The sequence below is a fragment of the Amycolatopsis sp. NPDC021455 genome, from assembly GCF_040640995.1.
Classification (GTDB): Bacteria; Actinomycetota; Actinomycetes; order Mycobacteriales; family Pseudonocardiaceae; genus Amycolatopsis.
Map to the genome: position 1 here is coordinate 57,065 of NZ_JBFACT010000006.1, position 57,328 is coordinate 114,392.

Sequence of the window (57,328 nt, forward strand, 5' to 3'; positions counted from 1 at the left end):
CAAGCTGCCGGCGCTCGAGCTCGCCGTTCCGGCGGACGAGCTCCGCCGCGTCGAAGGTCTCGCCGTCGGCGGCCTGCGGGAACTGCCCGTCCGCTGGTGACCGATCGTGCGCAGGCGACCCGGGAGCGGATCCTCGCGGTGGCGGAGCGGCTCTACGCCGAACACGGCGTGCTCGCCGTCTCGAACCGGCAGATCGGCGAAGCGGCCGGGCAGGGCAACAACAACGCCGTCGGCTACCACTTCGGCACCCGGACCGACCTGGTGCGGGCGATCGTCCGCGAGCACGCCGGGCCGATCGAACGGCTGCGCCGCCGCCGGCTGGACGGCGTCGGCGGCGACGCGCCGCTGCGGGACTGGGTGGGCTGCCTGGTTCACCCGACCAGCGAGCACCTGGCCGGGCTGGGCAGGCCCACCTGGTTCGCCCGGTTCGCCGCCCAGGTGATGACCGAGCCGTCCCTGCGCGCGGTCATCGCCGAGGAGACGCTGACGTCCCCGTCGCTGGCGCGGACCCTCGACGGGCTTTACCGGTGCCTGCCCGGGCTGCCCGCCGAAGTCCGCGCCGAACGCGACGACATCACCCGCCTGCTGCTGATGCACACGATGGCCGAGCGGGAACGCGCCATCGCCGAAGGCGCGGGCACCGCCGGCTGGCGCGGCACCGCCACGGGCCTCACCGACGTACTGGTCGGGATGTGGCTCGCGCCCGTCACGAAGTAACCAACGAAAGGAACAGCCATGAAGGTCACGGTGGACGAAGGCAAGTGCTGCGGCGCCGGCACCTGCGTCATGCTCGCGCCGGACGTGTTCGACCAGCGCGACGACGACGGCATCGTCATCCTGCTCGACGAGCACCCCGGCGCGGAGCTGCACGGGGTCGTCCGGGAAGCGGCGAGCGTGTGCCCGGGCGTCGCGATCTCGGTGAGCGAGGACGCGTGACCCCACCGGACGGCGTGCTGGTCGTGGGCGCCTCGGCCGCCGGGCTCGCGACCGTGGAAGCCTTGCGCCGCAAGGGGTACGCGGGCCGCGTGACCGTGCTGGGCGCCGAGGCGCACCTGCCCTACGACCGGCCGCCGCTGTCCAAGCAGATCCTCGGCGGCGACTGGGTGCCCGAGCAGGCACGGTTGCGCCCGCCGGAAGCGCTGTCCGCGCTGGACGCCGAGTTCGTGCTCGGTGACCCGGCGGTCCGGCTGGACGCCCGCACGCGGACGGTCCACACGGCGGCCGGGCGCACCCTGGCGGCGGAGGCGGTCGTCCTCGCCACCGGGCTGCGGCCGCGGACTCTGCCCGGGCAGGACGGCCTCGCCGGCGTCCACGTGCTGCGCACCCTCGACGACGCGCTGGCCCTGCGCGCGGACCTCACGCCGGGCAAGCGGGTGGTGGTCGTCGGGGACGGCGTGCTCGGCGCCGAAATCGCGGCGACCGTGTGCGGGATGGGCGTTCCGGTCACCCTGGCCGGCCCGCAGCCCGCGCCGCTGGCCTACCAGTTCGGTCCCCTCGCCGCGGGCCTGCTCGCGGAGCTGCACGCCGCTCGCGGTGTCGAACTGCGGCTCGGTGCCGCGGTCACCGGCCTGGCCGCCGGAGACGGCCGGATCGCCGGGGTACGGCTGGAGTCGGGCGAAGTGCTGTCCGCCGACGTCGTCGTGGTCGCCTTCGGCGCCGCGCCGGCGACCGAATGGCTGGCGGGCAGCGGGGTGCTGTGCGACAACGGCGTGGTGTGCGACTCCCGGTGCCGGGCGGCCGAGGGGATCTACGCGGCGGGCGACGTCGCCCGCTGGCACCACGAGGGCTTCGACGCGCTGCTGCGGCTGGAAAACCGGACCAACGCCACCGAACAGGCGGTCGCCGTCGCGGGGAACATCCTCGGCGAAGACCGCCCGTACACGCCGGTGCCGTACTTCTGGACCAATCAGTTCGACGCCCGCATCCACGTGCACGGAACGCTGTCCGCGGACGCGGAGGTGTCCATTGTGGAGGGAGAGCCGCGCGAAGGCCGGTTCGTCGCGCAGTACCGCCGGGGCGGCGAGGTCACCGGGGTGCTCGGCTGGAACATGCCCAAGCAGGCCCGGCTGCGCCGCCAGGACATCGCCGGTTCAGTCCTCGCGGGGAGGGTGTAAACCCGCCGTCCGTCGGTTGACGGCGGTCTCTCCGGGGCCGATCCTTGTTCGCGTTAACAGCGGCGGAAGGGCAGGCCATGGCCACGAAGAGAGCGCTTTCCCGGATCCTCGGCGTGCTGGTGGCCGCGGCGCTGCCGCTGCTGCCCGCTGCCCCGGCCGAGGCGGCCGTGTCCGTGGTCAAGCTCGCCGACACCCAGCTCGACGCGGAGGCGTTGTACTTCGTCTCCTACGACGGGCTGGTGAACAACGACTCCTTCCAGCAGAGTGGCATCTTCAGCTATGCCGGCTACCAGTACGCGGCCTGGTACACCGCGGACCGCAGTGCCGTGGTCGCCCGGCGAGCCGTGGGCGCCGGGGCGTGGCAGACCGTCGCGCTGCCGCACAAGCTGACCGTGGACGACTCGCACAACGTCATCTCGATGGGCGTCTCGCCGGATGACGGCCGGCTGCACGTGGCCATGGACACCCACGGCAACCAGGTCTACTACGTCGAGTCGGTGGCCGGGCTGCTGTCCGCGCCCGCTTCGCACGCCTGGACGTCGTCGGCGTTCGGGGCGGTGCAGCGCACGCTGAACGGCGTCGATCTCGGGTCGATCACCTACCCGCAGTTCGTCGTCACGCCGGAGCGCAAGCTGCAGCTCAGCTACCGGACCGGCGCGTCCGGCAACGGCACCAACGAGCTCGCGGAGTACAGCGGAGGCGCTTGGCGCAAGCTGGGGAAGTGGTCGTCGGCGACCGGCTCGTGGACGTCCGGCAACGGCGTCACCAGCACCACGCGCAACATGTACCTGCACGGCATCACCTACGGGCCGGGCGGGCGGCTGCACGCCGCGTTCACCTGGCGCGAAGGCAACTCCGGGGTGCTGTGCCATTCCGGCGGGCTGGCCAACCACGACACGGGCTACGTCTACAGCGACGACCGCGGCCGGACCTGGCGGAACAATGCCGGCGCGGTCGTCGCGACGACGGGCGGCACGCCGGTGGCCGTGTCCTCGCCCGGCACGGTCGTCGACCCGCTCGGCGTCGACCACGCGCTGATGAACCAGGAGAGCCAGGCCGTCGACTCCGCGGGGCAGCCGCACGTCGTGATCAGCTACGTGCCCGGCCGGTTCACCCAGTGCGTCACGAACTACTCCGCGCAGCGCGAGCAGTACGGCCGCACCTTCTTCCTCAGCCGGGCGGCCGACGGCGGCTGGACCAAGCGCGAGGTGCCGGTCGCGCCCGGGTCCACCCAGCGCACGAAGCTGGTCTTCGACCGCGGCGACAACGCCTACCTCGTGATGCCGTACGGCCGGATCGTCGCCGCCACCAAGGCGAGCGGCTGGACCGACTGGACGACCGTGTACACCCCGGCCCTGAACGCGTTCGGCGAGGTCGACGTCGACGACTCGAGGCTGGCCACCGACGGCGTCATTTCCGTGCTGTACCAGCAGACCTCGAGCGGGACGACGCCCTCGCCGATCCGCGTGGCCGACTTCCGCCTGGGCTGAGGCTCACTCGACCGTGACGGACTTGGCCAGGTTGCGCGGCTTGTCGATGTCGTAGCCCAGCGTCAGCGCGGCGTGGTAGGCCAGCAGCTGCAGCGGGATGGTCAGCAGGATCGGGTCGAGCTCCGGCTCGGTCCTGGGCACCACGATCCGCGGGACGCCGAGCTCGCCGAAGTCGACATCCTCGTGGGTCACCGCCAGGACCGCGCCGCCGCGGGCCTTGATCTGCTGGACGGCGGCCAGGTTGCGCTCGGTCAGCTCGTCCGACGGCACGACGGCGACCGTCGGGAGCTCCTCGTCGATCAGGGCGAGCGGGCCGTGCTTGAGCTCGGACGTCTGGTACGCCTCGGCGTGCCGGTAGGAGATCTCCTTGAACTTCTGCGCCCCTTCGCGGGCCACCGGGTAGCCGCGGACGCGCCCGACGAAGAACAGGCTCTTCGCGGCGGCGACGGCCTTCGCGTGCTCGGCGATCTCGGGCTCGAAGTCCAAAATGGACTTGATCTGCCCGGGCAGCGCGCGGACGGCGTCGATGATGCGCTGACCGTCCGCATTGGACAGATCGCGCACGCGGCCGAGGGACAGCGCGATCAGCGCGAAGCCGACCGCCATGTTGGTGAGCGCCTTGGTCGACGCGACCGCGATCTCCGGGCCGGCGTGCAGGTAGACGCCCCCTTCGCAGGCGCGGGCGATGGTCGAGCCGACGACGTTGACCAGGCCGACGACCCGGCCGCCCTTGCGCTTGATCTCCTCGACGGCGAAGGCGGTGTCGATCGTTTCGCCGGACTGGCTGACCGCGATGTAGAGCGTGTCGGCTTCGATGATCGGGTTGCGGTAGCGGAACTCCGACGCGGCTTCGGCGTCGGCCGGGATCCGGGCCAGCTCCTCGATCATCGTCGCGCCGATCTGGCCGACGTAGTAGGCGGACCCGCAGCCGAGGATCTTCACGCGGGCGAACCCGCGCAGCTCCCGGGGCGTCAGGTTGAGCCCGTCCAGGCGGGCGACGCCGAACCGGTCGTCCAGCCGGCCGCGGATCATCCGCTCGACGGATTCGGGCTGCTCCTGGATCTCCTTGGCCATGTAGTGCGGGTAGCCGCCGAGGTCGAGGTCTTCGGCGTCGATGTCGATCTCGGTGGCGGGCTTGGTGGTGTCGCTCTCGTCGACGGTGAAGGTGCGGTAGCCGGTGGCGAAGACCGTCGCGAACTCGCCGTCGTCGAGGTGCGCGACCTGCGAGGTGTGCCGGACGAGCGCGGCGAGGTCGCTGGCGACGAACATCTCCCGCTCGCCGACGCCGATGATCAGCGGCGAGCCGTTGCGCGCGATGACCAGGCGGTCCGGGTGGGCGGTGTCGGTCACGGCGATCGCGTAGGTGCCGGTGATCCGCGAGACGGCCTCGACGACGGCGTCTTCGAGGGTTTCGGCGGCCGAGCGGGCGATCAGGTGGGCGAGGACCTCGGTGTCGGTCTCGGAGGCGAGGGTGACACCGGCGTCGGCGAGCTGGGCGCGCAGGGTGTCGGCGTTGTCGATGATGCCGTTGTGGACGACGCAGATCCGGCCGTCCTCGGACGTGTGCGGGTGGGCGTTGGCCTCCGACGCGGGCCCGTGGGTGGCCCAGCGGGTGTGCCCGATGCCGACCTTGCCGGTGAGCCGCTTGGGCAGCGCGGCGGCGAGGTTGCGCACCCGGCCGACGACGCGGTGGACCTGGGCGGTGTTCTTGGCGCCGAGGACGGCGATGCCCGCCGAGTCGTAGCCGCGGTACTCCAGCCGCGTGAGGCCTTCCAGGAGGATGGGGGCGGCGTTCTGGCCGCCGATGTAGCCGACGATCCCGCACATGGGAGACCTCTTCCTAGCCGTAGACGATGCGGCGCAACTGCCGCTCGGAGAGGACGGGCGCGGCCACCAGCCGCCCGCGGAGCTCGGCGGCGATCAGGGGGAAGATCTCGGGGTTCTTCCGGCCCTGGGCCTGCAGCTCGGCGTGCCGGCGGCGCACGTAGTCCTCGGTGGGTACGCGGTAGAAGGCCAGGACGTCGTCGACGACGCGGGCGGCGATCCCCGGCGGCAGCCCGGTGGACGCGGCCACCCGCTCGACGATGTCGGTGTCCTCCACGCCGGACATCATGCCTCTTCGTTCGCCGAACCCCAAATTCCTGCCCGAATTCGGGCAAGTCTGCGGCTCCGGACCTGCTTTGGGACGCCGAGCCGGCCGACGGGGGCCGGGCGCGGCTGTCTTGAACGACTCGTTCCTGTCGTCGGACGTCCTGAACGAGTCGTTCAGGACGTCGTCGCTTCGACGAGCGGGAGCCGGACCGTCGCGTGCGGGATGACGCCCAGCTCGGCCAGCGCCGCCTTCGCCGCCACCGTGCCCGGGCCCGAGCGCATGAGGCGCTCGGTCAACGGGATCAGGTCGTCGTTGACCGCCCTCGCCTTGGTGAGGTCGCCCTCGCGGACGGCGCGGATGAGGTCCGCGGTGCGGTCGGCTGCCACGTTGGCCACCACGCTGACCAGGCCCGCGGCACCGCACGCGAGGTACGGCAGGTTGAGTTCGTCGATGCCGCAGTAGTACGCCAGCGACGTGCGGGACATGACCGTCATGGCCTCGAACAGGTCGCCCTTGGCGTCCTTGACCGCCCGGATCCGCGGGTGGCCGGCCAGCTCGGCCAGGGTGGCCGGCGCCATCGCGACGCCGGCGCGCGCGGGGACGTCGTAGAGCATCACCGGCAGCGCGGTGGCGTCGGCGACCGCCACGCAGTGCGCGATCACGCCGGCCTGCGTCGGCCGGGAGTAGTAGGGGCAGACGAGCAGCAGCGCGTCCGCACCGGCCGCCTCGGCTTCGCGGGCGCGGCGGATGCTGGCGGCCGTGTCGTAGGTGCCCACGCCGGCGATCACGCGTGCGCGGCTTCCGGTCTGGGCCACCACGGCCCGGACCAGCCGCGCGGATTCCGTCTCGGTCAGGGTGGGGGACTCGCCGGTGGTCCCGCCGACGACGAGGCCGTCGCAGCCGGTGGCCAGGAGGTGGTCGACGAGCCGGGTGAGGCCGGGCTCGCTGAGTGCGCCGCCGGGCCGCATCGGGGTCACCATCGCGACGAGGTTGGTGCCGAAATCGGTCATGTCCCGACCCTGCCCGGCGCGACTACTGTGGTCCAGCGATGCTTTTTTGCCGATATTGCGTAGCCTGGCTTCATGATCGAGGTCGGTGCGCTGCGGGCGTTGCGCTCGGTGGCCGCGCTCGGGACGCTGGCGCGGGCGGCCGAGGAGCTCGGGTTCACGGCGTCGGCGGTGTCGCAGCAGATCAAGCGGCTGGAACGCCAGGTCGGCGTGCCGGTGCTCGCGCCGGCGGGCCGCGGGGTGGTGCTGACGCCGGCCGGGCAGGCCATCGTCGACTCGGCACCCGACGTGTTCCAGGCGCTGGAGCGCTGCGCGGAAGCGGCCCAGTCGGTCTCGGACGGCGCGCCGCGCGGCACGCTCCGGGTGGTGGCCTTCTCGACCGCCATCCGCGGCCTGCTCGCGCCCTTGCTGCCCCGGCTGGCTTCCCGGTGCCCGGACTTGCGGGTGCGGATCACCGAGCAGGACCCGGACGAGGCGTGGCACGGCGTCGGCACCGGGACGGCGGATCTCGCGCTCGTCCACGACGCCGACGGGCTGCTGCCCGCGCCGCTGCCGCCGTCGCTGGTACGGCGCCGGGTGCACACCGACGTCGGCGACCTGGTCATGAGCCGCGAGCACCCGCTGGCGCGGCTCGAGCCGCCGCTCGGCGGCGCCGACCTCGCCGGGCACGCGTGGGTGACCAGCCCGCCGGGAACGGTGTGCCACCAATGGTTCCGCCGGCTGTTCGCGGACGAGCCGGACGTACGCCACCTGGTCGACGACTTCGCCACGCAGCTCGCGCTGGTCGCCGCCGGCGAGGTGATCGCGCTGATCCCGCGCCTCGCCCGGCCGCCGCTGGGCGAGGGCCTGCTCGCGCGGCCGTTGCGCCGGCCGCCGAAGCGGGAGGTCCACGCGGTGTGGCGGCGAAGCGCCGACACCAGCCCGGCGATCCGGGCGGTGCTGGCCGAGCTGGCGGCGGGCTGCCACGCCGCGTGATCCCCGTGCCGGGCCAGCGCCCCAATGTGGCGTTGGGTGCGTTGGACGCACCCAATGTGGCGTTCGGTGCGTTGAGCGCACCCAATGCCACATTGGGGCGTTTGGGGCGAGGCTGGAGCACCCGGCTGAACCGGTCGGTGCGGGACTAGGGTCGAAGGCGTCCCGGAGTGGAGTTCGTCGAGGAGGCGTTGTGCCTGTTGCCGCCGCGATCGCGTTCACCTGGCTGGGGATGGTCCTGGCGATCTCGTTCCTCGAAGCGCCGCTGAAGTTCCGGGCGCCCGGGGTCACCCTGCCGCTCGGGCTCGGCATCGGCCGGATCGTGTTCCGTGCGCTCAACCTCGTCGAAGCCGTGCTCGCCGTCGGCATCGGCGGGTGCCTGGCCGCCGGGCCGCGGAGCGGGCCCGCCGTCGTGCTCGGCGCCGCGGTGGCCGTCGTGCTGCTCGTCCAGCTGGTCGCCGTCCGGCCGGTGCTGACGCGGCGGTCGGATCGCGTGCTGGCCGGGGAAGACGGGCCGCGCAGTCACGCCCACTTCGTCTACATCGGACTCGAGGTGCTCAAGGTGGCCGGTCTGGTCGCCTTCGGCGCCGCGGCCCTCGCCTGAGCCGGGCGGGCTTTCAGCGACGGCGGCGGGCGAACCCGTCGAGCAGGCAGTCGAGGCCGAGCTCGAACCGCGAGTCCGCGGTGAAGTCCGGCATGTCGTGCAGCCACGGTTCGAGCGAGTCGTCGGCCATCTCGGCGGCGTACGACGGCAGGTCCGCGGTCGAGCCGATGCCGAACCGGCCGAGCATCTCGAGTTCCCGGCTGACGCTCATCGCGGTCCCGGTGACGTAGTTGTCCAGCAGCGAGGCGTAGGCGACGGCGGGCGCGAGCCCCGCGCCGTCGAGCACGGTCATCAGGAACGCGGCCCGCCGCATGGTGCGGGGGCCGAACGGCGGGCGGCTGTCCACCAGCTCGGCGTACCAGCGGTGCCTGCCGATCATCGCCCAGAGGCTCGTCGCGAGCCCGCGCAGGTCGCCGCGCCAGTCGCCGCTCGGCGCGGACGGCACGGCGACCTCGGCCGACACCTCGTCCAGCATCAGGTCGACCAGGCCGTCCTTGTTGAGCACGTAGCGGTACAGCGACATCGGCGTCGACACGCCGAGCGCGTCGGCCACCGCGCGCATCGTCAGGGCGGCGACCCCGCCGGCGTCGGCGACCTCGATCGCGGTGCGCACGACCGCCGCGCGGGTGAGCGCGTTCTTCCGGCCCGGCGGCTCCGGGTGGTGCCAGATCAGCGGGGGTGGCATGGCCGGAGTGTACAACGTACAGTCGCGTGTACGACGTACATTCGGGAGGGGCGGATGGAGCTCAGGGGCATCAACTACGACACGGGGTTCGGCGGCGCGGTCGGCGACCGGTCGCGCGTCGCGTTCGATCCCGCGGTGGTGCGGCGGGAACTGGAGATCATCGCGCGGGACCTGCACTGCGACGCGGTCCGGATCAGCGGGGACGACCCGGCCCGCCTCGTCCTGGCCGCGCACGCCGCGGTCGACGCCGGGCTGCGGGTGTGGTTCGCGCCCTTCCCGATGGACCTGACGCCGCCGGAGCTGCGGCCTTACCTCGCGGACTGCGCCCGCCGGGCGGAGGAAATCCGGGCCCGTGACCCGGAGACCGTGCTCGTGCTCGGCTGTGAGATGTCGTTGTTCTCCACCGGGTTCGTGCCCGGCGCGTACCTGCTGGAACGCCTCCGGAACGCGGGGAACCCCGAAGCGTGGGCGACGTTCTCACCCGAGTGGGACTTCGCCGAAGTCCTGCGCGACATCGCCGCGGACGCGCGGCAGCACTTCGGCGGCAAGATCACTTACGCCTCAGGGGACTGGGAAGACGTCGACTGGTCGGGGTTCGACTACGCCGCCGTCGACCTGTACCGCTCGGCCGACAACGCCGACGGCTTCGCCGAGCGCGTGCGCAGCCACCTGGGTCACGGCAAGCCGTTGGTCATCACCGAGTTCGGCTGCTGCACCTACCGGGGCGCGGCCGACGCGGGCGGCACGGGCTGGACGATCGTCGACTTCGAGAGCGAGCCGCGTGTGCTGAACGGCGACTACGTCCGCGACGAGGCGGGTCAGGCGGCGTACTTCACCGAGCTGATGGACGTCTTCGAAGCCGAGGGCGTGCACGGCGCGTTCTGGTTCACCTTCGCCGGCTACGAGTGCCCCTTCGACCCCGAGCCGCGCCGGGACCTGGACATGGCCAGTTACGGCGCGGTGAAGGTGCTGCCCGGCGGCCTGGCGTGGGAGCCGAAGGAGGTCTTCCACGCCATCGCGGCCCGGTTCAGCCGGCCAGCGCGTCGTCCCGCGTAGTCGTCACGGCCAGCGCTTCGTGCAGGCCCGTCAGCTGCAGGGTGCGGCTGACGACGCCGTGCTCCGGGGCGACGACGCGGACCCGCGTGCGGTCGCCGCCCGTGCGGCGGGCCTCGAGCAGGACCGTGATGCCGATGGAGGCCAGGAAGGAGACCTCGGTCAGGTCGACCACCAGCAGCGCCGGTGCGCCCTCGAGCGCCTTCGTGATCGCTTCGCTCAGCACGGGGGCGCTCAGCAGGTCGACCTCGCCCGTCGCCGCCAGCACGACGGCGCCGCCGGAGTGGTGCGGGGTCACGCGCAGGAGGTCCTGGGGCCGGAGCCGGTTGCCGTCAGCGGTCACGATTCCCCCCGACTTGCTTCGACGACCGAGCCATGTCGGATCCCTTCTTCGCCGGTCCGGACTTCACCGGGTCGGGGGTACCCCGGCACGGCAAAGAGCAAACACCCGGGAACGACCCGATGGGCTCAGTGCTCGCCCGCCGCGCGGACCAGGGTTTCGGTGGCCCACCGGTAGTCCGGTTTGCCCGAAGGCGAGCGCTGGATGCGGGGGACGACGTGGGTGAGGCGGGGGAGCTTGTAGCGCGCGATCAGCGGGGCGAGGTGGTCTTCGAGGTCCTGCCGGGTCACGGCGCCGGCGGTGGGGTGGAGCTGGAGGACGGCGGCGACCCGCTGGCCCCAGCGCGGGTCGGGGATGCCGGCGACGACGGCGTCGGCGACCGCCGGGTGGGACTTCAGGGCGGCTTCGACCTCCTCGGGGTGGATCTTCTCGCCGCCGGAGTTGATGCAGATCGAGCCGCGGCCGAGGAAGGAGACCGTGCCGTCGGCGGCCACCGTCGCGTGGTCGCCGGTCAGGGCCCAGCGGACCCCGCCGGCTTCGACGAAGGTGCGCGCGGTCTTTTCGGGGTCCCCGTAGTAGCCGAGCGCGATGTGGCCGCGGCGGGCCACCTGGCCCACCACGCCGCTGCCGGGCTTGACGGGCTGGAGGTCGTCGCCGAGGACGGTGGTGGTCTCGTTGACGGTGAAGTGCCGGTTCTCGTCCACGCCGACGCCGCTGTGCCCGGTCTCGGTCGACCCGAAACTGTCCACTATGTACAGCTCGGGCACGTGGGCGCGCAGGCGGTCGCGGACCGGCTGGGTGAGCAGCGCGCCCGCGCTGGCGACGATCTTCCACGTCGGCAGCGGCCGGGGGTGCGCGTCGAGGGCTTCGACGATCGGCATGGCCATCGCGTCGCCGACGATCATCATCGTCTGGCAGCCCAGTTCCTCGATGACGCGGACCGCCGCCTCGCCGGAGTACTTGCGGACCAGGCAGACCTTGCTGCCGCCGAGGAAGCTGATGAACGAGGCCAGCACGGACGTGCCGTGCATGAGCGGGGGCGCGGCGAACATGACGAGCGGGTCGGCCGCCGCCGCGCGCGGGCCGGCGTCCTCCGGCTTGGTGAGGCCGACGACGCCGGCGCTCATGCCGCCGAAGAGCAGGTCTTCGTGCCGCCACACGACGCCTTTCGGCAGGCCGGTGGTGCCACCGGTGTAGATGATCATCCGGTCGTCGGCCGACCGCGCCGGGAACCCGTCGCGGTCGTCCGGCTGGGCGGCCAGCGCGTCCTCGTACCGCTGCGTGCCGGGCAGGGGTTCGCCGGGCCCGACGGCCAGCAGGTGCCGCAGCTTCGGCACGTCCGGCAGGACCGCGGCGACCCGGTCGGCGAACTCGGTGTCGTACACCAGCCCGACGAGATCGGCGTTGTCGTAGAGGTACCGCAGCTCGTCGCGGACGTACCGGAAGTTGACGTTGATCGGCACCGCGCGGATCTTCAGCAGCCCGAGCAGGGTTTCCAGGTACTCCGGGCCGTTCATCAGGTGGCACCCGACGTGGTCGCCCGCCCCGACGCCGGCCGCGGCGAAGTGGTGCGCGAGCCGGTTGGCGCGCTGGTCCAGCTCCCGGTAGGTGAGCGTTTGCCCCTCCGAGTACAGGGCTTCGCGGCCGGGGATCGCGTCGGCGATGTTTTCGAAGAGGTCGGCCAGGTTGAACTCCATCACGCCTCCCGCAGGTACGCGGCGGTGCTGCCGCCGAGCGGGAGGGCGGGCAGGCCGAGCTTGCGGTGGTCCCACGACCGCGTCCGCTCGACGTCGAGGCGGACGGCGACCCGCTTGGCGAGCATGAACTCGACCATCGGCCGGGCTTCTTCGGTGTAGGGGCCGGTGTAGCGCTCCCAGATGTCGACGCCGACGCGCCACAACGCGTCGGCGTCGTCGACGATCTCGGCACGCCCCTCCAGGGCGACTCCGCGCAGCGTGTCGTAGGTGCCGCCGGTCTCGACCATGACGGTGACCCGGCCGTCGCGCCGCAGGTTCGCCGCCTTCTGCGACTTGGCCTTGGTCTCGAACCACAGCGCGCCGTCGAGCACGGCGTACCACATGGCGACCAGGTGGGGCTGTCCCGACGGCGCGACCGTGGCGAGCGTCGCGACCCGCTGCCGCCGCAAGAACTCCGTGACCTCCTCGGCGGACATCACGACCTGCTCGCGCTGGTTCACGCCCATGAGAGCCCCTTTGCCACTCGATGAGACTGTGTATATTTTGAGACTATGTCTCATAGCCAACCGGAAAGCCTCGCCGTGCGCAAGAGGCGGGCGACGAACGCGCGGATCGCGGCGTCGGCGGCCCGGCTGGCCGGTCTGCACGGGGTCGGCGGCACGACGGTGGACCAGATCGCGGCGGACGCCGACGTCGCGCGCGCGACGTTCTTCCGTTACTACGACACCAAGGAGAGCGCGGTCGCCGAGGGCATCACCGGGCCGTGGCTCACGCTGGTGACCGAAGCGATCGCCCGTCAGCCGGACGACCTGCCGGCGAAGGAGGCGCTGGTGGCGGCGTTCGGCGAACTCGCGGCCGAGTTCCCGGCGCACGCGGGCCAGATCCGCGAACTGGCCCGGCTCACCCGCTCGTCACCGACCCTGGGCGCGTGGACCACGCAGGCCTACCACCGCTACGAGCAGGCGATCGCGGAGCTGCTGACCCCCCGTTTCGACGGCCTCGCCGAGCACGACCCCCGCCCCCGCCTGCTGGCGGCCCTGGCGATGGCGGCGGTCCGCATTTCCCTCGACGACTGGATCGACCACGGCGGAGCCCTCCCGGATCGCATTCACCACGCCCTGCGCACGATCACCATCAACCCGGATCAGGGCAGCGGGTCGGAGCGGTAGCGGGTGATCTGGTCGAGCAACGCGGTGACCGCGCGGTCGGGTGGGCAGTCGCGGAGGAGGCGCTCCAACGGGGCCAGGCGGTCCTTGGGGCGGACTGAGCCCAGGTCGCGGGCCAGGTCCAGGGCCTCCGTGCCGACGCGGGTGGCTTCGTCGAAGTCGCCTTGGGCCGCGTGGTTCTGGGCCAGCATGATCAACGTCAGCGAGCGGCTGCGGGCCATGTCCGTGCCGTAGCGGCCGGCCGCCTCCGTGAGGTGCGTGATCGCGTCGGCGGGGACCGAGGCCAGTTCGGTCAGGACCGTTCCGCGCATCGCCGCCATGTCCGCCGTCCCGAAGAACGCCTCCCACGGCCGCGGTTCGGGCCAGGTCGCCGCCTCCGCGAACGCCGCTTCGGCCTCCTCCAGCCGGACGAGGGCCGCCCGGGACGCGCCGCCCATGGCGAGGGCCCATGCTTCGTTCGCCGCCAGGATCGCCAGGGCACGGCGGGAATCCGAGCGCAGGGCCGCCGCCCGGCCGTGCGCGAACTCCGTCAGCGCGCCCGCGACGTCGTGGCGGTGCAGGTGCAGGCGGCCCAGCCGGTACCGGATGTTCGCGACGAGGTTGTCGTTGCCCGCCTCGGTCGCCAGCTCCAGCGCACGCTCGAAACGACGCCGGGCCGGGACGTCGTGGCCGATGTCGAACTCCGTCCAGCCCAGGAGGTTGTGCACGTCGGCCAGCACCGTGAACAGCCTCGCCCGCAACGGGTCCGGCACCGTTCCCCAATGCAGCAGCAGGCTCGCCGTCTTGACCACCCGGACGGCGTCCCGGCAGAACCCGCCGCCCTGCCGGTAGTCCAGCGCCCGCAGCACACCCACGGCCGCTTCCAGGGCCTCGACGTCGGTGGTCTCGATCCGGATCGGCAGCGGCTCGTCGCCCGTCGTCGTCACCATGACCTCACCTCGCGCCACCCACACGCATGGTCAGTCGGCAGTATCGGCGACACGGGAATACCCACGGCGGGCCCGCAGGAAACGGGCCCGCCGTGGGTGTCACTCCTTCGGGGAGACGCTCAGTGCCGGTACCCCGGCGAGTCGACCAGGCGGACGCCGACCCCGCCCCGGACCGTGCCGAGGTCGGTCAGCGCCACGGTTTCGAGGCCGTTCCCCGGACCGCCGTCGCTGGTCACCGCCAGGGCGAGGGTGTTGCGCCCGCGGGGATTCAGAATGCCGTTCGGCAGCGCGAACGTGTGTTGTGGACCGACGTCGGCGATGTACTGCCCGAGGTTCCACCCGTTCACGAAGATCAGTGCCCGGTAGTGGCCGCCCGACCGCGGCGTCGCCGGGTCGCCGATGGTCAGGCCCAGCGAGGCGTCCTGTCCCTTCGGGACGTTCAGGGCGAAGTCCGTGCGGTACCAGGTGGTCCCGGGCGCCGCCGTCGCGGCGGGGACCTCGCCCGGCGCCCAGCGGGCGTCCGGGTAGCCCGGCAGGGACCAGCCCGCGCGCTCGCCGTCGAGGCCGCCGTTGTTCAGCGGGCCCCGCACCGGATCCGGGACGCCGCCCCGGATCTTCCACGCGACCCCGGTGAGCGACGACGAGATCAGCCCACGGCCTTCCTTGTGGGCGTCGTTCACGCCGCCGTCCTCGTTGTGGCCATTGTTGCGCACCATCACCGAAAGGACGTGCTCGCCGTCGCCACGCAGTTCCTCCGGGACGGCGAAGGTGGCCGTGCCGGTCGTCGGCGGGGACGCCAGCGCGCTCGGCAGCACGTGCTGGCCGAGGTAACGCCCGTCGAGCCACGCCTGCAGCATCCCGGCGCCGCCACCGCCGTAGGTCAGGCTCAGCTCGGCCGGGACCGGACCGCTCGTGTGCCCCCGGTACCAGACGTCGCCGGTGTGGAAACCGTAGTCGTCCGCGGTGAGAACCGGTTTGTCCGCGGCCGGCCACGCCCGGTCGTCGTAGCCGGCCGCCGATTCGGGCGAGCCGGGAGCCTGCTTCCACTTCGTCAGCGGAGGAAGCTCGACGGCCACCGGACCGGGAAGTTGACGCGTCGCCAGCAGACTGGACGACGTCGTCCGCCGGGCCGGCACCGGCCGCCCGTTCCACGAGACCATCGCCGCGGGACCCCACACTTCGAGGTCACTGGCCCGGGCGGTGTCGCCGGTCAGCGCCAGGAAGGGGCCGAACGACCGCGCGGTGCGCAGCAACGCCGGGCCGCGGACCAGAACCGGACCGGCCGCGGTGTCCTGCCGCCAGAACGTGTCGGCGGTCGCGTCGTCGGCCAGCAGAAGGGTGACCGGAGGACGGCCGCCGCCGGAGATCCGGACCCGGATGAGTCCATTGTGGACGTAGTTCAGCCGCAGGTCGCCGTGTGCGGCGTCCCAGGTGGCCGTGGCGGCACCGGAAAGGACGTCCACCCGGGGCTGGGTCGCGTACCGCAGGGTCGTTTCTCCGTCTTCGCCGGGACGGCCGTTCAGCAGCACGGTGCCCTCGACTGAGGTCATGATCTCCGACGTCGAGTACACCAGGTGCTGGCCCGCGAGGTCGAAGTTCGCCACGAGGTGCTTGGCGTCCTGGCCGTTCAGCCGGAGCGTCCCGGACTGCGGGACCGTGTAGGAACCGTCCGGTGTGGACACTCCGAAAGTGAACGCGTCGTCCGTGGTGGCCTTCGACGGGTTGTGCACCGGCAGGTAGAAGTGCGTCTTCGTGTCCGGGTTGACGTTGTGGTAGACCTTCACAGCCGTCGAAGACGGCGTGACGGGGTCTGCCTTGTCCTGCTTGGTGAGCGGCGGCACCGCCTGCAGGAAATAACCCAGCTCCTTCATCGTCAGCGCCTTCGGCCGCAGCTGACGGCCCTCGTCGATGGCCGCGCCGTAGTCGTACGACGAGTAGACGACCGGGGCGGGCAGCCAGCCCCACGACGTCCCGCCGAAGGTCATGTAGAAGTTCTGGATGGTCAGTCCGTTCGCGATGTTGGTGCCGTAGAACACGCGCTCGTAGCCGGGACCCTGGCGGACGGCCGTGCACGGGTAGGTCCCGTTGCTGCCCCAGTAGTCGAACCAGCCGCCGCCGAACTCGGCGGTGAACCCGGGCGTGTTCGGCGAGGCGCTCGCACCGCCCTTCGCCCCGCCCGGCCCGTAGAGCCCCCAGTCCGGCGCGTTGGCCGGCGGGCCGGGAGTGGCGTCGGGACGGCAGGTGCCGGCCGGGTAGGTGTCCCACGCGTAGAGGTCGACCTTGCCCGGCACCGTGCCGGGCACGCCGGAGTCCGGCGGGACCCAGATCCCGTTGCGGCCCTTGTCGTTGTGGAAGACCGGGACGGCGATGCCGTCGGCCCGCACCTTGTCGTAGAGGTGCGCGATGTAGTTCTGCTGGGACACGCCGGTGGCGGCCAGCTCGTTCTCGATCTGGTAGAGGATCACCGAGCCGCGGCCGTCGGTGTACTGGTGCCGGGCGATGATCCGGTCGATCTGAGACAGCCACTCGTCGGCCGCCGCCAGGTAGTCGGGCGCGTCGCTGCGGGCCTTGCCCGCCTGCGTGGTCAGCCAGCCGGGGAAGCCGCCGCCGGTGACCTCGGCGTTGATGTACGGACCGGGCCGCGCGATGACGTACAGCCCGGCCTCGGCCGCGAGGTCGAGCACGCGGTCCATGTCGCGGACGCCGGTGAAGTCGTACACCCCGGGCGCGGGCGAATGGTAGTTCCAGTCGAAGTAGATCGAGACGGCGTTGTAGCCGGTGGCCTTCATCTTCTGCAGCACATCACGCCACAGGTCCGGGCTGGGCAGCCGGAACGGGTGGAACTCGCCGGACCAGACGAACTGCCGCCGCCCGTCCAGCATCAGCGAGTACTTGTCGAACGTGACCTGGTGCCGGGCGTGCGGGACCGCCTCGGCCACCGGCGCGCTGCTCACCCCGGCCGCCGTGGCGAGGGCCAGCGCGAGGGCGAGAAGACGACGTCTCATCCGTCAAAGCCTTTCGGGACGCAGGAACCGCGACAGCGGCAGCCGGGCCTGGCCCGCGGCGCGCGCGACGAGGGCGGCGAACTGTTCGGCGCCGTACCGGCTGAGGTGGGTGGCGTCGTCGACGCCGTCGTGCGCGAGCGTCAGGTACAGCGGCCAGGAAGCGGCTTCGCCCAGGCTTTCCAGCAGCGCCTGGCTGCGCGCGGTGAGGTCGAGCAGCGGGGCATTCCACTGCTGGGCGACATCGCGCATCACCGCGGGCAGGTCCACCCCGAGGTTGTTGACCACCAGGCCGAGCGGGGTGAGCTTCCCGTCCGGGCCGAACCGGTGCCGCACCGGCGGCGTGACCAGCACGGCGAATCCGCCCTGGGCCCGGACGCCGTCGATCAGCGTCGCGAGGTTGGCCCGGTAGACGTCTTCGGTCGTCTGCTTGTCGTTGTGCGCCAGCTGGATCAGCACCTCGTCGCCGGGGCGGATCATCGGGCGCACGCGGGGGAAGTAACGCGGGTCCGCGAGGTAGCTGACCGTGCTCGCGCCGGACTGGGCGTAGTTCCGCACGCTCGGCCCGGCCCGGAAGAACTCCGGCAGGGCCTGGGCCCAGCCGTTCTTCGGCAGGTTCGTCCAGTCGGCGGCGGTGGAGTCGCTGATGACGAAGATCCGCGGCGCCCGCGGCCGCGGCTTGACGGCGATCCGGGCCGGCCGCGGCGCCGGGCCGGTCAGCCGGACCTGCAGGCCGGGGGTGCCCGGCCCGTCCTCGCCGCTCGGCATGCCTTCCGGGGTGCGCACCTCGACGGTCACCGACCGGTGGACGTACTCGCCCGGCCGGGTGGCCACCGGGGCGAGCACGATCCGGCGGGCTTCGACGTCGAGGCCCGTCTGCCCGGTGAGGAGCGCCTCGATTTCGTAGTCGCCCGCGGGCACGTCGAACGAGCACGAGCCGTCGCACACGGTCCAGTGCGGGGAGGCGTCCGCCGGGGCCGCGCCCAGCACGAGGAGCGCGACCATGGCGAGGATCTTCACGGCGCTTCCTCCGGGGCGATGGCGAGCAGAGCGATGGTGGCCAGGTTGCGCTGGGCGAAGTCGTTGGTCGCGAACGTGGCGAAGTCGCCGGCCGGGTTCGTGGTGGTCCGGGTGGGGATCTCCGTCACCGGGCTCGTCACGGCCGTGCCGGTGACGCGTTCCGCGGGCGGCCACGGCTTCCCCGCGGGGTCGCTGGTGAACTGGTCCCAGCCGCGTTTGCGCAGGCTCGCGTCGCCGAGCTGCTCGCCCGCCCAGGCCGTGACACGGGAGTAGATCGTCTTGAACAGCCCGGGGTTGAAGTCACGGCCGTACCGGGCGATCTTCTCCGCCGACGGCGCCTGGGCGTACCGGGCGAAGTCCAGGTAGGTCCGGCGGAACTCCGGGACGTCGACCAGGTCGAGGGCCTCCCAGAGGATCTGCTCGCCAAGGAAGGCCATCGAGAGGTTGTAGCCGCCGTCGAAGTCGCCCTTCGCCAGGTTGACCAGGTGGCCGGTCGCCGGGTCGAAGCCGACCGCGCCACCCGCCTCGCCGGTGAAGAGCCCGGCGGGGAAGGTGGCGATGTCCTGCATGCCGGTGACGATCCGGTCGCGCCAGCGGACGTCGCCGGTGCGCTCCCATTCCGTCAGCCAGTTGCCGACCAGCGCGTACCAGTCCGGTCCGATCCGGACGCGGGCCGGTGCTTTCGTCTGCGGTGGCAGGACTTCGCGCAGGGGATCGACCGTGCGCAGCGTCTCGTCGGCCTGCAGCGACGACCGGATCAGGTCACCCAGCAGCTCGTCGGCGGTGAGGTAGTAGGAGAACCGTTTCGTGAACGACTCGCCGACGCGCGCCTCCTTGGCGCCGTCACCCCAGTGCACGACGTTGTGGCGTGACCCGAGCCCGGCGAACCGGCCGCTGTGGTGAGTGTCCACTTCGGACACGTGCTGGGTCATGGCGTGCGCGAGCCGGAACGTCCGGGGATCGCCCGAACGCAGGAAGGCGTACCAGAGCAGGGCGTCCGTGCCGAGCTCGGCGTTGTCCCAGGCGTACCCGCCGACGTCGTAGCGCCATTCGTGGCGGTCGGCATCGTAGGTGTGCATGACGTCGCCGTAGTGCCAGAACCCGTACCACTCGCGCTCGTCGACCTGGTCGGCGTAGAAGCCGATCTCCCGGGCGATCCCGTCTTCCAGGGCGGCCCGGGCGGACGTGCTGCGGTCGGGCAGGCTCCAGCGGCCGAACACCCCGGCCGCGTGGTACGTCTCGGGAGTCGTGACGAGCTGCGGCGGCGTGGTCAGTGTCGCCGAGAGCGCGGCGATCGTGTCCCGGGACGGGGTGGCCGCCAGTGCCCAGAGCCGGATCTCCGTCGAGCGCATCATGCCCTGCGGTGTCGCGAAGCCTTCTTGGACGTCCTCGTAGGACAGGTCGAGTCCGTGCGCGACGGTGTCGTAGGTGCGCAGGTCCATCGCGGGGGCCAAGGGGGAGTACGACCAGAGCGTCACCGAGGCCGTGTCCGCGGCCGCGCCGCGGATGTCCAGCGAACGCGGGGCGCGCTGCCAGAAGTCGCGCAGGCCGAAGCCCAGTCCGCCGCCGACCCCGCCGACGTAACCGAAGCCGGACGCGCGGTCGCCGCGGCCCGCGTGCTTCAGCCAGCTGCCCGCCGCGCTGGTGCGTTTCCACACGGCGAAGTGGCGGGCCGACTCCTGGAACAGCGTGAAGTCGTTCCACAGCGCCAAGTTCTGGTAGCCGTCGCGCACCTGCTGGCCCCACTGCGAGACCGGCGGGGTGGCGGTGCCGTCGGCCTGGGCCTTCCGGACCGCCGAGCCGGGGTCGCGGCGCAGGCCGGTGAGCACCCGGACGGGCTCGCCCCAGACGCCGCCCGCGGCCGTGCCGAAGCGGACGTGCCGGTTGTGCGGCTCGTCGGTCAGCGGGACCGAGAACCGCAGGCCGAGCCCGCGGACGAAGTCGTGGTTTTCGTCGGCGTCCCAGCGGAAACTGTGCACCACGCGCAGGGAGTCGTCACCCGCGCCGAGGTAGACGCGCATCGTCCAGGGCAGGATCGCGCGGGTGCCGCGGCCGCGGTCGCGCCGGTACCGGCCGGTCAGCTTCACCACCGCGCGCACCGGCCCGGACTGCTCGACCTCGGCGCGTTCGACGATCCCCGTCCAGTCCTCGCGGCGCGGCGAGCGGGAGTCGCCGTCGTCGTCCGGCTGGTCCTGCAGCCGCAGCACCAGCTCGCCGTCGCGGGCGACGACCCGGTCGCCGCGCGAGAGCGAGGGCACGGCGACGGCCCCGGTCGTGGCGAGCTTCAGCTCGACCGTTCCGTTGGCCACGACGATTTCGCGGGGTGACCGGCGCACGGTGACCGGAACCGGTGGCGGCGCGGGCGTGCCGGGCGCCAGCACGAAGGCGTCCGCCGTCGCGGACGACGTCACGGCGTGGCCGGTCCACTTGACCGAGCCGTCCGGCCAGTACGCGAGCGGCCACGACTGCACCGGGACTCCGCCGCCGTCGCCGGCGTGCAGGGCCAGCGGCGCGTTCTTGGACAGCGTTCCCCGCGGCCAGGGGACGCCGAAGGCGCAGCCCACCGGGGCGGCGGGCCTGCCGTCCAGCCAGTGCAGGCGCACCTCGCCGTTGCCGGCCGCCGCGGAGGGGGCCGCCACCGCGGCCGCCGGGGGTGTGACGGCGGTGGCGGCCAGGGCCGACACACCGCCGAGGAAGACTCTTCGGGAAAGGGGGAACTGCGGGGACATCGTCGGCCTCCGGATCAGCTCGTCGCTGCCGCGATGAACCGATTCAAACCAGACCATTCCGGGCTTGTCAACCCGGTCGACCCGATCAGTCCAGTCCGTGAGTAAGCGCTTTCTCGGTGATCGGATGAACGGTTGCCTCCGTTCGACCGATTCGAAAGTATCGATGCTTTCGTTGGAATCATTGCTGGTTGACGGCGCCCGCGCGCGGACTTACCGTGCTTGAACCGATTCAAGACCGAAATTCCGGTGAGCTCGCCCGGTGGTGGTCTCCAGAAGGGAAATTCGATGAACGGACGGTTCGGGGTGCGTGCCGGCCTGGTGGCGGCTGTGGCGGTCACGCTGGCGGGGCTGGTCACGGGGTGCGGCGGCGGGGGCGACGCGTCGGGGCCGACGACGATCCGCTTCGTGTGGTGGGGCAACGAAGACCGGGCCAAGGTCACGAAGGCCGCGGTCGATCTGTTCATGAAGGACAATCCGGGCATCACCGTCCGGACGGAGTACGCGGGCTACGACGCGTACTTCCAGAAGCTGTCCACCCAGGTGGCCGGGGGCGCGTCCCCGGACCTGATCCAGCTGGACCGCGCCACGCTCGGCGAATACCAGCACCGCCACGTGCTCGAGGACCTGGGCGCCTACGTGGGCAAGACGATCGACGTCACCGGGATCGCGCCCGAGCTGCTGGCGGGCGGGAAGATCGACGGCAAGCAGTACGCCGTGCCCGGCGGCCAGACCACGCAGATGCTCGCCTACGACGCGGGCGTCTTCACCAAGGCGGGGGTCGAGCCGCCGTCCGGGCCGGGCCGGAGCTGGACCTGGGCGCAGTTCGCCGACGGCCTCCGCAAGGTCGCCGCGACCGGCGTGGCCGGGACGACCGACTTCGGCTGGGCCGTCGACTGGTTCGAGGTGTGGCTGCACCAGCACGGTCAGCAGCTCTACACCGACGACGGCAAGCTCGGCTTCACCGCCGCCGACCTGACGCGGTTCTGGACGCTGACCGGTGACCTGCGGGCGAGCAAGGCCGTGACCGCGCCTGAGGTCACCGCGAAGATGGACGGCTCGATGCCGAACTCCGGCCTGGTCACCAAGCACGCCGGTTCGGAGGTCAACTACGACTCCAGCCTGAGTGCCTATCTGTCCAGCTACGGCCCGGGCATCAAGGCCGCGCCGCTGCCGACCGACGGCCCGGCGTCCGGCATGGCCGCCATGCCGCCGGTGAGCTTCGCCGTCGCGCAGCGCTCGGCGCACAAGGAGGCCGCCGCGAAGTTGCTGAGCTTCCTGGTCAACGACCCGGAAGCGGGCAAGCTGCTGGGTGTCGCGCGCGGCCTGCCGCCGAACACCAAGATCCGCGAACAGGTCTGCGGCGCGGCGCAGGCCGCCACGAAGGCCGTGTGCGACTACGAGAAGTCCGTCGCCGACCGGATCGGCCCGGCGACCGGCCTGTGGCCCACCGGTTCCGCGGCGATCAAGCGGGACTTCCAGCGCGGCTACGACGACGTGATCTTCGGCCGGACGAGCGTCGCCGACGGGGCCGCCCGCCTGGTGCGGACCGCGCAGCAGTCCCTCGGATCCTGAGGGCCGCACGATGACGCAAGCCGTACTGGACCGCCCGGTGACGCCGGAACGGGCCGTGCCCCGCCGTCGCCGGAGCGGCCAGGGCGTGGGGTACCTGTTCCTGTCGCCCTGGCTGATCGGGGTGCTGGTGCTGACCCTCGGCCCGATGATCGCGTCGCTGTACCTGTCGTTCACCGACTACGACCTGTTCGACGCGCCGCACTGGGTCGGCCTGGACAACTACGTCACGATGTTCACCCGCGACGACCGGTTCTGGCACGCGGCGGGCGTGACCGCGCGGTACGTCGGGCTGTCGGTGCCGCTCAAGCTCGGGCTGGCGCTGGCCGTCGCGATGCTGCTCAACCGCGCCCGAACCGGCGCCGGGCTGTACCGCTCGGCGTTCTACGCGCCCTCGCTGCTCGGCGCCAGCGTGAGCCTCGCCCTGGTGTGGCGCGCGATGTTCTCCACCGGCGGCACGGCCGACCGGGTGCTCGCCGCGTTCGGCCTGGACACCGGCGGCTGGGCCGACCAGCCGCAGTTCGCGCTGCTGACCGTGATCGCGCTGGCCGTCTGGCAGTTCGGCGCGCCGATGGTCATCTTCCTCGCCGGGCTCAAGCAGATCCCGAAGGAGCTGTACGAGGCGGCGGAGCTCGACGGCGCCGGCCCGGTCCGCCGCTTCCGGTCGGTGACCCTGCCGATGCTGTCCCCGGTCCTGCTGTTCAACCTCGTGCTGGAGACCATCCACGCGTTCCAGTCGTTCACCGGCGCGTTCGTCGTCAGCAGCGGACGCGGCGGGCCGAGCGACTCGACCCTGCTCTACACGCTGTACCTCTACCAGCGCGGGTTCACCGACTTCCGGATGGGCTTCGCCTCGGCGATGGCCTGGGTGCTGCTGGTGGTGATCGGCGTGCTCACCGCGCTGCTGTTCCGCGGTTCGCGCCGGTTCGTCTTCTACGCGGGGGAGAGCCGATGACCCGCCGGTCGTGGGCCTGGCACGTGCTGATGGTGCTCGTCCTGCTCGTGCTGCTGTACCCGGTCGTCTGGCTGGTCTCGGCGTCGTTCAAGCCCGCGGAAGAGGTGCTGGCCGGGCTGTCGCTGCTGCCGTCCCACCCCACCGGCGACAACTACACGCAGGTGTTCGGCGGCGTCGCCGGGTACAGCGTGTGGCACTACTTCGCCAACTCGCTGGTGATCTCGGCCGGCGCCGTGCTCGGGAACGTCCTGTCCTGCTCGGTGACGGCCTACGCGTTCGCGCGGCTGCACTTCCGCGGCCGCGGGCCGATGTTCGGCTTCATGCTCTCCACCATCATGCTGCCGCAGCACGTCGTGCTCATCCCGCAGTACGTGATCTTCCAGAAGCTCGGGCTGGTCAACACGTTCTGGCCGCTCGTCCTGCCGAAGTTCCTGGCCACCGACGCCTTCTTCGTGTTCCTCATGGTGCAGTTCATCCGCAGCCTGCCCGGCGAGCTGGACGAGGCCGCGACGATCGACGGCTGCGGCCCGGTCCGGACGTTCCGGTACGTGATCGCGCCGCTGCTGCGGCCGGCCCTGATCACCACCGCGATCTTCACGTTCATCTGGACCTGGAACGACTTCTTCTCGCAGCTGATCTACCTCAACGACCCGGAGAAGTTCACGCTGCCGCTGGCGCTGCAGATCTTCGTCGACCAGACGAGCCAGTCGGCGTTCGGCCCGATGTTCGCCATGTCGGTGCTCGCGCTGCTGCCGATCGGGCTGTTCTTCTTCGCCTTCCAGCGGTACCTGGTGGAAGGCGTGGCGACGTCGGGGCTGAAGGGATGAGCACGTCCACCCGCTCGCTGGGCCTGCTGGCCGAAGTCCTGTTCGTGGGCGTGCTGGTCTGTGTGGCGTCCGTCTTCGTCGTGACGGCGCTGGCCGCGGCGGCGGCCGGTTCGGTCCTGCTCACCAGAGTCGTCGCGGGCGGCCGGACACCCACCGTGCGCCGGTTCCTCCGGGAGTTCCGGGTGGCGCTCGCCCATCCGGTCGCCGTTCTGGCGCCGGCGGGACTGGTGCTCGTCGGCGGCATCGACGTCGTCGCGGTGCTGGGCGGGCTCCCCGGCGGCCGGGCTTTCGGCGCCGTCCTCGGGGTGGTGCTCGCCGCGCTCCTGGCGGCGGGGCTGCGTGCGGCGGCGGGCTGGCGGCCGGGTCGTCGGTGGCCGGAGGTGCTGGCGTCGGCCGGTCGGGAGACCGTACTGGACTGGCGTGGCAGCGCCGGGCTGGTCGCGGCGATCGTCGTCGTGGCCGTCGTCGTCGGGCAGGCGCCGGCGTTCGCCGTCGTCGCCCCGGGGCTGCTCGTGCTGGCCGCCGTCGCGGTCCGCGCCCGGGAGCGGCGGTGAAGCCGGCCATCAGCATCCGCGACGTCGCGATCCGCGCCGAGGTGTCGGTCGGCACGGTGTCCAACGTGCTGAACCGCCCGGACGTGGTCGCCGCCGCCACCCGCGAGCGGGTGCTCGCCGCGATCGACGCCCTGGGGTACGTCCGCAACGAGCCGGCGCGGCAGCTGCGCTCCGGGACCGCCCGCACGATCGGGCTCGTGGTGCCGGACGTGGGCAACCCGTTCTTCACCGACGTCGCCCGCGGCGTCGAAGCGGCGGCGAGCGAGGCCGGGCACGCGGTGATCCTCTGCAACAGTGACGAGTCGGTGACCCGCGAACGCGGGCACGTCGAGCTGCTGGCCTCGCAACGGGTGCACGGCGTGCTGATCACCCCGGTGCAGGCCGGCCCGATGCCGCTGCGGCAGCTGCAGGACCGGGGGATCTCGGTCGTCCTGCTCGACCACCCGACGGCCGAGGAGGGCCTGTGCTCGGTGGCGGTCGAGGACCGCCACGGCGGCGAGCTCGCGGTCACCCACCTGCTCGCCGAGGGCTGCGGGCGCATCGTGATGGTCAACGGCCCGGCGGGCATCCACCAGGCGGCCGAACGCCACCGCGGCGCCCGGGACGCCCTCCGCCTGGCCGGCCGTCCTCCGGACGTCCTCGAGGTCCTCACCGTGCCGGCCCTGAACGTGGCGTGCGGCCTGCGGGCCGGCGAGCAGCTGCTGGCCAGGGCGGTGCTGCCCGACGCCGTCTTCTGCGCGAACGACCTGCTGGCCCTGGGGCTGCTCCAGGCCACCGTGCGCGCGGGGGTGCGGGTCCCGGAGGACCTGGCGATCGTGGGCTACGACGACATCGACTTCGCCGCCGCGGCCGCGGTCCCGCTGACGTCGGTCCGCCAGCCGCGGCACGAGATCGGCCGCCGGGCCGCGGCCCTGGTCATCGCCGAGTCGGAGTCGCCCGCCGAGCACGAGCACCGGCACGTCGTGTTCACCCCGGAGCTGGTGGTCCGCGAGTCGAGCCGCCGCCCGCGGCGGGCGAGACGGCCGTGAGTACACACAGGACTGGCCCGGCGCGCGAGAAAACGCTTTCTCCGGCATCGGCGCCCGCGTGCTTAACGTTAAGCGGTTCGGCCGTTTTCCTTCTCGCCGCCGGTGTTCCACCCGTGTCCGCCGTGTTACCGTGGGAGCGCTCCCAGCATGAAACTTTCCTGTTGAGTGGTTCTCCAGGAGGTCGGTAATGAACGGGCGATTCCTCCGCACGCTCCTGGCCGGCGTGCTGCTGGCCGCCTGCGCCGTCGTGGCTCCCGCGGCGGCCGGGGCGGCCACGCCGACGCGGGTGATGGCGCTGGGCGACTCCATCACCGGCTCGCCGGGCTGCTGGCGGGCGCTGCTGTGGAAACACCTGCAGGACACCGGCCACGCGGACGTCGACTTCGTCGGAACCCTGCCCGCCCAGGGCTGCGGTTTCCCCTACGACGGTGAGAACGAGGGCCACGGCGGGTTCCTGGCGACCGGGATCGTGCGGGACAACCAGCTGCCGGGCTGGCTGTCGGCGACGCACCCGGACATCGTGCTGATGCACCTGGGTACCAACGACGTCTGGAACAACATCCCGGCGGCGACGATCCTGGACGCCTACACGACACTGCTGGGCCAGATGCGGGCGGCGAACCCGGCCATCAAGCTGATCGTCGCCAAGATCATCCCGATGAACCCGAGCAACTGTGCCGCCTGCGGCCAGCGGGTGGTCGAGCTGAACAACGCCATCCCGGCCTGGGCGCAGGCGCACTCCACGGCCGCGTCCCCGATCACCGTGGTCGACCAGTGGACCGGGTTCGACACCGCGACGGACACCACTGACGGCGTGCACCCGAACAGCACCACCGGCATCCAGAAGATGGAGAGCCGCTGGTACCCCGCCCTGGTGGCTGCGCTCGGCCCCGGCACGCCCACCGCGACCGGCCTGCACGTCGACGGCCCCCGGATCCTCGAGGGCAACGGCGCGAACTTCGTGATGCGCGGGGTGAACCACGCGTATGTCTGGTACCCGGGCCAGAACCGGGCCTTCGCCGACATCAAGTCCTTCGGCGCCAACACCGTCCGCGTCGTGCTCGGCAGCGGGCAGCGGTGGGGGCCGACGCCGGCCGCTGAGGTCACGAGCGTCATCGGACTGTGCAAGCAGAACCGGCTGATCTGCGTGCTGGAGGTGCACGACACCACCGGGTACGGCGAGCAGAGCGGGGCCGCGACCCTGGACCAGGCGGCGAGTTACTGGATCAGCGTGGCCAGTGCCCTCAAGGGCCAGGAGAACTACGTCGTGATCAACCTGGGGAACGAGCCGTTCGGCAACAACCAGCAGGTGAGCGCGACCTGGGCGAGCGCGACGAGCGGCGCGATCAGCCGGCTGCGGGCCGCCGGGCTGCAGCACCTGCTGATGGCCGACGGGCCGATGTGGGGCCAGGACTGGCAGAACATCATGCGGGACAACGCCGCCACGGTGTTCAACGCGGACCCGCAGCACAACACGGTCTTCTCCATCCACATGTACGGCGTCTACGACACCGCGGCCGAGATCAACGCCTACTTCGACAGTTTCCGGACCGCCGGGCTGCCGCTGGTCGTCGGCGAGTTCGGGGGCATGCACACCGACGGCAACCCCGACGAGGACACGATCATGGCCCAGGCGCAGGCCCGCGGCCTCGGCTACCTCGGGTGGTCCTGGAGCGGCAACAGCAGTGACGTCGCCTACCTCGACATGACGAACAACTTCGACCCGGCGAGCCTGACGGCGTGGGGCGAGCGGTTCCTCAACGGTGCCAACGGGATCAAGCAGACGTCGAAGGAAGCCACGATCTACGGCGGCGGCCAGGTGGACACCGAAGCGCCGTCGGTTCCCGGGACCCCGGCCGTCTCGGGGGTGACGGCCAGCGGGGCCACGCTGAGCTGGACGGCGTCGACGGACAACGTCGGGGTCGCCGGGTACGACGTCCTCCGCGCGCCGGGGGCGAGCGGTGGCACGTTCGCCGTGGTCGGTTCGGCCGCGACGACGTCGTTCACCGACAGCGGCTTGGCGGCGTCGAGCACCTACCGGTACCAGGTGCGGGCCAGGGACGCGGCGGGCAACACCTCGGCGGCGTCCGGGATCGTGTCCGTGACGACGGGTGCGGGCGGCGGCACCGGGGCGTGCAAGGTCACCTATTCCGCGTCGAACTGGGGTGGCGGCAACGGGTTCACCGCCAACGTCACCGTGGTCAACACGGGCACGAGCACGGTCAACGGGTGGACGCTGGCCTTCACCTTCGCCGGCGGCCAGCGGGTGACCCTCCCCGGCTGGGGCGCCACCTTCGCCCAGTCCGGCGGCGCGGTCACGGCCACCAACCTCAGCTGGAACGGCACGCTGGCTCCCAACGCGTCGGCCGGCATCGGCTTCAACGGCACCTACAGCAGTACCAACCCGGCCCCGACCGCGTTCACGCTCAACGGGAGCAGCTGCTCGACGAGCTGACGCAATATCCACTTAGGACAAAGGAGTCCTCATGTCCCTCAGGCTGCGCGCGGTCATCCTCGCCGGCTTGGCCGCGGTCACCCTGGTTCCCGCGCCGGCGGTGGCCGCGGCCGTCCAGAAAGCGCTTCCCGCGCAGTGTTCGGGTACGGCGCCGATCAAATGCCACTTCGCGGTTTCCCCGGGCAACTACGACGTCACCGTGGGGCTCGGCAGCACCACGAAGGCGGCTAACACGTCGATGTCGGTGGAGGCGCGCAGGCAGGTCCTGAACGCCGTCTCGACCAGTGCGGGCCAGGTCGTGCCCACCACGGTCACGGTCAACGTGCGCAACCCGGAGGGCCAGCCCACCGGCCAGGGCGGCACCGGGACCGCGGGCCTGGACATCACGTTCGGCGGCAGCGCGCCGGCGATCGGCTCGCTGACCGTGACCCCGGCCCAGTCCCCGCTGGTGACGTACCTGGCGGGCGACTCGACCGTCTGCGACCAGCCGGCCGCGCCCTACACGGGCTGGGGCCAGATGCTGCCCGCGAACGTCCGGAACGGTGCCGTGATCGCCAACTACGCGGACTCGGGCGAGAGTTCGGGCAGCTTCCTGTCGAACAGCAAGCTGTTCCCGACGATGAAACCGTTGATCAAGAGCAAGGACCTGGTGCTCATCCAGTTCGGGCACAACGACAAACAGACCTCGGCCACGGCGTTCCGCGACAACCTCACCAAGATGGTCACCGGCGTGCGCGAACGCGGCGGCGTCCCCGTGCTGGTGACCCCGCCGGTGCGGCGGTTGTTCAGCGGCACCAAGCTGACCTCCACGGCGTTGCACGTCAACGGCGTGGGCGTGGACCTGCCCGCGGTGATCAGGGCGCTGGGCCAGAGCGCGAACGTGCCGGTGCTCGACCTGACGGCCAAGAGCAAGGCCCTGGTGGAGTCCCTCGGCCCGTCGGAGTCCCAGAAGATCTACCTCACCCAGTCCGCCGACGGCGTCACCGACAACACGCACTTCTCGGCGTACGGCGCGACGCAGATGGCCAACCTGGTGGTGCAGGGCATCCGTGAGCTGAACCTGTCGCTCGCCGGCTACCTGCGCCCGGCCGCGGCGCAGGTCGACAAGCTGAACCGCGGGGTGGTCAGCGTCCACACCGCCCAGGGCAACACCGTCGGCTGGCGCCTGCTCGCCGACGACCCGCCCGGGGTGGCGTTCAACATCTACCGCGACGGCACCAGGGTGACCGCGACCCCAGTCACCGGGCCGACGAGCTTCGTGGACGCGGGCGCGCCCGCCGGGGCCGGATACACGGTGCGCCCGGTGGCCGGCGGCGTCGAGCAGATGTCGGCCTTCGCCGCGGAGGAGTCGTTGACCTTGACCGGCGAGGTCGCCGCGAGCACGCGGGACATCCCGATCCAGCCGCCCGCCGGAGGTACCACCCCGTCCGGCGAGAGCTACACCTACGCCGCCAACGACGCGAGCGCCGGGGACCTCGACGGGGACGGTCAGTACGAGATCGTGCTCAAGTGGGACCCGACCAACTCGAAGGACAACTCGCAGTCGGGCTACACCGGCAACGTCTTCGTCGACGCCTACAAGCTGGACGGCACCCGCCTCTGGCGGATCGACCTCGGCCGCAACATCCGCGCCGGCGCGCACTACACGCAGTTCCAGGTCTTCGACTACGACGGCGACGGCAAGGCCGAAGTCGCCATGAAGACCGCGGACGGCACGCGGTCGGGCACCGGCCAGGTCATCGGCAGCGCGAGCGCCGACTACCGCAACTCGAGCGGGTACGTCCTGTCCGGCCCGGAGTTCCTGACCATGTTCAACGGGCAGACCGGCGCCGCCGTGTCCACGGTGAACTACGACCCGCCGCGCGGCACGGTGTCCTCGTGGGGCGACAGCTACGGCAACCGCGTCGACCGGTTCCTGGCCGGGACGGCCTACCTCGATGGCTCCCACCCGAGCCTGATCATGAGCCGCGGCTACTACGCCCGGACCGTGATCGCGGCCTGGGACTTCCGCGGCGGCGCGCTGACCGAGCGGTGGAAGTTCGACTCGAACTCGGCCGGCTCGCAGTACACCGGCCAGGGCGACCACCAGCTGGCCATCGCGGACGCCGACGGCGACGGCCGCGACGAGATCGTCTTCGGGGCCATGGCCATCGACGACAACGGCAGTCCACTGTGGAACACCAGCAACGGCCACGGCGACGCCATGCACGTCGGCGACCTGATCCCCGGCCGGCCCGGCTTGGAAGAGTTCAAAGTGGACGAGGACAAGTCCAAGCCCGCCGCCTGGATGGCCGACGCGAAAACCGGTCAGATCATCTGGCAGAACGCCTCCTGCAACTGCGACAACGGACGCGGGGTCTCGGACGACATCTACGCCGGCAGCCCCGGCGCCGAGTCGTGGTCGTCCGCGGTGTCCGGGCTGCTGAACACCAGCGGGCAGAACATCGGGCGCAAGCCGTCGTCGACGAACTTCGTCATCTACTGGGACGGTGACGCCCAGCGCGAGCTGCTGGACGGCACCCACATCGACAAGTACGGAACCGGCGGGGACACCCGGCTGCTCACGGCGTCGGGCGTGCACGCGAACAACGGCACCAAGAACACGCCGTCGCTGCAGGCCGACCTCTTCGGCGACTGGCGCGAGGAGGTCGTCTGGCCGACCTCGGACAACCGGGCGCTGCGGATCTACTCGACCACCGACCCGACGAGCATCTCGCACGTCTCGCTGATGCAGGACCGCCAGTACCGGGAGGCCGTCGCGTGGCAGAACACCGCCTACAACCAGCCGCCCCACCCGAGTTTCGCGATGGCGAGGTGACGGCGTTGCCCACGTTCCGGAAAGTCTTCGCCGGTGTGCCGGCGCTCGTGCTCGTCCCGCTGACCGCGGTGTCCGCCGCGGCCGCCACCCAGTACCGGACGGTCACGGACTTCGACGCCGGCTGGCTGTTCAACTATGGTGACGCCAGTGGTGCCGGCGGTGCGTCCTATGACGACGGTGGCTGGCGCAAGCTCAGCGTGCCGCACGACTGGAGCATCGAGGGCCGGAACCCACCGGCGAACCCGTTCTCGCAGTCGGCGCCGAGTACCGGCCGCGGCGGCTACCTGCCGTCGGGCATCGGCTGGTACCGCAAGCACTTCTCGCTGGCCGGGGTGCCCTCCGGCCGCAAGGTGTCCCTCGAGTTCGACGGCGTGATGGCGAACGCGAGCGTGTACGTCAACGGCACGCTCATCGGAACGCACCCGTACGGGTACACGAGTTTCCGGTACGACATCACGGCGGCGGCGAAGCTTGGCGGCGACAACGTGGTCGCCGTCAAGACCGACACGACGTCACAACCGGCGTCCCGCTACTACACCGGCGCCGGGATCTACCGGGACGTCCGGCTCATCACGACCGCGCCGGTGCACGTCGGCCAGTGGGCCACCCGCGTCACGACACCGAACAACAACACGGTGCACGCGGAGACGACGGTGGTCAACGAGAGTGGCTCGGCGGCGAGCGTCAGTGTCCAAGGCGTGCTGAGTGACCCCGGCGGGGCCGCGCTGCCCGCGGTCACCACGGCGGCCAAGACCATCGCCGCCGGGGCGTCGGCCACGTTCGCCTACGACGTGCCGGTGAGCAACCCGCGGCTGTGGGACCTCAGCAGCCCGAACCTGTACTCCCTGGCGACGAACGTCCTCGTCGGCGGCACCGCCGTGGACGACGACATCACGTCCGTGGGCATCCGCACGCTGACCTTCAACGCGTCCACGGGCATGAGCCTCAACGGCAAGAACGTCAAGTTCCAGGGTGTCGCACTGCACCAGGACTTCCACGGGCTCGGGATGGCCGCGCCGCAGCGGGCGGTGCAGCGGCGGCTCGCCCAGCTGAAGGCGCTCGGGGTGAACGCCATCCGGACCGCGCACGACCCGCCGAGCCCGGCGTTCCTCGAGCTCACCGACCGGATGGGGTTCCTGGTCCTCGACGAGTTCTTCGACGTCTGGACCCAGCACAAGTACTCCGACGTCGGCGACTACGCGACGTACTTCAACCGGACGGCGTCCGCGCCGACGGGGACGCCCGCGGTGCCGGGCGCGAGCGGCTCGGTGCCGTGGTACCAGGTGGACGCCACGAGCGTGGTGATGCGCGACCGCAACCACCCCAGCGTGGCCATGTGGAGCACCGGCAACGAGATCCGCGACCCGATCGCGACGCGCACGCCGCTGCTGACCAGGATGGTCTCGATCGCGCACGCGCTGGACCCCGGCCGGCCGGTCACCCAGGCGCTGTTCCGGCCGGGTGACAGCGGTGACGTCACCGGGGCCACCCGGACCATCGTGGACGTCTTCGGCGGCAACTACCGGCCGGACGAGGTCATCCAGGCCGCGAAGACGTCTCCGGCGCGGCCTGGGCTGTTCACCGAGATGGGCACCGACACCTCCGCATGGCCGACCGTGCGGAACAACGCCATGGTCACCGGCCTGTTCCTCTGGACCGGCGCGGCCTACCTCGGGGAGGCCGACGGGCTGTGGCCCCGGGGCGAGAGCGACTTCGGCCTGATGGACGGCGTCGGCACGGTCCGGCCGATCGGGTACTCCTGGCAGCGCACTTGGGGAGCGCCCACGACGTCGCCACCGCCCACCGGCACCACGGCGAACCGCGTGCTGCTGTCGCCCGACCACAGCACCGTCTCGACGGACGTCGACGACGTCTCGTACGTGAAGGCGACCGTGGCCGACTCGTCCGGCCGGGTGGTGACCGGCTCGTCCGCCGCGGTCACGTTCAGCGTCAGCGGGCCGGGCGTGCTGGTGGCGGTCGACAGCGGCAGCCCGGTGCAGGAGAGCTTCCGCGGCTCGGTGCGGAAGGCCTACCAGGGGGTCGCCTACGCCCTGGTGCGGGCCACGGGTCCGGGCACCGTCACGGTGACCGCGACTTCCGGCGGCCTGACGACGGGCACGACCACCCTGACCGGCGCCACGGCACCGTTCGTCCCGTGTTCCGGCAGTTGCGACTGAAGAATCGTGGAGTTGCGCATGAAGATCTTTGCTTTCCTCGTGTTCTCGTTGACGATCGCCGTTGCTCCGGTGGCCGCGGGCAGCCCGGCCGCCGGAAAGACCTACTACGTCTCCCCGGCGGGCAGCGACAGCGCCGCCGGGACGCAGGCCGCGCCCTGGGCGTCGGTGGCGCACGCCCAATCCATCGCCCAAGCGGGTGACACGGTTTATCTCCGGGGTGGCACTTACAGCTATTCCCGCGCGAACAAGGCGTGCGCGAGCCAGACCGACCGGGTGGACGCGATCACCCTGAACAAGAGCGGCAGTGCGGGCAACCCGATCCGCTACTGGGCCTACCCGGGCGAAACCCCGGTCTTCGACTTCTCCCGCGTGAGCGACGACTGCCGGATCAAGGGCTTCGACGTCACCGGGAACTACATCCACCTGAAGGGGCTCGAAGTCAAGGGCGTCCCGCAGAACAACAACCTCAACCACGAATCCTGGGGCATCTGGATCTCCGGGAGCAACAACACCTTCGAGCTGCTCAACCTGCACAACAACATGGGACCGGGCCTGTTCATCCAGGACGGCGGGGGCAATCTCGTCCTCAACTCGGATTCGTACGACAATTACGACCCGCGCACGTCGAACGGAGCCGGCGAAAGCGCCGACGGGTTCGGCGCGCACATCTCCGCCAACCACCCCGGCAACGTCTTCCGCGGCTGCCGCGCGTGGTGGAACTCCGACGACGGGTTCGACCTGATCAACGCCTTCTCGCCGGTGACCATCGAGAACTCGTGGGCCTGGCGCAACGGCTACCTGCCGGAGACGACGACGGCGTCCGGCAACGGCAACGGCTTCAAGATGGGCGGCTACGGCGGCAAGTACGTCAGCAACGGCGTCAAGCACACCGTCCGGGGTTCGGTGGCGTTCGACAACCGCGCTTCGGGGTTCTACGCCAACCACCACACCCTGGCCAACGACTACTTCGACAACACCGGCTACAACAACCACCCCGACTTCAACATGCTCGGCATCAACTCCGCCGGCGCGGCGGTCGGCCTGGGCACCCTGCGCAACAACATCGCCTACCAGGGCACGTTGACGTCGAACATGTCCGGCACGAACGCGTCGTCCAACTCCTGGAACCTGAGCGTGCCGCTGTCGGACGCGCAGTTCCAGAGCGTGTCCACGTCCGGTTGGAACGCGCGGCGGCAGGCCGACGGCAGCCTGCCCGTGCTGCCCAACCTCCGCCTCGCGGCGAACAGCTCGCTGATCGACAAGGGCACCGACGTGGGTTTGCCCTACCACGGCAAGGCGCCGGACCTCGGCGCTTTCGAGTACTGACACCGCCTTTGTCGACGACCCGCTTGGGGCACGGCGGCCCGGCCGGCGCCACAGACCGGTGGTGGCCGGCCCGGCTCGCGCTCGATCGGGTGAAAGCCGTTCGAGCGCAGCGCGGAGGTGACGGTCTGTGCCTGGTCCGGCCGTGTGAGACCCCCGCGGGATCGCGGACTCGCGGCGTATGGTCGCTCCGTGCGAATGCCGAGACAGCGGGACAGCAGCGGGTTCCCGATGGCCCGCGACCACGTCTGCTGGGGCTACCGGCGCCGGGGCGAGTTCCTGGACCGGGCGCGGGAGTTCCTGGCCGAAGGGCTGGCGGAGGGCGCGCGGGTCCTCTACGTCGCCCCGGGTGACGAGGCCGTCCTCGCCGGGCAGCTGCGGACGACCGGGTGGTTCGACGAGGGCGTGCGCCGGGGCGCGGTCCGGGTCGCGTCGGTGGAGTCGACCTACCACCGGGGAGCCGTCGTCGACCCCGCCGGCCAGGTCGGGTTCTACGCCGCGGCGACCTCGGAGGCACTGGCCGCCGGGTTCACCGGCCTGCGGGTCGCCGCCGACGCGACGTCGCTGGTGCGCACCCCCGCCCAGCTGGACGCGTTCGCCCGCTACGAGCACCGCGCGGACCGCTACATGGCCGCCCACCCGATGTCGGCGATGTGCGGCTACGACCTGGACGAGCTGGGCGACGAAACCGTCGCGCAGCTGGCGTGCCTGCACCCCGCCGCGCACGCGGGCGCGACGTCGTTCCACCTGCACGGGCACGCGCGGGACGGGAGTGCCGCCGCGCTGGACGGGGAGCTGGACATGGCGGTCCGCCGGCTGTGGCCGCTGGCGCTGGAACGCGCGGACCTGCCCGCCACGGCCGGGACGATCGAGATCGACGCCGGCGACCTGGACTTCATCGACCACCGCAGCCTGTTCGACGTCGCCGACTACGCCGAGCGGCGCGGCACCACGGTCGTCCTGCGGACGCGGCTGTCCACCCCGGCGCGCCTGTGCGAACTGTTCGGCTTGACCCGGGTGCGCGTGGAGCTCGGGTGGTGAGCGCCGGGCGGGGCTACGACCACGCCGCCGTGCACTACGCCTCCGACGCGGAACTGCTCGCCGTCGTCGTGCCGTTCCTCGCCGGCGGGCTGGCCGCGGGCGAACAGACCGTCGTCTCGCTGGAACCGGACCGGGCCGAGCTGGTGCGTGCGGCCCTCGCGCCCTCGCCGGGCACGCACTTCCTGCCGGCCGGCGACCTCTACGCGCGGCCCGCCGCCGCGATCAAGTCCTACCGCGAGCTGATGTCCGGGTTCGTCGCCGACGGCGCCGCGGGCATCCGCATCGTCGGCGAAGTGCCGCGCGCCGCGATCGACACGTCCTGGGACTGGTGGGCCCGGTACGAAGCGGCGGTCAACCACGCCTACGACGAGTTTCCGCTGCGCAGCGTCTGCGCCTACGACACGCGCACGACGCCGCGGCACGTGCTCGACGACGTCGCCCGCACCCATCCCTTCCTGGCCACGCCCGGCGGCGGCCACGAGGCCAACGCCGGCTTCGTCGACCCGCTGTCCTTCCTGGCCGGCCCGCGGCCGATGACGCCCGACCCGATCGAACACACGACACCGCTGGTCGAGCTCACCGATCCCCGGCCGCCGGCCGCGCGCCGGGCCGTGGTGGCGGCCGGCAAGGCCGACCTGCCCGCCGCGGAGATCGACGACCTCGTCCTGGCCACCAGCGAGATCGTCGACAACGCGCTGCGCCACGGTCACCCGCCGGTCCGGCTGCGGATCTGGACCGACCGCGAGCACGTGGTCGTCACCGTGCACGACGCCGGCGCGGGCCCCGCCGACCCGTTCGCCGGACTGCTCCCGGCCGACCGTCCCGAGGGCGGCCGAGGGCTGTGGATCGCGCACCAGATCTGCAGCCAGGTGACGCTGCACCGCGACGACACGGGCTTCACGGTCCGCCTCATCGCGGGCCGCCCGGCGACGAGTAGCTGAAGACCCGCCTCAAGCACCCCAATGTGGCGTTGGTTGCGCTCAACGCACCGAACGCCACATTGGGTGCGTCCAACGCACCCAATGCCACATTGGGGTTTTCTCACCGGCGGGCTGCGTGGGTCGGCGTGGCAGGCCACTGGGCCGGCTGCGGCCCGCTCATGTCTTGAACGAGTCGTTCAGGACCTGGGGTGTCTTGAACGACTCGTTCAAGACACCCGCCGCCCCGCGGGATTCATGGCTGTCGCTGGCCACCGGAGCTCGCCGGGTGCAGGTAGCCGCGCAGGCAACCCGCATCACCACACCAGACATCGACGCTACTGAGAAAACCTCATTGAGGCGCTTTGGGCAGGGGCGCTTTGGGCGGGCCGCTCAGGCGCAGCGGGGCCGGCCGGGGCAGGCGCGCAGCAGCTTGACGACCGGGGCGGCCGGGATCGTGTCCGGTCCCGGCATGCCCTGCGGCCACTCGATCGACAGCGCCACGGCCGAGGCGTTGTTGCGGTAGTCCGACTCCAGCAGCGTCCGGTCCGCGTTCACCGTGTTCACCAGGTCGTACGTGCCCGCCGGGACGTGCGTGATGTCCAGCCACTGGAAGTCGACCGTGTACTTGTAGTCGTCGCCCGCGCCGACCGAAATCCCTTCGAGCACGTCGAGGGCCGTCGGTTCGTGGTGGCGGCACTGGTTCGAACGGAGTGTCTCGGCGAGGTCGGCGTCGGGACCCGTGTCGCCCGGGACGTGGTCGAGACCGCCGATGTCCGCCACCGCGAACCGGTCGCCGAGGCAGAAGCCGTTCTTGCGGTCGGTGACGATCGTCTTGCCCTGCGGGGAAACCAGCGCGAAGTGCTCGAAGTTCATCAGGTGCCAGTGCTGGTGGGCGACCGCCGGCTCGTAGTACGTGAAAGCCCGGGTGGCTCGCTGCGCCGAAGCGTAGCCGGCCGGGATCGAGCCGTTCGACGCGCTGCGCAGCGCCTGGCGCACGGACATGGTGTCCTGATCGGTGTTGTCGCGACGGCCGTAGAGCAGCAACGGCCCGTCGCCGACGTTCTCCTCCGCGCTGGTGAACCGCAGCCGGACGGCTTTCGCCACGGTGGCCGGGACACACCGCCCGCTGGGCGTCGCGGGGTCGATCACCGGGCACACGTCCCAGGCGTCGCACTGCGCGAGGTCGCCGGAACCGCCGCCGTCGCACCCCGGGATCGCCTGGCGCAGATCGGGGAGGAGGACACCCGGCACCTCGTCGGCGCGCGGGCCTGGCGTGGCGGCGGTGACCAGGGCGGTGACCGAAAGGACCACGGCCGCCAATACCGCGTGTTTCTCGAGCAAGAGCTGCGCCGTTCTGTCCGGGCTTTCCGACCGCGCCATTCTAGGGGGCCGCGGCACGCCGTCGTGTCACACAATCGACTGAGCTGCCACCGTTTCGGTGGCTGCGGTGAGTAGCGTGCGGGCGAACCGACGTCCCCGGAGGGAATGCACCGCATGCCGACCACCACAGCTTTCCGCGAATCAGCCGCCCGCGCCCCGGAAGTGCGGCCGGCCGGGGGCATCACGCTGGTCTGCGGGACGCGGCCGGAACTGATCAAGCTGGCGCCGTTGATGCGGTTCTTCGGCGACGGGTGCGCGGTCGTCTACACCGGACAGCACTACGACCATGCGCTGTACTCGCGCATCCGCGCGGACCTGCCGCCGTCCGGCCGGTTCCACGAACTCGGCGTCGGTGCCGGCCGTCGTGGCGGCCAGCTCGGGCGGACGGTCAGCGCGGTCGACGAAGTCCTGGCCGCCGAACCCGGCCGGGTGGTGGTCGTGCAGGGTGACACGACGTCGGCGCTCGCCGGCGCGCTCGCGGCCAACGCACACGACCTTCCGCTGGTGCACGTCGAAGCCGGGCTGCGCAGCCACGACCGCGCGATGCCGGAAGAGCACAACCGCGTGCTGATCGACCACCTGGCCGACCTCTGCTGCGCGCCGACCGACCTCAACCGCCGCAACCTGCTGGCGGAAAACGTGCCCGCCGAACGGATCGCCGTCACCGGCAACACGGTCGTGGAAGCGCTGGAGAGCGCGCTCCCGGGCGCCGCCGACCGGGAAGCCGTCCTGGCGGCCCGTGGCCTGGCGCGCGACCGGTTCGTCCTGGCCACCATCCACCGCCCGGAGAACGTCGACGACCCGGGCCGGCTCGAGGTGATCCTGCGGGAGCTGGGCCGGCTGCCGCTGCCGGTCGTGTTCCCGCTGCACCCGCGCACGGCCAAGAGCGTCGAGGAGTTCGGCCTGACGCGGCTGCTGGAACCCCTCGTCCGGCTGGAACCCCAGGCCTACCCGGCGTTCCTCGCGCTGGCCGCGGAGGCCGCCGTGGTCGTGTCCGATTCCGGGGGCATCCAAGAGGAAGTGAGTGTCCTCAAGCGACCCGTGGTCGTGGTGCGGCGCAGCACCGAGCGTCCCGAGATCGCCGGGACGTTCGGCGTGCGGGTGCTGCCCGGGCCGGGGATCGGGACGGAGGTCGCCCGGTGGCTCGACGACGTCGCCGGCCACCGCGAACGGCTGCGGGCGCTCCCGTCCCCGTACGGCGACGGGTCCGCCGCCGCCCGCATCGCGGCCGCGCTCGGTTCCGTGCTCGCTCAGCGGGCCGCCGCGGGCTGATTCCCGGCCGGGACGGGGATCCGGCTCGTGACGTCGTTCGCGAGCGCGACGCTCGAGTTCCAGCTCGTGACGTCCGGGTACACGTGGGCGGTCGTGGCCAGCAGCAGGTTCGTGCCCGCCACCGGCACGGCGGGCCGCTCGGCCAGGTAACCCAGCGGGTACACCGGTTCCACGAACGGCGCCTTGAACACCCGCACCCCGGCGAGGTCGTCCGGGCCGAGCTCGGGGTACAGGCCCCGGAGCTGGGCCGACCAGCGGGCGGCGATCGCCGTGTCGTCGTCGAGGTACAGCGGCGAGCCGCGATCGGTGTACCGCATGACGTAGACGAGGTGGTGGCCGCCGACCGCGCCGGCCAGCTCGGACATCGCGACGACCCCGTCGAACTCGGTGCCCGAGTGCAGCACCGGCGTCCAGTAGTGCTCGGTCACCGGGCGGCGGAGGAAGAACACGCCGGTGACCACGCCCTGGTAGGGCAGGTCGGTCCGGGGCAGCCGGGCGGCGAGCTCGTCGTCGGCGATGCGCCGCAGCAGGGGCAGCGGCACGGTGGAGACGACGTGGTCGGCGTCGAGGACCTCGCCGTGGGCCAGGGTGAGGACCGCACGGCCGCCGGTGCTGTGCAGCCGCCGCACCGGGGTTTCCGTGCGCACGGTGCCGCCGGTGCGCTCGATCGACGTCCGCAGTGCGTCGATGATCGTCTTGTAGCCGCCCGCCGGGTAGCCGCGGGTGGCCACGTTGCGCTCCCGGCCCAGCCGCTGCCACAGGTACAGCGCGGGAACGTCCCCGAAGGACGGTCCGAACTTCGAGCCGAACATCGGTGCGAAGAGCCGTTCCCAGACGACGTCGCCGTAGAGCCCGCGCAGCCAGTCCTCGGTGCGCAGCCGGTCGAGGTCCTTGCCCTCGCCCAACCGCCGCAGCAGCAGCGAAACCACGCCGAAGCGCACGCGGTCGGGCAGCCGCAGCGCGGAGAACCGCAGCAGGTCGAGCGCGGAGTTGAACGGGTGGTGGCGACCGTCGACGACCATGCCCATCGTGGTTTCCCGCCACCGCACCGAATCCCGCAGGCCCAGCTCGCCCAGCAGGGCCAGCAGACTCGCGTCCGAAGGCATGACGCAGTGGTAGAACCGTTCGGCCCACCGGTCGCCGTGGGCGAAGAACGTGCCGAGGCCGCCGAGCTGGTCGCCGCTCTCGAGCAGGGTCACGCGGGCGCCGCGCCGGACGAGGCGGTGGGCGGCGGCGAGGCCGCAGATGCCGCCGCCGATCACGGCGACGTGCGGGGAGTCGGGGAGGGTCACCGGGTCACAGCTTCCGGTAGGGCGCCGGGCTGAGCCGGTCGCGGGCGAGCAGTTTCAGGTACTGCACGACGGTGCGTCGCAGCTTCAGCTTGCTGGGTCCCTGCTTGCGGTCGTACCGCAGGGCGAGCGGAACCTCGGTGATCACCGGGCGGCAGTGGCGCAGCTTGAGCAGCAGCTCGACCATGCAGGCGAAGCCCTGTTCTTCGATGAGCCGTTCGCCCCAGTGGGCCGACGCGCGCGCCAGCAGCGACGCCCGGTAGGCGCGGTAGCCGCTGGTGAAGTCCCGGACGCCGTCGACGTCGAGGGCGCGGTGGAACAGCTGCGCGGCGCCGCGGGAGAGCAGCCGCCGCCCGAACGGCGCGGTCCGGTCGTCGCCGCCCGGGACGAACCGCGAGCAGATCGCGACGTCCGCGCCGGCGGTGATCTCGGCCTGCAGCGCGCGGATCAGCGCCGGGTCGTGCGTGTCGTCGGCGTCCATCACGACGACGACGTCGTCCGGGCTCGCGTCTTCCAGCGCCGCCCGGAGCCCGGACTGCACCGCGCGGCCGAGCCCGAGGTTCACCAGGTGCCGGACGACGCGGACGTCGAGCCCGCCGTAGCCCGCCTCCGCCACGGCGACCGTGGCGTCGGCCGAGCCGTCGTCGACGACCCAGACGGTGACCTGCTCGGTGCGGGCCACGTCGGCGAGCCGGCGCAGCAGCGGCGGCAGGGACGCTTCTTCGTTGAACGCGGGCAGCACGACGTGCGCCCGCCCGCCGGTCCGTCCCCCGGTGGGATCCGGTCCGGTGGGGTCCGGTTCGGACAGTGTGGCCAGGGTGGTCTCTTCGCGTGCCACGATTCCCCTCTGCTCGGTTGTGTCGATGCCCGCAGTGCTGCTCACCCGGACGGAGTCGGGTTTCGTGCGGCTGTCGAGTGATATTCGGCTATGTTGTGTGGTTTCTTTAGTGGCCCGGAAAATCCCCCGGAAGGACGCGCGTCATCAGAACTACTTGGTGTTTCCAAAAATCACCGGATCGGGTCTGTTGGACGCCCCTATCGGGTGTATTTCCGGGACTTCGCGGGAAAGTTCACTCGATCGAGCCGGTGTTGTCTCGAATGGCTGAGTCGTGCGGAAAGCGAGAATGGGATCCTCAATGTCAAGAAGAGGTCGAGACCGGTGACTGAACTGAAGGACACGGTCCTCGCCGAAGCGCTGCCGGCGCAGCGGCACCCCCGGCCGGGCGACGCCCGGCCGCGCGACCGCCGGGACGATTCCGCCCGCGGCCGCCCGCTGCTGGCCCGCGTCAACGCCGTGGCCGTGCTGCTCGCCGCCGTCGACGGCGGCGCCTGGCTGACCGCGGTGCTGCGGACCGGCCCCGGCCCGGTGTGCGCGGTGGTGACGGCCGCGGCGCTCGCCGCGACCCGGGTCGGCGGCCGCGTCCACCGCCGCCGGCTCTGGCTCTCCTGGCTGCAGGACCTCCCGCGCTCGGTCACCGCCACCGCGCTGGCGTTCGCGCTCGTCACCGGAACGGCGCTCGTGGCCGGGATGGAGGGGGACGACACCGCGCGGATGCAGGAGGTCGTCCTGCTCTTCGCCGTGGTGAGCGAAGGCGTCCGGCCCGCGGTCTTCGCGTTCGGCCGGTGGGGCCGCCGCCGGCTGCGCCGCTGCGACCGGGCCGTCGTGGTGGGCTCCGGGCGGATCTGCGGCGAGCTGGTCCGCACCATGCTGGAACACCCGGAGTTCGGCCTGCTCCCGGTCGGCGTCGTGGCGTCCGCGCCGGACCCGGCGTCCGACGGCCTGCCGGTCGAGCCGATCGGCGGCGACCTCACCGACGCCATCACGCGGCTGCGTGCGGGCACGGTGATCCTCGCGCCGGCGGGCGACGGCGACAGTGCCGTCGTCGACGCCGCCATCACCGCCCACCGGCTGGGGTGCGTCACCCTGGTGCTGCCGCACCTGTTCGAGCTCTGCCCGGACGGGCCGGGCGTCGACCGGCTGCGCAGCTACCCGCTGGTGTGGCTGGGCGGGGCGCCGACGCGGCGGCCCAGCTGGTGGGTCAAGCGCGCCGTCGAGACCACGCTGGCCGCGGCCGCGTTGTTCCTCCTCGCGCCGGTGATCGCCTGCTGCGCCTTGGCGGTCGCGGTGGAAAGCGGCTTCCCGGTCTTCTTCCGGCAGGTGCGGGTCGGGATGGACGGCGGCACGTTCGTGCTCTACAAGCTGCGCAGCGTCCGGCAGGCCGCCGTCGACGATTCGCAGACCCGCTGGTCGGTCGCCGGGGACAGCCGGGTCGGGCCGGTCGGCCGGTTCCTCCGCCGGTCCTCTTTGGACGAGCTGCCGCAGCTGTGGAACGTCGTGCGCGGGGACATGTCGCTGGTCGGCCCGCGGCCGGAACGGCCGGTGTTCGTGCACGAGTTCTCCGCCGTCCACGACCTGTACTGGGCCCGGCACCGGGTGCCGACCGGGCTGACCGGACTGGCCCAGGTGCACGGCCTGCGCGGGGACACGTCGATCGCGGACCGGGCGCGCTACGACAACTACTACATCGCGAACTGGTCCCTCTGGCTCGACCTCAAGATCGTCGTCCTCACGGTGGGAGAGCTGCTGTGCCGAAGGCAACGCTGATCCGCGAACACCCGGTGGCCCGCTTGACGGCCGTGCTCGTCCTGCTGGCCGCCGGCCTGACCGGGTGCGTCACCAGCTCGGCGCAGGAGATCTCCTCGCCGTCGCCGAAGCCGCTGGCGCCCTGCGGGTGGTGGTACGGGATCGGCAAGGCGCCCACCGCGGACGAGATCGTGCAAGCGGCGCGGCGGTACGACGTCGTCGTGCTCAACGCCGACCAGAGCGCGGCGATGCGCCGGCTGCACCAGCTCAACCCGCGGATGAAAGTGCTGGTGTACAAGGATCTTTCCAGTACGCGCAACTACCCGGGCGCGGTCGACGGCGGCCACGACGCGGCCTTCCTGCCGAGCGGCGTCGGCTACGTCGCCGCCCAGCAGAACCACCCCGAGTGGTTCGCCGTCGACGTCAAGGGCCGGCGCATCGAGTGGCAGGGCTACCCGCGGCACTGGCAGATGGCGGTGTGGAACCCGGCCTACCAGCAGGCCTGGACCGACGCCGTCCTCGCCGAAGTGAAGCACGAGGGCTGGGACGGCGTCCTCGCGGACAACGACTTCAACACGCTGAGCTTCTACTCGTCCGCGGTGCTCGCCGGCACCAAGAACGCGGCGGAGACCGACCGCAAGCTGCGCGACGGCCTCGACGCGTTCCTGTCCCTGGCGGGCGATGCCTTCTCGGGCGCCGACAAGCTCTTGGTGCCCAACGTATCCGAGACGCACCTGGTGCCGGGCCGGTGGACCGCGCACTCCCGCTTCGGGGGCGCGATGGAGGAGAACTTCGGGTTCCGCGAGGACGGCGGGACCGGCGGGCTCCTGACGTTCCGCGGCAACGAGTTCCAGGAGCTGCGCGCCCAGGCCGCGCTCGGCGAGTCCCTGCTGCTGCTGGTCACGCGGACGCACAACGCGCGGGAGGAGCGGGCCGGCTACGCGTCCGCCGCGCTGCTCGCCGGGCCGAGGACGTGCTGGACCCGGGCGACCACCGACGACTACCGGAACCCGGAATGGTCGGCGTTGCAGGACAGCGGGCTGGGCGAGGCGGTGGACGCGGCCGGCCGCCTGCCGAACGGCGTCTGGACCCGGACGTTCACCCACGGCTGGATCGCGGTGAACCCGACGGGGTCCACCCGGACGGTGGTCCCGCCCGAAGGCCTGGTCAAGCCCGGCTCGCCGCGGCCCACGCCCACACCCACGCCCACCTCGTCCACGCCGAGTTCGTCCACTGCCACGCCCACGCCGACCTCACCCAGCCCCACTGCCACTTCGAGCGCGGCTCCCGCCCCCATCACCCTCGAAGCCGCGGACGCGGTCATCCTGGTCGACCCGCCGGCCCGGGCCGTGCGGTGGACCGTCACCCGGGACGGGTTCCGGATCGGCAACCTCTGGGCCCGGTGAGTCACGCGCGCCGGGCGGGCCGCGGCGAGCCGGTCAGCTGGTCGTAGAGGGCCAGGTGGCGGCGGGCGCACGCCTCGGGGCGGTAGCGGGCCTGGGCGCGTTCGGCGAGGAGCCGGCCGAGCCGGCCCGGGTCCCGTTCCGCGAACAGGGCACGCAGTGCCCCGGCGAGGGCGGGGACGTCACCGGGCGGCGGCAGGAACGACGGGCTGCCCGGCAGGTCGAGCATCGCGGGCACGCCGCCGGTGGCCGTCGCCAGGACGGGTTTCCCGGCGGCCATCGCCTCGGCCACCACCAGCGGCTGCTGCTCCATTGTGGACGGCAGGACGAGCGCGTCCGCTTCGGCGAGCAGGGCGGGCACGTCCGGCCGGAACCCGAGGAACGTCACACGCCCGGCGAGCGGTGACTGCTGCGCCGCTCGTTCCGCTTCGGCGCGTTGCGGGCCGTCGCCGACCACGGTCAGCCGCGCCTCGGGCGGCAGTACGCCGGGAAGAGCCAGCGCGGCCAGCAGGTCGAGGATTCCCTTGCGCTCCACCAGGAGCCCGGCGAAGACGAGGTGCCGCACCGGCCCCCGCGGCGGGGTCGGCGAGGCCGGGTCGACGCAGTTGTCGATGTGCGCCAGCCGTCCCGCGGGGACCCGCAGGCGGCGGCGCAGGAACGAGCCCATCGCCTCGGCCGGCACGATGGTGCGGTCCACCAGCCGGGCGACGACGGCGTCCGCTGCGAGCACCGTCCGCGTGTAGGCCGACGGCCCGCCGCCGCGCGAGCCGCGGAACCAGGGCTCGGCGACGTCGTCGGGCACCCCGTGGTACGTCTGGACCAGCACGGGACGCGGCCCGAAGCGCAGGCCCGCGATCACCAGGCCGGCGCGCCGGTCCTGCGCGTGCACGACGTCGGGCCGCCACGCCCGGATCGCCGCGCGCGCCCGGCCCGCCGCCGCGACGTCTTCCTTGTTGCCCACCGTCAGTTCCTCGTGGATGCCCTCGAGCAGGGACGCGCCCCGGGCGGGGACGGGGCCGAAGACGCGGACGTCGGCGCCGTCAACGCCGCAACTAGCGAGCGTCGCGGCCAGGCGGACGGTGACGTCCACCGGGCCGCCGCGGTCCTGGGTGAGCAGGTAGGCGATACGGGTCATGAGATGCGCTCCGACGGGGTGAATTTGTCGACGAGGGCGGCGATCTGGTCGGTCATCCGGCCGCGGTCGAAGGACAGCGCCACGCGGCGGCGGCCGCGCTCGCCTTCGCGCCGGGCGAGTCCGGGGTCGGCGAGGCGGTCGGCCACCGCGTCGGCGAGGCGGGCGACGTCGCCGGGCGGCAGCACCGCGCCGGCGTCCGCGATGCTCTGGTGTGTCCCGCCGACGTCGAACGCGACGACCGGCCGTTCGCACGCCATCGCCTCCAGCGGCACCAGGGCCATGCCTTCGGCCCGGGAGGGCAGGACGACGACGTCCGCGGCCGTGTACCAGGCCGCGGGGTCGTCGGTGTGCCCCGGCCACAGCACGGATTCGTGGCGCGCCATCGGATGCCGTTCGCGCCACACGGGACCCATGGGCCCGTCGCCGGCCAGGACGAGCATCGCGTCCGGCAGCCGCCGCAGGATCTCCGGCCACGCCGACAGCAGCTGGTCCTGGCCCTTGAGCTCGGCCAGGCGGCCGACGCACACCGCGATCGGGGCCCGCGCGGGCAGGCCGAGCCGCCGCCGCGCCGCGAGCCGGTCGCCGGGGACGAACCGGGTGGTGTCGACGCCGTTGCAGACGACTTCCGCCTCGGCCGTCACGCCCGCCGCCCGGCCGGCGGCCAGCTCGTCGTCGCTGACGCACACGAGGAGGTCCGTCCACCGCGAGGCGAACCGTTCCCACGCGGCGGACGCGCGGCGCAGCGGCCCGCGGGCGGTCTCGAAGGACCACAGGTGCGGCTGGAAGACCGTCGGACGGCCGCCGCGCACGGCCAGCCGGCCGGCGAGCCCGGCTTTCGAGCTGTGCAGGTGCACGACGTCCGGGTCCAGCTCGGTCAGGAGCCGGCGCAGCCGCAGGGCCTCGGTGAGCGAGCGCGGACCGGGGGAGCGGCTCGCCGCCCAGCCGCGGACGTCGATGCCGAGTTCGCGGGCGCGGTCGGCGAGCCACCCGGGAGGACACACGACGGTGACCGGCCAGCCCCGGTTCCGTTGCGCCACCGCGAGTTCCAGCACGACCACGGCGACGCCGGCGGTCACGGGCTGGGTGACGTGCACGATCCTCACCGGAGACCTCCCCGGCGCAGTTCGGCGAGCGCCTTGCGCTGCAGCAACAGCGTCGCCCCGGCGTACCCGGCGACGAGGACGGCGGCTTCGGCGAGCGCGCCCGGCAGGGAGCCGCCGAACACGCGCTCGACGGCTATCGCGGGCACCGCCCCGGCGGCGCAGGCGAGCAGGACGCGGACGAGCGTGCCCGTAACTGATGGTGCTACGCCGAGCCCGGCCAGCACCCGCCAGGCGAGCGGCACCACCAGCCACGCGGCCGCGAGCTGCACGGCGGCCACGGCGCCGATCCCGAAGCGGGTCAGCAGGACCAGCCCGGCCGCCAGCAGGACCAGGTGCGTCGTTTCGAGGGCCAGGTACCGCCGCACGTGCCCGGTCGCCTTCACCGCCTGGTACCAGATCTGCAGCAGGCAGATCGCGACGCCGTAGCCGGACAGCAGCACGAGCGGGCTGCTCGCGCCCGCCCAGCGCGTGCCGAGCAGCACGACGCGGTCGGCCAGGACCGCGAGTGCCAGGTAGAGCCCGCCGGTCACCACGAGCACCGCGCGGGTGAACCGGGTGACGGCCCCGCCGAGCGGCGCGCCTTCGCGCCGCAACCGCGTGAACACCGGGAAGGCGACGGCGCCGAGGACGACCGCCACCATGATGTACGGCACCCAGGCGAGCCGGTACGCGAGCGAGTAGACGCCGACGGCGTCCGGGCCCAGGACATGGCCCACGGCCAGGTAGTCGAGGTTGACCAGCAGCGCGCCGACGACCGCGGCGGGCCCCACGACGGCGACCCAGCGCAGCACTTCCCGCGCCGCCGCGGCATCCCAGCACGGCCGTACCCCGCCGCGGACCAGCGCGCCGAGCAGCGGTTGCGCCACCGCCGTGGCCAGCAGGCCGAGCACCAGCGAGAGCGGCCCGGCGCCGTACAGCGCGAGGACGACCGTCAGCGCGGCGCCCAGGACCGCGCCGCCGCCGTCGGGCAGCAGCCGTCGCCGGAAGTCCAGCTCCCGGTGCATCAGGCCCATCTGGACCCCGCCCGCGGCCGAGAACGGCAGGCCGAGCGCGGCCAGCCGGACGAGCCCGGCGGCGTCCGGGGTGCCGAGCGACGCGGTGACCGGTCCGGCGGCGGCCGCCAGCGCGGTGGCCAGGACCAGCCCGGCGCCGACGCTCAGGGTGAGCACCGTGCCGGCCGTGCGGCGCGGATCGCGTTCGGTGCGGCCGATGACGTCGTAGACCCCGATCGACTGGACGACCTGGCCGAGGTTCACCAGCGCCACCGCGAGCGCGACGGCGCCGAGCTGCCCTTCGGTGAGCAGGGCGGCCAGCACCAGCGTGACGAGCATCTGGCTGCTCTTGCTGACGAGGTTGACCGCGCCGAGCCACAGGGAGCCGCGGACCGCGCGGGTGCCGAGCGCGGTCGTCACGCGGCCCGCGCCCGGACGGCGGCGAACACTGCGAGGCTCCACGCTACGACGACGGCGACACCGTCCACAGTGACCGATGTCCGCGCGCCGAACGCCGAGACCACCGCGGAGTCCACTGTGTACAGATGGGCGAACGGGACGGCGAGCGCGAGGACCGCGAGCCCGGCCGCGGTCCCCCCGGGCTCGGTTCGGTGGCGCATGGCCACGACGGCCATCGCGGGGACGGCGATCAGGACGTCCCCGGGCTGGTGCACCACGCAGGCCACGACGGCGAGGACGGTCAGCAGGTCGGCGATGGGCGGGGTCGCTTTTCCGGCGAGCACCGCGCTGGTGACGAGGACGCCGGCCAGCACCACCAGTTCGGAGGGCACCCAGCCGGTGACCCGGAACAGCACGGCGGCGATGTCGATGCGTTGCGCGGTAAGGGAGTCGACGGCGCCGTAGTCGGTGCCCCGGGCGTGGGTGAGGTTCGCGACGACGACGTCGAGGAAGGGCCCGATCCCGCCGCTGCGGACTATGAGAAGCACGACGACCGGCAGGCTGGCCGCGGCGGCGATCGCCGTGCCGGTGAGGGCGACCCGGCGTGAGCCGCGGGCGAACAGCAGGACGGCCAGGGGGAAGCCGTACTGGGGTTTGAGCCAGGCCAGGGCGAGGGCCAGTGCCGCCCAGCCCGGCCGGTCGCGCCTGGCGAGCAGGGCGCCGGCCGCGCCGACGGCGATCAGCGGGTTGATCTGGCCGACGTAGAGCTGGGCCTTGCCCACCTGGCTGGTGACGAGCAGCGCCGAGACGACCGCTGTCGTAACCGCGAACGGGACGTACCGGCGGAGTGCGTGGGCCGTCAGGGCGGCGAGCGCCACCAGCAGAAGCAGTGAGAAGACGCTGAACGCGACGGCGCCGGCGCGGTAGCCGAGCAGGGCGAACGGTGCGTGCAGCAGGAGGTGGTAAGGCTGGTACAGGTTGAAGTCCTGGCGGACCGGCCAGTGCGCGAACATCGCCGCGGGGTCGTAGGGGTTGCCGCCGGTGAGGAACTCGCGGATCGGGAAGTAGAGGGCGTCGCGGAAGTCCTGCAGCCGTTCCTCGGCGAGGTTCGCCGGGGTCGGGAGGGGGACCTGCCAGGAGGGTGCGAGGGCGTGCCAGGCGCTCAGGGTTCCGGCGAGGGTCGCTCCGAGGAGGACGAGCCGCTGTTTCGGGGTCAGGCCGGTGGCGCGGGTGGGGATGGCGTGTGGGGTCGAGGTCATTCCGGCGCCACCGCCGTGGTCAGGGCTCCGGCGAGGCCGCGGCGGTTTCGCCGGCCGGCGGTGTTGCGAGGGGCCGGGATGCCCCCAATGTGGCGTTGGGTGCGTTGGACGCACCGAACGCCACATTGGGTGCGTTGGGTGCACCGAATGCCACTTTGGGTGCGTTGGGTGCACCGAACGCCGCGTTGGGTGCGTTGGGTGCACCGAACGCCGCATTGGGTGCGTTGGACGCGCCGAACGCCACTTTGGGTGCGTTGGACGCGCCGAACGCCGCGTTGGGTGCGTTGGGCGCACCGAACGCCACATTGGGTGCGTTGGGTGCACCGAATGCCACTTTGGGTGCGTTGGGTGCACCGAACGCCGCGTTGGGTGCGTTGGGCGCACCGAACGCCACATTGGGTGCGTTGGATACACCGAACGCCACATTGGGTGCGTTGGATACACCGAACGCCACTTTGGGTGCGTTGGATGCACCGAATGCCACTTTGGGTGCGTTGGATGCACCGAACGCCGCATTGGGTGCGTTGGACGCACCCAACGCCACATTGGGGGCGCTTGCCCGCCGCGCTACGAGAGGTCCGCGCGAGAACAGCTCGCTGTCTCGAGGTCATGCCAGCACCACCGCCACCAGCACCGCGTCCGCCGGCAGCACGCCCGTCGCCGCGGTCAGCTCCGCCTGGTGCCGTCCGCCCGTCGCGACCGCCACCACCGAAGCGCCTTCGCCGTGCTCGAGCGGCAGGCCTGCCGCCAGTTTCGCCGCCGTCTCGGCCAGTTCCGGGGTCACCGGCAGCACGCGGACCGGCCGACCGGCCGCTCGGCACAGCACCGCCAGCCGGTCGGTCGCCGCCGGGTCGTCCGCCCGGACGACCGCCACCGGCCGATGCACTCCCGCCGCGGCCAGCGCGCGGCGTACCGGGCCCGGTCCCGCGCCCGGGGTCAGCCGGCGCAGGGCCGCCGTCGCCAGGCCGGCCGCGACCGCGGCGACCAGCGCCAGCCCGAGCACCAGCGGGGCGTCCGGCGCCAGCGCGACGACTTCCGGCCGCTGGTCCAGCGTCCGCAGCTTCGCGGCCGGGGCCAGCAGGTCCGCGTCGATCATCGCTTTGCCCAGCGCCGTCGCCGTCGCGCCGGCCTGCTCCGCCGAGGCCGCCCGCACCGACAGGCGCGCGAGGCCGGACGCCGGGACCAGCTCCACCGAGACGTGCCCGGCCAGCTCGTCGGGGGAGTACCCGGACACCGGCGCCGCCGCCCGCAGCACCGAGGGGCTGCGCGCCAGCTCGACCAGCGCGGGCAACGCCAGCGACACGACCTCGCCGTACGGACCGTCCACCGCCGCGGGCGTGGCGAGCAGGCTGACCCGGCCCTGGTACTCGTTCCCGCGCGTCAGGCCGACGAGCAGCACCAGCGCCCCCGCCAGCAGCGCCACGGCGGTGCTCACCACAGCAGTGCGTTTCATCGGGCACCTCGGAGCAGCTCGTCGTAGGACTTCATGAGCGTGTGCGGGTCGTAGTCGCGCTCGACGGCCCGGATTCCTGCCGCCGCCACGGTTTCCCGCGTCACCCGGTCGAACAGCAACGTGTTCAGCGCTGAAGCCGTCGCCGCCGGGTCCCCCGGTGGCACGACGAGCCCGCCCCCGCCGGACAGCACCTCGCCGATGCCGCCGACGCCGGTCGCGACCACCGGACGTCCCGCCGCCATCGACTCCAGGACCGCCAGCGGCAGGCCCTCCCAGTCGCTGGTCAGCACGGTGACGTCGGCCGCCGCGAGCAGATCCGGGACGTCCGCGCGGGTGCCGAGGAACTCCACCCGGCGGCCCAGCGCCTCGCTGCGGCGCTCGAGCTCGCCGCGCCGGCTGCCGTCGCCGGCCAGCCACAGCACCGCGTCGCCGTCGACCGCCGCCCACGCGTCCAGCAGCACGTCGTGGCGTTTCTGCGGCTCCAGCCGGGCCAGGCAGAGCGCGACCGGCGTCCCCTCCGGGACGCCCAGGGAGGCGCGGACCTCCGCGCGGCCGAACACCGGCGGGCGGGCGAACACGGCGTTGCGGATCACCACCGGCCGGTCGAGGCCCGCGGCGACCAGCCGGTCCGCGGTGGCGGGCGAGACGGCCACGACCTGGCCAGAGGTGCGGCGCAGGATCCGCGCGGCAGCGGCGTAGTCGTCCTCGGCGACGCCGTGGAAGACGGTCAGCAGCGGCCGCCGCCGTCCCGCGGCGAGGGCCAGGCGGGCCACCAGGCTCGCGCCGACGTTGTGGGCCAGCACGACGTCGGGCCGGAACCGCGTGATCGCGCGGCGGGTGGCCCAGGCCGCCTTCAGCACGCCGGCCTTGCTGCGGCGAGCGAGGGGGACGGCGAACGTCGGCGTGCCGTCCGCGGCCAGCGCGTCGGCGCGGAAGCCCCCGCCGCTGGCGACGGCGGACACCCAGCCGTACTCCTCGCCGCGGGCCACCATGCCGGCCACGAGCGTCTCCGCCCCGCCGGACCCCATCTCACTGATCACGTGCAGCACCCGCATCGGCGCTTCCCTTTCCTTGTCGAATTTCGGCCGCGACGGCGACCGCGGCCAGCGACCACAGCGGCAGGTAGTACTGCTCGGACAGGAACGTCGAGGTGACGACGACGGCGAGCAGCGACGCCTGGATCGCGATCGCTTCCGTGCGCGCGGGCCCGGGGCCGGCTCGCCGGACGGTCCGCTCGCTCGTCACCGCGGCGGTGACGAGCACCCCGGCGAACAGCGCGAACCCCGGCAGGCCCAGTTCGGCGGCGACCTCGAGGTACATGTTGTGCGCCACCGGGGTCTGCTCGTCGACCTCGGCATCGTGCGACTCGGCGGCGTAGTGCTCGCGGAACCCGCCGGGCCCGACGCCGAGCACGGGGTGGGCGGTGAGCATCCGGGCCGCCGCCTGCCAGCGCAGCTCCCGGGTGTCCACATTGGACGCGGCGATGAAGCTCTTCTCCTGCAGGGCCCGGTCCAGCTGAGGACCGGCGAACAGCAGGGCGGCGACGCCCAGCCCGACGGCGGCCGCGGCCGCCGCGGCGAGCACCCGCCACGGGAGAACCCGCCGCACCAGCAGCCAGCCGACCGCCGCGGCCAGACCCAGCGCGCCGCCGCGGGAAAACGTCGCCGTCGCACCGGCGACGAGGATGACCGCCGCCGCTGTCAGGGCGAGGCCCCGGCGGTTCGGCGCGGCTGTCGAGGGAAGCCCCCGGCCAGGGCGGTTCAGCGCCGCCAGCAAGGGGACCGCCGCCACCAGGAAGTACGCCAGGTCGTTGGGATCCGGCTGCGGCCCGCTCGCGCGGGCTTCGCCGCCGACGACCAAGCTGAACAGGGCCCCGGCCCCGGCGACGGTCGCGCCCGCGGCGGCGGCCAGCAGCAGCCACCGGATCGGGACCTCGCGGCTCGCGACGTCCGCGAGCACCGCCGTCACCACCAGGAACGGCAGCCAGCGCACCGTGTACTCCGCGGTGAACTCGCCTGCCGAATGCAGGGCCGCCGTCGCGGCCAGCACCGCGGCGAGGAGCGCCAGCACCGCGTGCAGCGGCGTCGGGCACGGAAGCCGCCGGCGGCGGATCCGCGCCACCAGCCACGTCAGCGTCAGCATCGCGGGGGCGACCTTGCCGAGCTGGCTCTGCACGGCCGTCAGGTAGCCCTCGACCGGAGCCAGCGCCACCGTCGCGCACGCGAGGACACGCAGCACTGTCGCTTCACGACTCAGCGAGGGCCGGACGACCGCGAGAGTTGTCATCTCCCGGCGTCCAGCCGCGTCGCCGGGCGGGTGCGCCGCACGGCCGTCCGGCGGACGAACTCGCCGGTGCCCACGACGTCGAAGTGCTCGCGCAGCGCCGAAAGCACCCAGCCGAGCCAGGCCACCTTCCGCGCACCCGGTGCCGCCATGCCGGGGAAGAACTCCATCCCGGGGGCCTCGGCGGCGCCGAGCACGTCGGTGGGGTGCAGCAGCAGCGAAGGGGACACCCCGCGGGCGACGCAGAGCCGCAGCGCCGTCCGGAAGTACCCGCGGGCCAGCCGCGGCGAGATTGCGTGCAGCTGCTGCAGATACGAGCCGTGGATCGGGGTGCGCAGCAGCGGCATCGTCGTCACCGGCAGCTCCACCGGCCCGTCGCCGCGAGACGTCCGCCAGCGGTAGGCGTGCACCGGCGCGAGCACGCGGGAGAAGCCGCCGAACAGCTCGTCGAGGCCCTCTTCCGTGCCTTTCGCCGTGCGGTTGTGGTACGCGCGGGCCAGCGGGCCGATCCACGTCGGCAGGGTGCTGGCGTCGTAGGCGTAACCGCGTTCGGCGAGCAGCTCGACGAGGTCGCGCGTGACGCTGTAGCCGGGCCCGCGGAACCCCTCCGGCCGGGGCGCGCCCGCGGCGGCGATCGCGGCTTCGGTGCGGCTCAGCTCGTCCTCGAGCCGGTCGCGGGAATAGCGGTGCAGCCAGGGTTCGTGGCCGAAGGAGTGGTTGCCCACCTCGTGGCCCGCCGCGGCGATCTCGGCGACCGCCTTGGCGCCGTCTTCGCGGACGACGTCGGCGCCCACCACGAACACCGTCGTCGTGAGCCCCTGCTCGCCGAGGATCTCCAGCAGCCGCGGCACCGCGGACGGCAGGTAGCTCGGGTGGCCGCGCCAGCCGGGATCGCCGTGGGTCTTGAGGTAGGCCCAGAGGTTGTCGAGGTCGACCGAGACGCTCGCGAGCGGGCGGGACGTCACGCGGGCTCCCGGACGACGTCGAGCGCGCTCGCCCGCGACTGCAGGCCGAGCAGCAGCACGCCGGACACGACCACCGCTAGCCCGGCGGCGACCCACGGCTCGCGGCCGGCGAGGACGTGGTCGCCCAGGACGGCGATGCCGGTGACCGACGCCAGCACGATCGTGGTCGCGTCGGCCGTGGCCACGACCGCCGCCGCCGGGCCGCGCTGCAGGGCGCCGGCCATCGCGGCCTGCCCGAGCACGGCGGCGGCCAGCATCAGCCAGGTCAGCGGAATGCCCGGCAGGGCAAGGAGATCGCGGTGCGCCAGCGTCCGGCTGGCCACCGCCACGACGGCGAAGGCGACCCCCGACAGCACCGCGGACGGCAGGAACGCGCCGGTCCGGCCGGCCGGGATCATGGCCAGTCCCGTCCCGAGCACCACCACCGCCAAGACGGCCACCCCGGCCGGGGAAAGGTCGCTCGCGACCGAAGCCGACGACGACCCGGCCAGCGCGACCAGCCCGGCCGCGAGCAGCACCAGCGTCGCCGCCTCCGCGCCGCGGATGCGCCACCCCAGGACGGCGACGCCGAAGACGGTGGCCAGGCCGATCGCCGACGACGACGCGGCCTGCACGAGGTAGAGCGGCAGCTTCGCGCGCGCGAAGAACGCGAGCGCGAAACCGCCCGCCTGCCCGGCGAAGCCCAGCAGGTACAGCCGGTCGGCGGCCAGCCGGGCCAGCAACCCCAGTCCGGTGCCCGGCCGGTTCCCGGCCCGCCGGGCGGCGACGCTCTGCGCGACGATCCCGACCGCGTACAGCACCGCGGACGCCACGAGTACCGCGTAATCCACCACTGACGACTCCTCTCGTCCCGGGTCGGCCACGGCAAAGCGTAGGAACGCGGAAGCGTTGTCACTTTCGAAGGATGGAATAACGAAGTCCGTCACGCAGGGACAGTGTTTCCCTGGCTCCAATCCACTCGAAAGCGTGGCACGACAACACATGCCCGACCTCGCGCGGCCACATTGCGTAATGACACGTCGATCGGGTCGGATGTCTTGAACGACTCGTTCAGGTCGCGGGACGTCTTGAACGACTCGTTCAGGTCGCCGGACGTCTTGAACGAGTCGTTCAGGACGTCGGAGGCTGCGCGGTTCCGGCGCGACCCGGACGAGCGCACCCGTTCGGGTTAGCCGAACCCCGGTCAGCGCCTCGCGCACCCCACACGATCGGTGAACCGGCTGGAATGGCCGCCGGGGCGTCAGTACGTTTTCCGCACCAAAGGCATTGCGCGCATTGCCGGCACAATTGTCGATCGAGGAGAATCCCATGTTGAAGAAAATCGGTTTCGTCACGGCCGTCATGGCGGCCGGCGCTTTCGCGGCCGGCGGAATCGCGGCGGCCGGCACGCCGCACGACGACCACCACGGCTACGACCACACCGGACAGGTCGGCCTGGTGAACCTGAACAACACCGACGCGCTGCACAACGTCAACGGCACGCTCGGCTTCTGCGGCAACGACGTCAACGTGCTCGGCGTCCAGGTGCCGGTCCACGACTCGCTGAACGGCATCGGCGTGCCGATCCTTTCGCCGGGTTCGGCCGAAGCCGAGGGCGAGTCGCCGTACAACTGCGCCTCGAGCGGCCTTTCCGACGGCGGGACCGCTCAGGGGAACTGACGACCCGGGACGAGCCGCCGCGCGAATTCCCTTCGCGCGGCGGCTTTTCGCTGGAGAAAGCCAGGACGAGTGGAGCACGACCGGGGCCGGGCGTTCGCCGGGGGCGCCGATCCGGTGGCCGAGAACGAGCAGCTGCGCGAGGCGTTGTCGTCCCAGCCGGTGATCGAGCAGGCCAAGGGCATGGTGATGCTGCTGCGCGGCTGCGGCGCCGCCGAGGCGTTCGACGTGCTGGTCGTGGTTTCCCAGCGGAGCAACGTCAAGCTCCGTGACGTCGCCGCGGTCGTCGTCGCGGCCGGCAGCGAGGCCGGCCCCGGAACGGCCGGCGATGAAACGGAACGCGCCGTGCGGGCCGCGTTGGGCGTCCACTGGCCGGGGTGACGGCGGGCCTGGTGGACCGGCGGGACGGCGCGTCGCCCGGCTGCGGGCTCGGCTGAGGGGTTCGCACCCCGCCGGTCCACCAGAGTGGATGCTCGCCCCGGGGGTCAGCGGAACGAGGATCCGTCCGTCGAGAATAAGCTCTCCGGCCGGTTGCGTGCTGCTTTTCCCCGGGTGGTCGTCGCGTGAACTAATGTGCGAATCGGCTCCGGAGAAAATGCGGACCACCCGGCCACGGTCCTTTCGTGGAAGCATGGCCCACATGACACTGCCTGCCCTTCCCGAGGAGTCCTTCCGGCGTGTGCTCTGCGTCGTCGCGCACCCCGACGACATGGAATACGGCACGTCCGCCGCCGTCGCGCGCTGGACCGCGCGCGGCATCGAAGTCGGCTACCTGCTGCTCACCCGCGGCGAGGCCGGGATGCCGAACCCGCCCGAGGAGACCGCACGCCTGCGGGTCGCCGAGCAGCGGGCCGCCTGTGCCGTGGTCGGCGTCGAGCACCTGACCGTCCTCGAACACCCCGACGGCGTGCTCGTCTACGGCCTCGACCTGCGCCGGGACATCTGCCGGGAGATCCGCCGCTTCCAGCCCGACGTCGTCTTCGGCAGCGCTTTCGAGGTCGAGACGCCCTACGGCTTCGACCAGGCCGACCACCGCGCGGCCGGCCTCGCGACGCTGGACGCGATCCGCGACGCGGGCAACCGGTGGGTCTTCCCGGAACAGATCGCCGACGAGGGGCTCGAACCGCACTCCGCGCGCTGGTACCTCACCCCGGGCATGACGGACGCGACCCACGGCGTCGACGTCACGGGTGAGCCGCTGCGCCGCGGCGTCGCCTCGCTGGAGGCGCACGCCGCGTACCTGGCCGCGCTCCCGGACCACCCGGCGCCCGCCGAGTTCATCCCGCAGTTCGCCGCGATGAGCGGCGAGGTCATGGGTGTCGAGCACGCCGTCCTGTTCCGGGCCCACGACCTCCAGGAGCCCCCGGAACTGTGACGCTCAGGCCGGGGTCGCCTTGTCGACATGTGGACTCCTGGGTGCCCGGAGACGTCGCCGACCCGCCACCCCGAAGCCGGAATTGTGACTACGGCCGGTAGCGCCGCGTCAAGGCGTATCGGGGTGCAGGGGGAGGTCTGGGTGGAGCGCCGGTCGTGCCTCAGCGTGCAGTTCACGACGGTTCGGCGACTGAAGCGTGCTCGCGTTCGGCGA

General features: G+C 72.4%; 50 protein-coding genes (1 of these 50 only partly in view). 26 read left to right on the plus strand and 24 right to left on the minus strand.

Annotation, left to right across the window (positions count from 1 at the left end; translation table 11 throughout):
- The 5 genes from AB0G28_RS11425 to AB0G28_RS11445 form a co-directional block, all read left to right on the plus strand.
- Positions 1-100, plus strand: the 3' portion of a protein-coding gene (locus AB0G28_RS11425; RefSeq protein ID WP_361086428.1) for a cytochrome P450. The gene continues 1,109 nt to the left of window position 1, outside the view; the window shows 100 of its 1,209 coding nt (coding positions 1,110-1,209); its start codon lies beyond the left edge, outside the window; the stop codon is at positions 98-100.
- The gene (locus AB0G28_RS11430; RefSeq protein ID WP_361086431.1) at positions 97-717 is read left to right on the plus strand and encodes a TetR family transcriptional regulator; all 621 of its coding nucleotides are present in this window, start codon (positions 97-99) and stop codon (positions 715-717) included. Before AB0G28_RS11425 ends, AB0G28_RS11430 begins: the two co-directional genes overlap by 4 nt.
- A gap of 18 nt (positions 718-735) precedes the next feature.
- Positions 736-936: a ferredoxin gene (locus AB0G28_RS11435; RefSeq protein ID WP_361086434.1), complete on the plus strand. Its 201-nt coding sequence runs from the start codon at positions 736-738 to the stop codon at positions 934-936.
- Positions 933-2,114: an FAD-dependent oxidoreductase gene (locus tag AB0G28_RS11440; RefSeq protein ID WP_361086437.1), complete on the plus strand. Its 1,182-nt coding sequence runs from the start codon at positions 933-935 to the stop codon at positions 2,112-2,114. Before AB0G28_RS11435 ends, AB0G28_RS11440 begins: the two co-directional genes overlap by 4 nt.
- Before the next feature lie 77 nt (positions 2,115-2,191).
- Positions 2,192-3,604 carry a BNR repeat-containing protein gene (locus AB0G28_RS11445; protein ID WP_361086440.1) on the plus strand — a complete coding sequence of 471 codons (1,413 nt, stop codon included), beginning with the start codon at positions 2,192-2,194 and terminating at the stop codon, positions 3,602-3,604.
- 3 nt (positions 3,605-3,607) lie between these two features.
- Here AB0G28_RS11445 and glmS read toward each other — a convergent pair whose 3' ends face one another.
- From glmS to dapA, 3 genes are all read right to left on the minus strand, one after another.
- Positions 3,608-5,431 carry a glutamine--fructose-6-phosphate transaminase (isomerizing) gene (gene glmS, locus AB0G28_RS11450; RefSeq protein WP_361086443.1) on the minus strand — a complete coding sequence of 608 codons (1,824 nt, stop codon included), beginning with the start codon at positions 5,429-5,431 and terminating at the stop codon, positions 3,608-3,610.
- A 13-nt stretch (positions 5,432-5,444) separates the two neighbouring features.
- Entirely contained in the window at positions 5,445-5,717 is a 273-nt protein-coding gene (locus tag AB0G28_RS11455) for a hypothetical protein (protein WP_361086446.1), read from the minus strand.
- Positions 5,718-5,869: 152 nt separating this feature from the next.
- Complete coding sequence (gene dapA / locus AB0G28_RS11460; RefSeq protein ID WP_361086449.1) at positions 5,870-6,706, minus strand: 4-hydroxy-tetrahydrodipicolinate synthase; 837 nt, start codon at positions 6,704-6,706, stop codon at positions 5,870-5,872.
- 72 nt (positions 6,707-6,778) lie between these two features.
- On the opposite strand from dapA, the gene AB0G28_RS11465 reads away from it, so the two are divergent.
- Positions 6,779-7,678: a LysR family transcriptional regulator gene (locus AB0G28_RS11465; RefSeq protein ID WP_361086452.1), complete on the plus strand. Its 900-nt coding sequence runs from the start codon at positions 6,779-6,781 to the stop codon at positions 7,676-7,678.
- A gap of 229 nt (positions 7,679-7,907) precedes the next feature.
- Positions 7,908-8,279 (plus strand): hypothetical protein, encoded by a 372-nt coding sequence (locus AB0G28_RS11470; protein WP_361086890.1) that lies wholly within the window; start codon positions 7,908-7,910, stop codon positions 8,277-8,279.
- Positions 8,280-8,292: 13 nt separating this feature from the next.
- Here AB0G28_RS11470 and AB0G28_RS11475 read toward each other — a convergent pair whose 3' ends face one another.
- Entirely contained in the window at positions 8,293-8,964 is a 672-nt protein-coding gene (locus AB0G28_RS11475) for a TetR/AcrR family transcriptional regulator (protein WP_361086454.1), read from the minus strand.
- A gap of 54 nt (positions 8,965-9,018) precedes the next feature.
- Here AB0G28_RS11475 and AB0G28_RS11480 point away from each other — a divergent pair, with 54 nt between their 5' ends.
- Positions 9,019-10,020, plus strand: coding sequence for a hypothetical protein (locus tag AB0G28_RS11480; protein ID WP_361086457.1), 1,002 nt, complete (start codon positions 9,019-9,021; stop codon positions 10,018-10,020).
- Here AB0G28_RS11480 and AB0G28_RS11485 read toward each other — a convergent pair.
- The 3 genes from AB0G28_RS11485 to AB0G28_RS11495 form a co-directional block, all read right to left on the minus strand.
- Positions 9,992-10,360 carry an STAS domain-containing protein gene (locus AB0G28_RS11485; RefSeq protein WP_361086460.1) on the minus strand — a complete coding sequence of 123 codons (369 nt, stop codon included), beginning with the start codon at positions 10,358-10,360 and terminating at the stop codon, positions 9,992-9,994. The genes AB0G28_RS11480 and AB0G28_RS11485 overlap by 29 nt on opposite strands.
- Positions 10,361-10,485: 125 nt before the next feature.
- Positions 10,486-12,054 carry an acyl-CoA synthetase gene (locus tag AB0G28_RS11490; protein WP_361086463.1) on the minus strand — a complete coding sequence of 523 codons (1,569 nt, stop codon included), beginning with the start codon at positions 12,052-12,054 and terminating at the stop codon, positions 10,486-10,488.
- Positions 12,054-12,560: a PPOX class F420-dependent oxidoreductase gene (locus AB0G28_RS11495; RefSeq protein WP_361086466.1), complete on the minus strand. Its 507-nt coding sequence runs from the start codon at positions 12,558-12,560 to the stop codon at positions 12,054-12,056. The genes AB0G28_RS11490 and AB0G28_RS11495 overlap by 1 nt, the downstream gene beginning before the upstream one ends.
- A gap of 45 nt (positions 12,561-12,605) precedes the next feature.
- Here AB0G28_RS11495 and AB0G28_RS11500 point away from each other — a divergent pair, with 45 nt between their 5' ends.
- Complete coding sequence (locus AB0G28_RS11500; protein ID WP_361086469.1) at positions 12,606-13,223, plus strand: TetR family transcriptional regulator; 618 nt, start codon at positions 12,606-12,608, stop codon at positions 13,221-13,223.
- On the opposite strand, the gene AB0G28_RS11505 is transcribed toward AB0G28_RS11500, so the two are convergent.
- The 4 genes from AB0G28_RS11505 to AB0G28_RS11520 form a co-directional block, all read right to left on the minus strand.
- Positions 13,199-14,149, minus strand: coding sequence for a hypothetical protein (locus AB0G28_RS11505; protein WP_361086472.1), 951 nt, complete (start codon positions 14,147-14,149; stop codon positions 13,199-13,201). The two genes, AB0G28_RS11500 and AB0G28_RS11505, sit on opposite strands and share 25 nt — an antisense overlap.
- Before the next feature lie 119 nt (positions 14,150-14,268).
- Positions 14,269-17,154 carry a beta-galactosidase gene (locus AB0G28_RS11510; RefSeq protein ID WP_361086475.1) on the minus strand — a complete coding sequence of 962 codons (2,886 nt, stop codon included), beginning with the start codon at positions 17,152-17,154 and terminating at the stop codon, positions 14,269-14,271.
- A 3-nt stretch (positions 17,155-17,157) separates the two neighbouring features.
- A complete protein-coding gene (locus tag AB0G28_RS11515) occupies positions 17,158-18,171 on the minus strand; it encodes a GDSL-type esterase/lipase family protein (RefSeq protein WP_361086478.1) in 1,014 nt (337 codons plus the stop codon).
- Positions 18,168-20,900 carry a hypothetical protein gene (locus AB0G28_RS11520; RefSeq protein WP_361086481.1) on the minus strand — a complete coding sequence of 911 codons (2,733 nt, stop codon included), beginning with the start codon at positions 20,898-20,900 and terminating at the stop codon, positions 18,168-18,170. Before AB0G28_RS11520 ends, AB0G28_RS11515 begins: the two co-directional genes overlap by 4 nt.
- 285 nt (positions 20,901-21,185) lie before the next feature.
- Here AB0G28_RS11520 and AB0G28_RS11525 point away from each other — a divergent pair, with 285 nt between their 5' ends.
- The 11 genes from AB0G28_RS11525 to AB0G28_RS11575 all read left to right on the plus strand — a co-directional run bounded on the left by AB0G28_RS11525 (position 21,186) and on the right by AB0G28_RS11575 (position 36,588).
- The gene (locus AB0G28_RS11525) at positions 21,186-22,472 is read left to right on the plus strand and encodes an extracellular solute-binding protein (protein ID WP_361086484.1); all 1,287 of its coding nucleotides are present in this window, start codon (positions 21,186-21,188) and stop codon (positions 22,470-22,472) included.
- A 10-nt stretch (positions 22,473-22,482) separates the two neighbouring features.
- Positions 22,483-23,424, plus strand: coding sequence for a sugar ABC transporter permease (locus AB0G28_RS11530; RefSeq protein WP_361086487.1), 942 nt, complete (start codon positions 22,483-22,485; stop codon positions 23,422-23,424).
- Complete coding sequence (locus tag AB0G28_RS11535; protein WP_361086490.1) at positions 23,421-24,251, plus strand: carbohydrate ABC transporter permease; 831 nt, start codon at positions 23,421-23,423, stop codon at positions 24,249-24,251. The genes AB0G28_RS11530 and AB0G28_RS11535 overlap by 4 nt, the downstream gene beginning before the upstream one ends.
- Entirely contained in the window at positions 24,248-24,805 is a 558-nt protein-coding gene (locus AB0G28_RS11540; RefSeq protein WP_361086492.1) for a hypothetical protein, read from the plus strand. Before AB0G28_RS11535 ends, AB0G28_RS11540 begins: the two co-directional genes overlap by 4 nt.
- Complete coding sequence (locus tag AB0G28_RS11545; protein WP_361086495.1) at positions 24,802-25,833, plus strand: LacI family DNA-binding transcriptional regulator; 1,032 nt, start codon at positions 24,802-24,804, stop codon at positions 25,831-25,833. The genes AB0G28_RS11540 and AB0G28_RS11545 overlap by 4 nt, the downstream gene beginning before the upstream one ends.
- A gap of 187 nt (positions 25,834-26,020) precedes the next feature.
- Positions 26,021-28,288, plus strand: coding sequence for a cellulase family glycosylhydrolase (locus tag AB0G28_RS11550; protein WP_361086496.1), 2,268 nt, complete (start codon positions 26,021-26,023; stop codon positions 28,286-28,288).
- A 31-nt stretch (positions 28,289-28,319) separates the two neighbouring features.
- Positions 28,320-31,106 (plus strand): GDSL-type esterase/lipase family protein, encoded by a 2,787-nt coding sequence (locus AB0G28_RS11555; protein ID WP_361086499.1) that lies wholly within the window; start codon positions 28,320-28,322, stop codon positions 31,104-31,106.
- Positions 31,103-33,283, plus strand: coding sequence for a glycoside hydrolase family 2 TIM barrel-domain containing protein (locus tag AB0G28_RS11560; protein ID WP_361086502.1), 2,181 nt, complete (start codon positions 31,103-31,105; stop codon positions 33,281-33,283). Before AB0G28_RS11555 ends, AB0G28_RS11560 begins: the two co-directional genes overlap by 4 nt.
- Before the next feature lie 18 nt (positions 33,284-33,301).
- On the plus strand, positions 33,302-34,609 hold the full coding sequence (locus tag AB0G28_RS11565) for a right-handed parallel beta-helix repeat-containing protein (RefSeq protein WP_361086505.1): 1,308 nt from the start codon (positions 33,302-33,304) through the stop codon (positions 34,607-34,609).
- Between the two features lie 195 nt (positions 34,610-34,804).
- Positions 34,805-35,647, plus strand: coding sequence for an MEDS domain-containing protein (locus AB0G28_RS11570; protein ID WP_361086893.1), 843 nt, complete (start codon positions 34,805-34,807; stop codon positions 35,645-35,647).
- A complete protein-coding gene (locus AB0G28_RS11575) occupies positions 35,644-36,588 on the plus strand; it encodes a sensor histidine kinase (RefSeq protein ID WP_361086508.1) in 945 nt (314 codons plus the stop codon). Before AB0G28_RS11570 ends, AB0G28_RS11575 begins: the two co-directional genes overlap by 4 nt.
- A gap of 369 nt (positions 36,589-36,957) precedes the next feature.
- Here AB0G28_RS11575 and AB0G28_RS11580 read toward each other — a convergent pair whose 3' ends face one another.
- Positions 36,958-37,908 (minus strand): lysyl oxidase family protein, encoded by a 951-nt coding sequence (locus AB0G28_RS11580; protein WP_361086511.1) that lies wholly within the window; start codon positions 37,906-37,908, stop codon positions 36,958-36,960.
- Positions 37,909-38,061: 153 nt separating this feature from the next.
- On the opposite strand from AB0G28_RS11580, the gene wecB reads away from it, so the two are divergent.
- Positions 38,062-39,219, plus strand: a complete 1,158-nt coding sequence (gene wecB, locus AB0G28_RS11585; RefSeq protein WP_361086514.1) for a UDP-N-acetylglucosamine 2-epimerase (non-hydrolyzing) — start codon at positions 38,062-38,064, stop codon at positions 39,217-39,219.
- Here the strand turns inward: wecB and AB0G28_RS11590 are convergent.
- Together AB0G28_RS11590 and AB0G28_RS11595 are read right to left on the minus strand one after the other, a co-directional pair.
- Positions 39,198-40,511, minus strand: coding sequence for an NAD(P)/FAD-dependent oxidoreductase (locus AB0G28_RS11590; protein WP_361086517.1), 1,314 nt, complete (start codon positions 40,509-40,511; stop codon positions 39,198-39,200). The genes wecB and AB0G28_RS11590 overlap by 22 nt on opposite strands.
- A 4-nt stretch (positions 40,512-40,515) precedes the next feature.
- Positions 40,516-41,346, minus strand: a complete 831-nt coding sequence (locus AB0G28_RS11595; RefSeq protein ID WP_361086520.1) for a glycosyltransferase — start codon at positions 41,344-41,346, stop codon at positions 40,516-40,518.
- Between the two features lie 321 nt (positions 41,347-41,667).
- Between AB0G28_RS11595 and AB0G28_RS11600 the strand changes: the two genes are divergently transcribed.
- Both AB0G28_RS11600 and AB0G28_RS11605 read left to right on the plus strand, forming a co-directional pair.
- Complete coding sequence (locus tag AB0G28_RS11600) at positions 41,668-43,113, plus strand: exopolysaccharide biosynthesis polyprenyl glycosylphosphotransferase (RefSeq protein WP_361086523.1); 1,446 nt, start codon at positions 41,668-41,670, stop codon at positions 43,111-43,113.
- A complete protein-coding gene (locus AB0G28_RS11605) occupies positions 43,095-44,498 on the plus strand; it encodes a putative glycoside hydrolase family 15 protein (protein WP_361086526.1) in 1,404 nt (467 codons plus the stop codon). The genes AB0G28_RS11600 and AB0G28_RS11605 overlap by 19 nt, the downstream gene beginning before the upstream one ends.
- A 1-nt stretch (position 44,499) precedes the next feature.
- On the opposite strand, the gene AB0G28_RS11610 is transcribed toward AB0G28_RS11605, so the two are convergent.
- From AB0G28_RS11610 to AB0G28_RS11655, 10 genes are all read right to left on the minus strand, one after another.
- Positions 44,500-45,630: a glycosyltransferase family 4 protein gene (locus tag AB0G28_RS11610; RefSeq protein WP_361086529.1), complete on the minus strand. Its 1,131-nt coding sequence runs from the start codon at positions 45,628-45,630 to the stop codon at positions 44,500-44,502.
- Positions 45,627-46,733 (minus strand): glycosyltransferase, encoded by a 1,107-nt coding sequence (locus tag AB0G28_RS11615; RefSeq protein WP_361086532.1) that lies wholly within the window; start codon positions 46,731-46,733, stop codon positions 45,627-45,629. Before AB0G28_RS11615 ends, AB0G28_RS11610 begins: the two co-directional genes overlap by 4 nt.
- A complete protein-coding gene (locus AB0G28_RS11620; protein WP_361086534.1) occupies positions 46,730-48,145 on the minus strand; it encodes an oligosaccharide flippase family protein in 1,416 nt (471 codons plus the stop codon). The genes AB0G28_RS11615 and AB0G28_RS11620 overlap by 4 nt, the downstream gene beginning before the upstream one ends.
- Positions 48,142-49,383: a glycosyltransferase family 87 protein gene (locus AB0G28_RS11625; protein WP_361086537.1), complete on the minus strand. Its 1,242-nt coding sequence runs from the start codon at positions 49,381-49,383 to the stop codon at positions 48,142-48,144. Before AB0G28_RS11625 ends, AB0G28_RS11620 begins: the two co-directional genes overlap by 4 nt.
- A 19-nt stretch (positions 49,384-49,402) precedes the next feature.
- Complete coding sequence (locus AB0G28_RS11630) at positions 49,403-49,921, minus strand: hypothetical protein (RefSeq protein WP_361086540.1); 519 nt, start codon at positions 49,919-49,921, stop codon at positions 49,403-49,405.
- Positions 49,922-49,990: 69 nt separating this feature from the next.
- A complete protein-coding gene (locus AB0G28_RS11635; RefSeq protein WP_361086543.1) occupies positions 49,991-50,836 on the minus strand; it encodes a hypothetical protein in 846 nt (281 codons plus the stop codon).
- Positions 50,833-51,891: a glycosyltransferase gene (locus tag AB0G28_RS11640; protein ID WP_361086545.1), complete on the minus strand. Its 1,059-nt coding sequence runs from the start codon at positions 51,889-51,891 to the stop codon at positions 50,833-50,835. Before AB0G28_RS11640 ends, AB0G28_RS11635 begins: the two co-directional genes overlap by 4 nt.
- Entirely contained in the window at positions 51,866-53,122 is a 1,257-nt protein-coding gene (locus tag AB0G28_RS11645; RefSeq protein ID WP_361086548.1) for an O-antigen ligase family protein, read from the minus strand. The genes AB0G28_RS11640 and AB0G28_RS11645 overlap by 26 nt, the downstream gene beginning before the upstream one ends.
- The gene (locus AB0G28_RS11650) at positions 53,119-54,084 is read right to left on the minus strand and encodes a polysaccharide deacetylase family protein (protein ID WP_361086551.1); all 966 of its coding nucleotides are present in this window, start codon (positions 54,082-54,084) and stop codon (positions 53,119-53,121) included. Before AB0G28_RS11650 ends, AB0G28_RS11645 begins: the two co-directional genes overlap by 4 nt.
- On the minus strand, positions 54,081-54,917 hold the full coding sequence (locus tag AB0G28_RS11655; RefSeq protein ID WP_361086554.1) for a hypothetical protein: 837 nt from the start codon (positions 54,915-54,917) through the stop codon (positions 54,081-54,083). Before AB0G28_RS11655 ends, AB0G28_RS11650 begins: the two co-directional genes overlap by 4 nt.
- Positions 54,918-55,392: 475 nt before the next feature.
- Here AB0G28_RS11655 and AB0G28_RS11660 point away from each other — a divergent pair, with 475 nt between their 5' ends.
- The 3 genes from AB0G28_RS11660 to AB0G28_RS11670 all read left to right on the plus strand — a co-directional run bounded on the left by AB0G28_RS11660 (position 55,393) and on the right by AB0G28_RS11670 (position 57,115).
- A complete protein-coding gene (locus tag AB0G28_RS11660) occupies positions 55,393-55,743 on the plus strand; it encodes a hypothetical protein (RefSeq protein ID WP_361086557.1) in 351 nt (116 codons plus the stop codon).
- Between the two features lie 69 nt (positions 55,744-55,812).
- Positions 55,813-56,121, plus strand: coding sequence for an ANTAR domain-containing protein (locus AB0G28_RS11665; protein ID WP_361086560.1), 309 nt, complete (start codon positions 55,813-55,815; stop codon positions 56,119-56,121).
- 250 nt (positions 56,122-56,371) lie between these two features.
- Complete coding sequence (locus AB0G28_RS11670; RefSeq protein ID WP_361086563.1) at positions 56,372-57,115, plus strand: PIG-L deacetylase family protein; 744 nt, start codon at positions 56,372-56,374, stop codon at positions 57,113-57,115.
- Positions 57,116-57,328 lie beyond the last annotated feature (213 nt).

Bases quoted from the DNA above. Each gene is read 5' to 3' on its own strand.
- AB0G28_RS11435 (WP_361086434.1), top strand. From the start codon at position 736: ATGAAGGTCACGGTGGACGAAGGCAAGTGCTGCGGCGCCGGCACCTGC.
- AB0G28_RS11445 (WP_361086440.1), top strand. From the start codon at position 2,192: ATGGCCACGAAGAGAGCGCTTTCCCGGATCCTCGGCGTGCTGGTGGCC.
- glmS (WP_361086443.1), bottom strand. From the start codon at position 5,431: ATGTGCGGGATCGTCGGCTACATCGGCGGCCAGAACGCCGCCCCCATC.
- AB0G28_RS11455 (WP_361086446.1), bottom strand. From the start codon at position 5,717: ATGATGTCCGGCGTGGAGGACACCGACATCGTCGAGCGGGTGGCCGCG.
- dapA (WP_361086449.1), bottom strand. From the start codon at position 6,706: ATGACCGATTTCGGCACCAACCTCGTCGCGATGGTGACCCCGATGCGG.
- AB0G28_RS11465 (WP_361086452.1), top strand. From the start codon at position 6,779: ATGATCGAGGTCGGTGCGCTGCGGGCGTTGCGCTCGGTGGCCGCGCTC.
- AB0G28_RS11470 (WP_361086890.1), top strand. From the start codon at position 7,908: ATGGTCCTGGCGATCTCGTTCCTCGAAGCGCCGCTGAAGTTCCGGGCG.
- AB0G28_RS11475 (WP_361086454.1), bottom strand. From the start codon at position 8,964: ATGCCACCCCCGCTGATCTGGCACCACCCGGAGCCGCCGGGCCGGAAG.
- AB0G28_RS11480 (WP_361086457.1), top strand. From the start codon at position 9,019: ATGGAGCTCAGGGGCATCAACTACGACACGGGGTTCGGCGGCGCGGTC.
- AB0G28_RS11490 (WP_361086463.1), bottom strand. From the start codon at position 12,054: ATGGAGTTCAACCTGGCCGACCTCTTCGAAAACATCGCCGACGCGATC.
- AB0G28_RS11495 (WP_361086466.1), bottom strand. From the start codon at position 12,560: ATGGGCGTGAACCAGCGCGAGCAGGTCGTGATGTCCGCCGAGGAGGTC.
- AB0G28_RS11500 (WP_361086469.1), top strand. From the start codon at position 12,606: ATGTCTCATAGCCAACCGGAAAGCCTCGCCGTGCGCAAGAGGCGGGCG.
- AB0G28_RS11505 (WP_361086472.1), bottom strand. From the start codon at position 14,149: ATGGTGACGACGACGGGCGACGAGCCGCTGCCGATCCGGATCGAGACC.
- AB0G28_RS11510 (WP_361086475.1), bottom strand. From the start codon at position 17,154: ATGAGACGTCGTCTTCTCGCCCTCGCGCTGGCCCTCGCCACGGCGGCC.
- AB0G28_RS11520 (WP_361086481.1), bottom strand. From the start codon at position 20,900: ATGTCCCCGCAGTTCCCCCTTTCCCGAAGAGTCTTCCTCGGCGGTGTG.
- AB0G28_RS11525 (WP_361086484.1), top strand. From the start codon at position 21,186: ATGAACGGACGGTTCGGGGTGCGTGCCGGCCTGGTGGCGGCTGTGGCG.
- AB0G28_RS11530 (WP_361086487.1), top strand. From the start codon at position 22,483: ATGACGCAAGCCGTACTGGACCGCCCGGTGACGCCGGAACGGGCCGTG.
- AB0G28_RS11535 (WP_361086490.1), top strand. From the start codon at position 23,421: ATGACCCGCCGGTCGTGGGCCTGGCACGTGCTGATGGTGCTCGTCCTG.
- AB0G28_RS11540 (WP_361086492.1), top strand. From the start codon at position 24,248: ATGAGCACGTCCACCCGCTCGCTGGGCCTGCTGGCCGAAGTCCTGTTC.
- AB0G28_RS11550 (WP_361086496.1), top strand. From the start codon at position 26,021: ATGAACGGGCGATTCCTCCGCACGCTCCTGGCCGGCGTGCTGCTGGCC.
- AB0G28_RS11555 (WP_361086499.1), top strand. From the start codon at position 28,320: ATGTCCCTCAGGCTGCGCGCGGTCATCCTCGCCGGCTTGGCCGCGGTC.
- AB0G28_RS11565 (WP_361086505.1), top strand. From the start codon at position 33,302: ATGAAGATCTTTGCTTTCCTCGTGTTCTCGTTGACGATCGCCGTTGCT.
- AB0G28_RS11570 (WP_361086893.1), top strand. From the start codon at position 34,805: ATGCCGAGACAGCGGGACAGCAGCGGGTTCCCGATGGCCCGCGACCAC.
- wecB (WP_361086514.1), top strand. From the start codon at position 38,062: ATGCCGACCACCACAGCTTTCCGCGAATCAGCCGCCCGCGCCCCGGAA.
- AB0G28_RS11610 (WP_361086529.1), bottom strand. From the start codon at position 45,630: ATGACCCGTATCGCCTACCTGCTCACCCAGGACCGCGGCGGCCCGGTG.
- AB0G28_RS11625 (WP_361086537.1), bottom strand. From the start codon at position 49,383: ATGACCTCGACCCCACACGCCATCCCCACCCGCGCCACCGGCCTGACC.
- AB0G28_RS11635 (WP_361086543.1), bottom strand. From the start codon at position 50,836: ATGAAACGCACTGCTGTGGTGAGCACCGCCGTGGCGCTGCTGGCGGGG.
- AB0G28_RS11640 (WP_361086545.1), bottom strand. From the start codon at position 51,891: ATGCGGGTGCTGCACGTGATCAGTGAGATGGGGTCCGGCGGGGCGGAG.
- AB0G28_RS11645 (WP_361086548.1), bottom strand. From the start codon at position 53,122: ATGACAACTCTCGCGGTCGTCCGGCCCTCGCTGAGTCGTGAAGCGACA.
- AB0G28_RS11660 (WP_361086557.1), top strand. From the start codon at position 55,393: ATGTTGAAGAAAATCGGTTTCGTCACGGCCGTCATGGCGGCCGGCGCT.
- AB0G28_RS11670 (WP_361086563.1), top strand. From the start codon at position 56,372: ATGGCCCACATGACACTGCCTGCCCTTCCCGAGGAGTCCTTCCGGCGT.